Source organism: Mycobacterium sp. M26 (genome assembly GCF_001494595.1).
In the GTDB taxonomy this organism is placed as follows: Bacteria; Actinomycetota; Actinomycetes; order Mycobacteriales; family Mycobacteriaceae; genus Mycobacterium.
In genome coordinates this window covers 777857-833972 of the sequence record NZ_LN929907.1, presented here as the reverse complement: position 1 = coordinate 833972, position 56116 = coordinate 777857, and the positions used below count along the sequence as shown (strand labels likewise).

Here is a 56116-nt window from a genome sequence, read left to right as displayed (position 1 = left end):
CTGACCTCGGACGCCCAGCAGGCCAACCTGCCGGTGCCGTTGGTCACCGTCACCGACACCCCCGTCGACCGGGAGACCGATTACGGGCGGGTCGACGACCACTCCTCGGCAATCCGGGCCGACGGCGACCGCCGCAATACCTTCAACCGGGTCCCCGACTACCCGGTGCCGGGCGCCAAACTCGTCCACGGCGCCTGGTCCGGCGGACGGCTGAGTGTGTCGAGTTCGTCGTCGGATGCCACCGCACTGCCCAACGTCGCGCCCTCCAGCGGACCGGCCGCCGCCGTCGACGGGGACTCGGCGACGGCGTGGGTGTCGAACTCGCTGCAGCCGGCGGTCGGCCAGTGGCTGCAGGTCGACTTCGACCGGCCGGTCACCAACGCCACCCTGACCCTCACGCCGAGTGCGACCGCGGTGGGTGCACAGGTCCGCCGGATTCAGGTCTCGACCGTAAACGGCACCACGACAGTACGTTTCGACGAGCCGGGTAAGCCGCTGACGATCGCGCTGCCGGTCGGGGAGACGCCGTGGGTGCGGATCACCGCGATCGGGACCGACGACGGCTCCTCGGGCGTGCAGTTCGGTATCACCGATCTGTCGGTCACCCAGTACGACGCGTCGGGCTATGCCCACCCGGTCGACATCCGGCACACCGTTGTGGTGCCGGCCCCACCGACCGGGTCGGTGGTCGCGGCCTGGGACCTGGGCTCCGAACTGCTGGGCCGGCCGGGCTGTGCCGACTCCCCCGACGGCGTGCACTGCGCGGCATCCATGTCGCAGGCGCCGGAGGAACCGGTGACCCTGAGCCGCACGCTGACGGTTCCCGCTCCGATCCAGGTGAGCCCGATCGTCTGGGTGCGGGCCCGCCAGGGGCCCAATCTGGCCGACCTGATCGCCCAGCCGGGCACCACCCGGTCGCGCGCCGACTCCGATCTGATCGACGTCGACGGGTCGGCGTATGCCGCCACCGACGGTGACCCCCGCACCGCGTGGACCGCGTCGCAAGGTGTCGTGCAGTACCGGACCGCACCGACCCTGACGGTGACGCTGCCCAAGGCCACCGAGGTCACCGGATTGCAGTTGACGCCGAGTTCCTCACCGCTGCCGACACATCCGACGATGGTGGCCATCGATCTCGGTGACGGACCGCAGGTCCGCAGGCTCAGCGATGACGCCGGTCCGCAGACCGTGACACTGCGTCCGCGCACCACCGACACCGTGCGGATCAGCTTGCTCAACTGGGACGACATCATCGATCGCACCGCGCTGGGTTTCGATCAGCTCAAGCCGCCCGGTCTGGCCGAGGTCTCCGTGCTGGGCCCCGATGGTGCTCCGGTGGCCGCCGCCGATGCAGCCCGCAACCGCACCCGCACCATCGACATCCCGTGCGGGCAGGGCCCGATCGTCGCCGTCTCCGGCCGGTTCGTGCAGACCTCGGTGCACACCACGGTGGCCGCGCTGCTCGACGGCGAGCCGTTGGCGGCCAAGGCCTGCGACCCGGCGCCCATCGCCCTGCCCGCGGGCAAGCAGGAACTTCTGGTCAGCCCCGGCTCGGGCTTCATCGTCGACGGGATCGCCCTGACCGGGCCGCAGGCAGCCGAGATCCCCACGGCGACAACAACTCCAGCCAAGGCGGCCAGCTGGGGCCCGGATCGTCGGGTCATCGACGTGGCGCGGGCACCGATCGCCCGGGTGCTGGTGGTCCCCGAGAGTGTCAACCCGGGCTGGGTGGCGCACGCCCCCGACGGGGTGACGCTGACCCCGGTGATCGTCAACGGCTGGCAGCAGGGCTGGGTGGTACCCGCCGGTGAGCAGGGCCCGATCACGCTGAGCTTCCCGTCGAACGCCACCTACCGGACCGGGCTGGCCGCCGGGCTGGGCCTGCTGCCCCTGCTGCTGGTGCTCGCACTGGTGCCCGCACGCCGACCGCCGCAGGCGTCCGTCGCCGCCCGGCCCTGGGCCGCTGCAGTGCTGGCCGGTGCGGGCGTGCTCGCCGTGGGTGGGCTGATCGCCGGTATCGGCGGGCTGGTGGTCTTCGGCGCCGCCCTGGGTATCGGCTACGCGCTGCGCGGCCGCGGACTGCTACGTGACCGGCTGACTCTCGGCGCGGCCTCCTGCGGGCTGATCCTGGCGGGGGCGCTGCTGTCGAGATACCCATGGCGATCCGTCGACGGCTATATCGGCCATTCACCGTGGGTGCAGTTGCCCGCGCTGATCGCCCTGGGCGCACTGGCGGCCTCGGTACTGCCCGAACGGTCCGGTTCTGACGAAAACGACCAGGGCGCAACACCTTCCCGTTAGGGTCGTGACATGACAGAGCCGTCCCTGGTCGAGACCGTTCGAGGCCCGATCGCGACCTCCGACCTCGGCGTGGTGCTGATGCACGAGCACGTGTTCGTGCTGTCCCCGGAGATTCTGGTCAACTACCCGGAAGGCTGGGGTGACGAAGCGTCCCGGGAGGCCGACGCCGTCGACAAGCTCAACGCACTGAAGGCCATCGGGGTGGACACCATCGTCGACCCGACGGTCATCGGGCTGGGCCGCTACCTTCCGCGCATTCAACGGGTGGCCGCCAAGACCGACCTGCAGATCGTGGTGGCGACCGGCGTCTACACCTACAACGACGTCCCGATGTACTTCCACTTCGCCGGCCCGGGCACCGCGCTGGGCGGCCCGGAGACCATGACCGACCTGTTCGTCCGCGATATCACCGAGGGCATCGCCGACACCGGGGTCAAGGCCGCGATTCTCAAGTGCGCCACCGACGAGCCCGGCGTGACCCCCGGTGTCGAGCGGGTGTTGCGCGCCGTGGCCCAGGCCCACCGGCAGACCGGGGTGCCGATCACCACCCACACCCACGCCCACACCCGTCGCGGTCTGGATCAGCAGCGCATCTTCGCCGAGGAGGGGGTGGACTTGAGCCGGGTGATCATCGGGCACAGCGGCGACACCACCGACCTGGGCTACCTTGAGGAGCTCATCGCCGCCGGCTCCTATCTGGGCATGGACCGGTTCGGCCTGGACAACATCCTGAGCTTCGAGGATCGGGTGGACACCGTGGTACGGCTGTGCGAACGCGGCCATGCCGACCGGATGGTGCTGGCCCACGACGCGTCCTGCCACATCGACTGGCTCCCGGAAGCGGCGCTGCCGGTGGTGCTGCCCAATTGGCATTACCTGCACATCCACAACGACGTCCTGCCGGCACTGCGGCAACGCGGTGTCACCGAGGACCAGATCACCACCATGCTCGTGGACAACCCGCGGGCCATCTTCAGCAGGCAAGGTACGTATGAGTGACGCGATCCCCCCGATCGGAACCCGCCTGAGCCAGCTGGCCGCCGAGGACCCCGACCGGCCTGCCGTCAGCTGCGACGGCCGAACCCTGACCCGCGGTGAACTCGAGTCGCGCACCAACCGGCTGGCGCGGGCCTACGCCGAACTCGGTGTCGGCCACGGCGACTACGTGACGATCGCGCTACCCAACTCCATCGAGTGGGTGCTGGCGACGATCGCGGTATGGAAGCTCGGCGCTATTCCCCAGCCGCTGTCGCCGCGGTTGCCCGACGCCGAGTTCGTCGGCCTGCTCGACCTCAAGCCGCGCGCATTACTGGTCGGCCGGGCCGATCCCCGCGGTGTGGTCCGGTCGGTCGACGGCGACTTCACCGGCGCTCCCGAGTTATCCGATGCCCCACTGCCCGAAGCGGTTTCACCGTCATGGAAGTCGATGCCCTCGGGCGGCAGCACCGGACGTCCCAAACTCATCGAGGCGGGCGGCGAGGGCCGGATCCCGGCCGAGATCATCGCGATGGGGATGGGCAACCTGCCCACCGACACCCACCTGCTCCCGGTGCCGCTGAGCCACAACACCGGCTTCACCTCGGCCACCCTGGCGCTGCTGACCGGCCAGCACCTGGTGCTGATGCGCCGCTTCGAACCTACGGAGTTCCTCCGGCTCATCACCGACTACAAGGTCAACTACCTGGCCACCGTGCCGACCATCATGCAACGCCTGCTGCCGGTCTACCAGGCCGATCCGGACGCCTACGACCTGTCCTCACTACGACGGTTCTGGCACCTGGCCGCACCGTGCCCGCCGAACATCAAGGAAGCCTGGATCGAACTGCTCGGCCCCGACACCGTGTGGGAACTCTACGGCGGCACCGAACTTCAAGCCCTGACCTTCATCAGCGGGACGGAGTGGCTGGCCCACCGGGGTTCGGTGGGCCGCGTGGTGGCCGGTGAGATGAAGGTGCTCGACGACGACGGCAACGAATGCCCGCCCGGAGTGGTCGGCGAGATCTACATGCGCCCGGCGCCGGGCAGCGCACCGACCTACCGCTACATCGGCAGCACGGCAAAAACCCGGGACGGCTGGGATTCCCTCGGCGATCTGGGGTGGTTCGACGAGGACGGTTACCTGTATCTGGCCGACCGGCGGGTGGACATGTTCACCGTGGGTGGGCGCAATGTGTACCCGGCCGAGATCGAGAACGCACTCGCCGAACACCCGTCGGTGCTGTCGTGTCTGGTGGTCGGCGTGCCGCATGAGGATCTCGGCCAGGTGCCGCACGCCCTGGTGCACACCGAGGGCGGCGATCTCGACGCCGACGCGGTGAAGACGTTCGTCGCCGAGCGGCTGGCCGACTACAAGGTCCCGCGCACCGTGGAGTTCGTCGACACCCCATTGCGCGACGACGCGGGCAAGGCACGGCGGTCGGCCGTTCGCGACGAGGTCATTGCGCGGCTGTCCGGTTAGGGCGACGCCAGCGGAGCGGACCGCAGGGCGAGTGTCCGGACGAAGTCGATCTGTTTGAGGTCGGTGAGCACCTGGCGGGCCATCAGTCCGTGATTCAGGGTGATCGCCAACCAGAGGTGCGTCGGCTCGGTCGCCACAGCTCCGGCGGAGCGCGCATAGTCGGCCGCCGTGACCAGCAGCTCACGGGCCTGCGGGCTGAAGGGCAGGTGCACGATCCGCGGCGACGGCCGTTTGCGCGTGCCGCTGATCTGCTCGATGTATCCCCGGATCACCGCGGGGCTGACCCCTCGCTCTTCCAGCCCTGCGGTGATCCGATGGGAGACATCGGCGACCAGGCCGAGAAGCACGTGCGCGGAGCCGACGAAGTTGCTGGCGTAGGAGTAGGCCTCGTCGTGTGCTTCCCGTATTACAGCCCGTGCCGACTCCCCGAGGGTCGCGAGAGCGCCGGCGAATTGCTCGGCGCCGACGAGACCGTCGGAGGGAGGAACACTGGCCATAATTGACCGAGCTTACAATATGAACATATTGTAAGCTCAGCTAAGAAAAAGTCCGGCGTTACTCGACCGGCCGGCGGATCTGGCCACGCTCCAGCAGCCTGTTGATGGCATCCCGCCATCGCTGCAGCTGAGCAGGGGTGACGAAGGGTTCGGGGAGGTGCCGGTCGATGTGCCGGCGCATGATCACCGCACCCATGACCAGCACGAGCGGATTGAGCGCGGCCCACACCAGATCGAGATTCTCGACGGTGCCGCCCTCGTCCGCCAGTCGCCGCCAGCGCGCGAGTCCGATCTCGGCCGTCGAGTCGAAGAACGCGGCCCCCGCGGGTGCGCCTTCGACGAGCAACCGGGCAAGGTAGTCCACCGCCGTTAGCTGTTGTGACAGCAGGAAACTCACCCGGCGTCCCATTTCCAGCACCGACTCGCCCGAGGACGCCGTGAGCGGTCTGGCCATCTCAGCTCTGATGACACCGAGCGCATGGGCATTGACGGCATCGACCAGGCGGTCTTTGGACCCGAAATGGTGCTGCACCAGACCGACTGATACACCGGCAGCTTCGGCGACCATCTGCAGGGTCGACTTGGCGGCACCGTGCTGACCGAACACGTCGAGGGCTGCCACGACGATCCGTTCCTGCTTCGACGGACCCAGGCCGTCTTCGGGGACCACTACCTCGCCTACCTTGCCCATCCTCCCCCGCGCTACCGACTGTTCACCCATGACGGTAAGTGGCGCGGGGCCGCACCGGCCATAGGTGGGACGAAATCCCATTGTCGACACGGACACCGGGGGTGTTTCGTTCACCCGATCGCGCACCGCGCACTTAGTCCCGGCCCTGCCAGGCCCGGGCCGCGACGAGTTCGGGCACCAGCACCTCGGTGAGCAGGCGGACATCGTCATCGTGGTCACCGGGGTAGCGAACCGCGAACTGTGCACCGGCAACGGTGTCCCCGACACCGACGACGGTGCTCTGCCGCAACGTCGTCCACTCCGCCATCTGCTCTTCCCACGGCGATCCGGCGAAAACGAGCAGCCGGTAGTCGGTGGTCTTGGTGAGGTAGACGTCGACGTGGCTCCAGTCACCGGTCTCACAGCCGACCGCGGGGCGACGCGGTCCCTCGCGCAGCATTAGCGCCCCCTGCTGGGCGGAGCAGAATCGGTGCGCCGGAGCCGCCAGGTGCGTGCCGTCAGGTCCCAGGAGAAGTTCGGATACCGCTGGACGCCAATCTGATTCGGTGTCGAGGAGATGCGCGCTGGCCTCAGCCGCCCGGCTGAGGCGGGCTGCCAGCGCGCCGGTATCCGCCCCGGTCAGGTGTGCTTCGAGTGCCATCAACAGGGCCAGCGTGTGTTGGTACGTGCGGCAGGCCACGCCGCCGGTTTCCGGCTCGGCACCCAGGCCGACGACGGCCTGACAACGCTGCGTGATCGCCGATCCCGCGGTGTTGGTCAGCGCGACGGTGCTGACACCGGCGGGCAGACGGTCCAGGGCGTCAAGCGTTTCCACTGATCCACCGGTTGCCGACGTCGCGACGACCAGGGTTCGGGCACCCCAGTCCGGGATCAGGGCGGAGGCGGCGAGCTCGGAGACCGCGACCAGGCCACGCGCCCGCATCCGGGCAGCCGCGACACCACCGGCGTAAGCCGACGAACCCATTCCGATCAGGACCACCCGCTCGATGCCCGCCGGCACCACCGAAGCCCACGGGTTGCCCTCGGCCAGCGCATCGGCCAGTCCGCCCAGTGTCTCGGGCTTGCGGTGCAGGTCCGCGACGAAGCCGTCAGCGTCCACCGGGAGTCCTTTCGTCGAGCAGCGCCGGCAGCGCAGCGTCAGGGACGTACATCCAGCGCGGCAGATGCCGGGCCGCGTAGACGATCTCACGCAGCACCTGCTGCAGGCGGAAGGCGGGTACCTGCGCGGCGTCGTAGATGTCGGCGTAACCCAGTTCGGTGATCGTGCGGGCATAGGTGTCCAGGAACGAGCTGCGTGCGGCGTGATCAACCACCGCCAGTGCCTGTTCGTCGAGGGCGTTGTGCCGTCGGGCGACGATCGCGACGTGGGCCAGCGACTGGGCCATCCCGGCGACGTCGAGGGCAGCCGGGATGGGCAACACCCGCTGCTGCGGGGGCAGGACAGGATTGCCGTCGAAATCAGTGACCACGTATCCCGCCCCGCGTCCGGAGTCGTAGTGCAGGATCTGGCCGACGTGAAGGTCACCATGGCCGTCGATCACCACAGTGCCGGCCAGATCGGCCAGGCCGGCCAGCGTCTGCTCGATCTGCCGGTCGTGCAGCACCGCCGATGACGGCGAATCACACAGCGTCCGGGCCTCCTCGAGGGTCGCCAGCGCCGCGTCACGCCATCGCCGGGCGTCGGCAACCGTGGCCGTGCTCGCGGTGGCGGCCAGCGCGGCGTGCAGTTCGGCGATCACGGTCGCGACCTCGGCTGCCGCAGCCACCACCGGTGCGGGGCGCGCGGCGCCGTCGCGGGCCGCCTCGGCCATCAACTCCACCGCCCAGGTCCAGCCGTCGACGGCAGCCGGGAGGTACTCGTCGACGTTCACCACCAACGTGTCGGCGCCACCGGGCGGTCGCCAGGTGACCAGCCCCCAGGGTTGGGGCATATGGCGGAAGCCTTTGCTGCGCAACAGCTGTAGTCGCGATGGTGCCGGGTGCGGACCTTCCTGCAAATGTGTCGCCCACTTGACTACGGCGGCATCGCCGACGATCACCGACTCGTTGGTCTGATCCACCGTGACCGCCCGCTCGCCGGCCGCCGGCCGCGCCGACCACGCATGCACACCGAAGTTGCCCCGCTCCCGGGTACCGGATGCCGAAAGCAGGGCGATCAGCGCTTCAGCCACACCGTCACCCGGCCGGGCCCGGCGCCATCGATCGCCCTCTCGCACTTGAGGTACGGCGGCCAGACCCTCGTCGTCGGCGACTACCGCCAGGCGTTTGCCGTCGGCGAGTTCCAGAACGTCGAGTTCGCGGACCACCGGATCAGGCCGTCGCCGCCCGGCCCACCTGCTCGATGACGTCGGCACCGACGCGCAGGCCGTCGCGGGTCCGGATCTTCTCGCCGATCTCGGCGAGGCGGTCCCGCAAGGCGGTGTCGGCCAGGATCCGATCGACGGCGCTGGTGAGTTCGGTGTCGGCGAATGCGTAGGTGTTCAGCCGCACGCCGAACCCGAGTTCGTCGATGCGCTGGGCATTTTCGTACTGGTCCCAGAACAGCGGCAACACGATCAGCGGCTTGCCGAAGTGCAGTGTCTCGGTCACCGTGTTGTTGCCGCCATGCGAGATCACCAGGTCCACCTGCGGGATGACCTTGGTCTGCGGCACCATCTGCGCACCGACCATGTTGTCGGCCAACGTGATTCGATCCGCCTGCGGGCCTTTGCTGACGATGTAGCGGTGCGGGGTGGTGCTCAGGACATCGACGAGCCGCTGCATGAGCTCCACGTCAGCGCCGCCCAGCGAGCCCAGCGAGAGATAGATCAGCGCGCTGCCCTCGGGACGGTCGGCGACCTGGGCGGGAACCGTGTACTCGGCGTCGGTTTCCCGGACGCTGGAATCCATCCGGGTCCAGCTGCCGTCGAGCGGACGGGCTTCGACGTAATCGGCTTCGGCCGGATACACGTAGAGGTTGGCCGCGTTCTCGCGCGGCATGAACTCCAGGTCGGGCAGCGGCTCGGCGCCCTGCTGCTGCACCCAGGAGTTGAAGTCGTCCCACAGTGCCCGGTGGGTGCGGTCGAACTCCGCGCGGTAGTCGTCCCACGCCGAGCGGTCGTCGCTGGGCAGACCCGAGAACGGCGGCGGGATGTTGGGCCCGGGAATCTCCAGCGGGCTACACGAGACGATCCGGACGAACGGCACAGCCGCGGTGACCAGAGCCGGGAACAACACGACGTTGTCTTCGACGATCACGTCGGGTCGATGCTCGGCGATGATCGCCCGCAGACGCGGTTCGCAATACTTCGCACCGTCGATCAGCGCCTGAAAGGTCGGCTGGATGAACGTCTCGAGCTGATCGACGGTCGGCTTGCGGAACTCCGGCGCGGTCTCAGCGATGAAATCCGTCCAGAACTTGCCCGGGTCCTCGTCGGCAGCTCCCTCGGCAGGCTCAGCGAGGTCGACGAGTTCCTCGACGAATCCGAGCGGGGCCAGCTTGCCCGCCCATGAACTCTCGGCGGCGAACACGATGCGGTGGCCGCGGTCACGCAGGATGGCGGCCAACCCGATGCACTGGTTCGTCGGCCCGTACGCCGACTCCGGCCAGAACATGACGGTGAGTGGCCCTGTGGCTCCCATGGCGGTCCCTTCGATGCGATCAGGTCTGACAGATCATTGCGCAACGCCCACCCCGGGCGCATCAGCACGGGGGTGGGGAGACGTACGCAACACCCTTCCGCGACGGCCGGTGTCGCCGCGTGTTTGCCAGTAGCCGGTCTCCCGGCACCTCGCGCAATGGCACGCAGCGGTCGCTGGAACCCCGGATTCCGAACCCGCAGGCTCTCACCACACACTCCCGCGACGGGCCCACGGCCTGCGCTCACCACCGGCGCTTCGCTATCTGGCGCACCAGAATTCGCGGGCCAGAGATCCGCGAAAATTCAAATATTACGTTTGCTATCCCTACTAACTTCCGGGCCTGGCGGACAGCTACCGTCGGAGGGATCAAACTACTTCCGCTCTGTCGCGCCCGCGCGAGCCGACCGGTTGTCCATGTCTTCCGGAGGCAGCGATGAGGAACGAAACGCCCCCTGGGGTCGGTACGTCCGTCGCACGCGACTGGGGCTCTGTCCCCCACCCCGTGGTCGTTCTCGACGACGACGGGGTGGTCGTCGCGATCAGCGCGGCGGCCCACGCAGTGTTGCCCGAGATCACCGTCGGTGATCGGCTCGACGGCACCGCCCCGGCGTGGGTGGTCGAGGCCTGCCGGACGCGAACCGAGGTGGTGGCCGGCCAACTCGACGGGCGGGACTTCCACGTGCAGCCCACGACGCTGCCGGATGGGCAGATTGCCTGCTGGTTGATCGCCGACACCGACCGGTCGCTGCAACTCGTCCAGGACGCGCTCCAGCGGGAGCGCAAGCACGCCGCGTTCCTCGACGAGGCGTCCGCGGTGCTGACGGTGTCACTCAATGTCGACCGGTGCATGGAGGCCACCGCCCGGATGGCGGCCCGCCATCTGGCCGACGCCGCCGTGGTGGTGGGACCTCGCTCCGGCGGTGTGCTGCCCGTCTTCGACAGCGGTGCCGACGGGACCGTCACCCAGCGGCATATCGCCGAGGACCCGGCCCAGATCGCCGGTCTCAGTGAGGCATTGCGCGGCTTCCCGCCGGTGCCGTCGCGCTGGATCGATCCGTCAACCCTGCCGGGGTGGCTGCTTCCGGAGGGGTTCCAGGGATCGGTGGGCTCGGTGGTGATCACGCCGCTGCCCGGCCACGGCATTCCGGCCGGCGCCCTGGTCCTGCTGCGGCGCACCACCCATATGGCGTTCAGCGAGGGCGAGGAGATTCTGGCCCGGCTGTTCGCCGCCCGCGCCGGCGCCGCACTGGCCGCTGCACGCCTATACGCCGAGCAGTCGGCCATCACCAGCACCCTGCTGCGCGAGCTGCTGCCCCCGCAGCTGCACCGGATGCACGGTTTCGAGCTGGCCGGCCGGTACCGCGCCTCCGACGACCATCAGCTGATCGGCGGCGACTTCTACGACGTGCATCCCGCACCGACCCCGGACGAGGAGACCCTCGTCGTCCTGGGTGACGTGTGTGGGAAGGGTCTGGAAGCGGCCGTCCTGACCGGCAAGATCCGCAACACGCTGCAGGCCCTGGCGCCACTGGCCGAGCACCACGAAGAGGTGCTCAAACTGCTCAACAACGCTCTGCTGTCCCCGGACAACAGCCGTTTCGCCACCCTGGTGCTGGCCTCCGTCTCCGACCGCGAGGGCCAGCTGCGGCTGCGGCTGACGTGTGCGGGCCACCCGGCCCCGCTGATCGCCCGCGCCGACGGGACGGTCGAGACCGCAGACACCCGCGGCATGCTGATCGGTGCGCTGCCCATGTTCCGGGCCCGCTCGTTCGACACCTGGCTGGCGCCGGGCGAGACCTGCCTGCTCTATACCGACGGGGTGACCGAGGCACGGGGTGGACCGCTGGGCACCGAGCAGTTCGGCGAAGAGCGGCTGGCCGCGGCCTTCGCGCGGTGCGCGGGGATGCCCGCCGAAGCGGTCGTGGAGCGCATCATGATGCTCACCGCCGAGTGGGTGGACCGCAAACCGCACGACGACATCGCCGCCGTGGCGATCACCGCGCCGCGGCGCAACCATCTGTCCGCCGTCAACGGCCACACCGCCGGGAGATACACCGCATGACGGTGGCCTCGGCGCGGGCCCGACTCTGGGATGCCGTCCTCGTGGGTGACGAATATGCCGCCATCGCAACGGTATTCGATGCCGTCGATGGCGGTATGGGCCTGGAGGGCGTGCTGCTGGATGTCATCGCCCCGGTGCAGTACCGGATCGGCACCGAGTGGGCCGCCAACCGGATCTCGGTGACCGAGGAGCACTGCGCGACGGCCATCAACGACCGGGCGATCGCGGCGCTGTCCCGGCATCCGTCGTTCCGCGGCGGCGGTCAGGCCGGCCGGGTGACGGTGGCATGCGTCGACGGCGAATGGCATGCGCTGCCCGCCCGGTTGCTGACCGAGGTGCTCAGATTGCGGGGCTGGCAGGTCGACTTCCTGGGCGCGCATGTCCCTACCCAAAGCCTGATCGCCCATGTGCACCGGCATGGCCCGGACGCGATCGCGCTGTCGTGCATGATCCCGAGCCGGTTGCCCGTGGCGCACGCCGCGATCACCGCGTGCCAGGCCGCGGGCGTCTCGGTGCTGGCCGGTGGTGCGGCATTCGGCCCCGACGGCCGATACGCCTACCAGTTGGGTGCCAACGCCTGGGCTCCCGACGCCCGCTCGGCCGCCGAGACGCTGGCCCGCGGGTTACCGCCCGCCAAGGGTTTCACCGACCCGCAGACCGGGCATGACCTCGCTCATCTGGCCGACCAGGAGTTCACCATGGTCTCCGAGATGGCCAGCCAGCTGGTCGCCCACACGATCGAGGAACTGGAACACCGCCTGCCCGAGATGCGGGACTACTCCGCTGAACAGCGGGAGGGCACCCTTGAGGACATCGCGCACATCGTCGGCTTCCTGACCGCCGCGCTCTATGTCGACGACGATGAGTTGTTCACCAGCTTCATCACCTGGAGCGCCGACATCCTGTCCGCCCGCGGGGCCGGAGAAACAACGATCCCGCCGAGCCTGGATATCTTGACCGTTCGCCTGCAGGATTTCCCGCGGGCCCGGCGAATCCTGCATAGTGCCCTTGCCGCCCTGACCGATCTGGCCCGACCGGCCCCCGACCCCGCACCGATGCCATGAACCTGACTGTCACACTCGACACCCCCCACTCGGCACGCCTGATCCTGGCCGGCGAGCTGGATTTCGTTGCCGCGCCTCAACTTCTGGGTGCGGTGTCGGAGGTGATGCGCGAGCATGACAACCTGCGCCACCTCCACCTCGACTTCGAGGGCATGACCCTGTGCGACTCCGCCGGCCTGGCTGCTCTGGTTGTCATCGAGCGGCGCTGTACCGCGGCGCGGGTGCGCCTGCACCTGGATCGCAAGACCCGGCAACTCGACCGCATCCTGGACGTCACCGGCCTCAGTGAGCACTTCGCCACCTCGGCCGCGAACACCAAACCGGTCGAGCAGGACACCCAGGACGAGACGGTGGGCTGAACGCGCTAGTGCGCGATCACCGGTTCGGGCGTATCGCTGACCGAACTGTCCAACGGCGGAATCGGCGATTTGCGTCGATATTCCCACCGGCGCAACGCATTACGGCACGGTGACTCGATGAGCGCATAGCTCACCGCGGCCATCGCGAACCCGAAGACCAACGTGAGCACCAGCACGACGATCAGGTTGCCGTTGAACATGAACTTGCCGACCATCGGAAACACCATGACCAGTGCGGCCAGGTGCCAGACGAACAGTCCATAGGACCACCGTCCGAGGGTCACCATGACCCGGTTGCCCAGTATCGGGTGCGGGGTGTCGGGGCGATCCAGCACCAGCGGCGCCAGCAGTGCCCAGGCCACGATCGCTCCGAGTGACGTGCGAATCACGAACTGGCCCAAGGTCGCAGGCACCAGATCCTCGGGGCCCGCCAGCGGTGAGGCGGACAGCAGGTAGGCCGTCACCGCGATCGCCGTGATCGCCCACCGGTTGCGGGCCAATTTGTGCACCAAGCCCAGCGGGCTGACCGTCCACTCGGCCAGCAGCATGCCGGCGGCGAACCAGGAGGCGTACGCCGGTGGCCAGTTGAGGAAGTTCACCCCCTGGGGCGTGTGGATCGGCAGCAGTCCCCAGCCGAGGCTGGCCACCGCGACGGCCGCGATCACCGGCACCCGGGCCCGCACGGGCAGCCGGCGGGCCAGGAACGCCAGGATCGGCAGCGCGAGGTAGAAGCTCACCTCGACCGACAGACTCCACATCTGGGTGAGCCCGGCGGTCAGCGTCAGCGGTACGTACACCTGGGTCAGGGTCAGGTTGGCCAGCCAGACCGTCGGGCTGGCGTGATTGGCCTCCGGAAGCAACGTCAGGATGACGATGACGGCGACAAGGTAGCCGGGCATGATGCGCACCAGCCGCGAGCGCAGATAGTGGCCGGTGGGCGGGCGCTGCCGCAGTCCCCGCGCCGCGGCCGCATGACCGCGCCACAGCAGGAAGCCGGAGAGCGCGAAGAACACGGCGACGGCGAGGTCGAATCGGTGCAGCAGGCGGCCCAGCACCCCGCTGGAGGTTCCGGTCTGGAACGCCACGTGGGTGAGCACCACGCCCATGGCCGCACAGGCCCGCATCCCCTCGACGGCGGGCAGGAAGCCCCGGGTGCCCCCGACCTGCTCCGCCACCGGTTTCATGTCCGCCAGTCTGCCGGTGCCGGGTAACCCGGCGAAAGTGGGTACACCCTGGCTGCGGCGTGACCTCCTAATTGGCCGGTGCCTTGGCATCTGCTGTTAGGGTCAGACCGGTTTGCTTCGCCGTCTCGGCGGTGCAGAACCCGACGGGAGAAGGAGGCCACGGCAGCGTGAATCGCGCAGGCATGTTGCGTATCGCGGCGTACGGCATCATCGGGCTCGGAGCCGCCCTTCTGATCGCCGCCCTGCTGCTGTCGACCTACACCTCGGGCAAGATCCAGAAGATTCCGTTGAACATCGACGAGTCCCTGGTCAGCAACGGCACCGGAACCGCACTGGACCCGGCCTCACTGTCCGGCGAGCGGTTCATCATCGACAAGAACGTTCCGCTGGTGTCCCAGCAGCAGATCACCGTCGAATCGCCGGCCAACGCCGACGTGGTGACCTTCCAGGTCGGCACCAGCGTGCGGCGCAGCGACAAGCAGCAGGACAACGGCCTGCTGCTGGCCATGGTCGACACCGTGACGCTCAACCGCAGCACCGCGATGGCGGTGTCCGATGACACCCATCCGGGCGGTTCGGTGCAGAAGCCGCGGACCATCGAGGACGACAAGCCGCCGACGAATATCGCGCTGCCGCACGACGGCCTGTCCTACCGCTTCCCGTTCAACACGGAGAAGAAGACCTACCCGTACTTCGATCCGATCGCGCAGAAGGCGTTCGACGCCAACTATGACGGCGAAGACGATGTGAACGGGCTGACGACCTACCGGTTCACCCAGAACGTCGGCTACGACGCCGACGGCAAGCTGGTCGAGCCGATCAAGTACGCCTCGCTGTACGACAACGACGAGGAGGGCCAGGTGACCGCCCGGGCGTCGCTGTGGGGCCTGCCCGGCCCGCCGGACGATCCGGTCACCATGACCCGCTACTACGCCGCCCAGCGCACGTTCTGGGTGGATCCGGTGACCGGCACCATCGTCAAGGCCGAAGAGCACGCCAACCACTACTACGCGCGGGATCCGCTGAAGCCCGAGATGGCGCTGGCCGACTACAAGGTGACCTCGACCGAGCAGACCATCGAAGATCAGGTGGCCGCCGCCCGCGACGAGCGTGACCGGGTGGGTCTGTGGTCGCGGGTGCTGCCCATCAGCTTTACGGCAGCCGGTCTGGTGGCCCTCATCGGCGGTGCCCTGCTCGGCATGTTCAGCGTGCGGGCCGAGGCCGCTCTGATCGATCCGGGCCTGGATACCGCCGATCACGGGTTCTTCGGCAAGGACGAGACCGGACCGATGCCGGCCGCTGAGGCCGCCACCGAGAAGCTGCCCGCGGCGCGACCCGATCTGGAGCCTCCGCCGGACCGGTGAGCACCGCATGACCCGGGCACACCGCCGGGCAGTCCGGTGGGTGGTGCCGGGATATGCCCTGATCTTGGCCGTCGCCGTGACGGCTCCCCTGCTGGCGCCCGGGTATCTGCTGTTGCGCGACGCCGTGTCCACCCCGCGGTCCTACCTGTCCGACGCGGCGCTGGGCCTGTCCGAAGCCGCTCCGCGGGCTCTGCCGCAGGACTTTCTGGTGGCCGTGCTGTCGGCCGTGATCGACGGCGGGGTGGTGGTCAAGGCGCTGCTGGTGGCCGGGTTGTTCCTGGCCGGCTGGGGCGCCGCACGACTGGCCGGTCAGGTGGTGCCCGAGGCGGGGGTGCCCGGTCAGTTGGTGGCCACCACGCTCGCAGTGTGGAACCCCTACGTCGCTGAGCGGCTACTGCAGGGGCACTGGAGCCTGCTGGTCGGCTACGGATGTTTGCCGTGGGTCGCCGCGGCGGTGATCGGGTTACGCACCGGCCGGGCGCCACACTGGCCGAGGTGGGCTGCCGCGGTGTTCTGGATCGCGGTGGCCGGCCTTACCCCGACCGGATTGATCCTGGCGGCGGTGGTGGCCGGAGTCTGCGTCGCGGTGCCCGGCGGCGGGGTGTCACGACTGCGCTGTGCCGCGGGGATCCTGGCAGCATCGATCGGCGCAGCCCTGCCATGGCTGACCGCGTCGGCTCTCGGGAGTGCCCTGGGCTCGTCGCCGCCGTCGGGGCTGTCGGCGTTCGCCGCGCGGGCCGAACCCGGGCTGGGAACACTCGGCAGTCTCGCCGGTCTCGGCGGAATCTGGAATGCCGAGGCCGTACCTGCCTCGCGCACAACACTATTGGCACTGGCAGCGACCGCAGTGTTGTTGACGGTGGTGGCAGTTGGGTTGCCGACGGCGATTCGGCGGCCTGCCGCGGTGCCACTGCTGGTACTGGGCGCGGTCAGCATCGTGGCGCCCGCGCTGGCCGCAACCGGTCCCGGGTTGGCGCTGCTGCGGGCCGTCGTCGACGCCGCGCCGGGACTCGGGGTGCTGCGCGACGGGCAGAAGTGGGTGGCGCTGGCGATGCCGGGTTACGCGATCGCCGGCGCGGGAGCGGTGCTCACCGCGCGGAGGTGGTCACGCCCGGGTGTGAGTGCGCTGATCGCTATCTCGGCGTTGATCGCGGTGCTGCCCGATCTGGCGTGGGGCGTGGGCGGCAGGGTGGCGCCGGTGCACTACCCGCCGGGGTGGGCGGCGGTGGCCGAGGCCGTGAACGCCGATCCGGGAGCCGTGGTGGTGCTGCCCGCCGACACGATGCGCCGGTTCGCGTGGGCCGGCCCGGCACCGGTGCTCGACCCGATGCCGCGCTGGTTGCGACCCGAGGTGCTGACCACCGGTGACCTGACCATCTCCGGGCAGACCGTGCTCGGGGAGGGCGGACGCGCCCGCGAGATCCAGCGCATGCTGCTGGCCGGTGAACGACCGCAGGACTTGGCCGCCGCAGGCGTGCGCTGGGTGGTGATCGAGGGCGGAACCGCCGGCGAGACGGGTAACGCCGAGCAGACCCTGCGCGAACTGCCGGTGATCTACCACGACGGCGACCTCACGCTCTATCGCGTTGGGGGAACGAGTCCCGTTGCACCACAAGGGAAACGACAGCTGCTGATCGCAATGCACCTAGTGTGGATCGCACTGCTGGGAGTGAGCGGTGTGGCGCTGGCGGCTTCCCTGCGCCGCCGCATAAATGTACCATCTGGTACATGATCACCTCGAGCACTGTCACCATCGACGCTCCGGCCGCTCTGGTGTGGCAGGTGTTCACCGACGTCCAACGGTGGCCGGAATGGACGGCATCGGTGAACCGCCTGGTCGGCCTGGACGGACCCGATCTGGCCGTCGGCCGCCGATTCCAGATCGACCAGCCGCGCATGCCCCGGCTGCGGTGGACGGTCACCGAACTCGTCGCGGACACCTCATGGACGTGGGTACAGACCTCGCCGGGTGGCCGCACCACCGCACGCCACGACGTCGTCGCCAATCCGGACGGGACGACGGAGGTGCGCCAGGTTCTGGACCAGGGCGGCGTCATCGGCGGCCTCGTCGGGCGCATGATGCGGTCGATGACGCAGCGCTACCTGGAGATGGAGGGCCAGGGACTGAAGCGCCGGAGCGAAGAACTGGCGAAGTACCGTGGGCCGGCCACCTGACACCGCCCGCCGGGCCGAGTTGCTCGACGCGCTGGTGACCGAGTGCGCCACGCACGGAGTGGGTGGTCGGTCCTTGCGGGAGCTGGCCGAGGCCGTCGGCACCAGCCACCGAATGCTGCTGCACCACTTCGGTTCCCGTGACGAATTGCTGCTGGCGGTTGTCAACGAGGTCGAACGCCGCCAGAAGGAACTCCTCCACGAACTGGACTCCGACGGGGCAGCCGGTTTCGCCGCGATGTGGCGGCACCTGCGCCAGCCTGGCCTGCGCGATCTGGAACGGTTGTTCTTCGAGTGTTACGCCCGTGGCACCCAGGGCGAGAGTCCCTTCGCCACCATGCTTCCCGCTGCCGTCGAGGGCTGGCTCGCCGAGGTGCCCGGCGATCGCAGCCAGGCCAGGCTGGGGCTGGCCGTCATGCGCGGACTGCTGCTCGATCTGGCCGGAACCGATGACGAGGCAGGAGTCGACGCCGCCGCGGCCCGGTTCGTGGAGCTGCTGAAGCGCGACGAAACGCGTTCAGATTAAGCCTGTTTGGCGATGAGCGGTTTGAGCTGGTCGAGGATGTGCGTGATCAGTTCATCCTGTTTGGTCAGGTGATCCTGGATCATCGAGGCCTCCTTGAGGACGGCCTCGGCGTCCTTATAGGTCTCGTCTGCGCGGGTGTCGGCCGCTTTGGCCTGGATGTTCTGCCCCACGATGATGATCGGCAGGAGCACCAGTTGCAGGAAGCTGCTGGACAGCCACACCACGATGAAGTAGGTCCCCTGCTTGATCGCATCGGGCAGGGCGAACAGCGCCAGCACGGTGAACAGGTAGGCGGTCCACATTGTTCCAACCACCACGGTGATCTTGAGACCGAACCGGGCGTTGAACCGCACCAGCCAGTTCTCGTGCGCGACGCCGCGAATCTGCTCTGAGGTCAACGGCTTTCTGGCGTGTAGCTCGGCCGCACGCGGGTGGCGGACGTAGTCATAGATCTTCGGCATTCGCGGATCATCACACGACGATCCCGTGAATGGGCTGTCAATCTTCGGCGCGTGGCCCGTAACGCTCGCGGTAGGACTCGTGGATGTGGGCGTCGCGCTTGCGGGCCAGTTGGTCGATCAGCGCCGGATCGAGATTGTGCTGGCGCAGCCGGTAGGTGCGCCAAATCTTGTCCAGGGCATGGGCGAAGTAGAGGAACGGCAGGAACAGCAGCGCCGACATGGCCAGGTGCATCGGCGTGGTGGCCGGGATGAGCCACAGCGGCGAGACGAGCAGCAGGCCCGGAATCGCCACGCGCAGCAGCGTTCGCAGCCGGGCGCCCTTGCCGGTGAGGTCGTTGCGCACCCAGTCGTTCATCGACGCGGGCAGCTGCTTGCCGTAGCAATAGGCGATGTACTGCAGGGGGTTGGGACGAGCGTTCTCAGTCATGGGTTCCTAGATCACGCCGCTGACGCGGGTTCCGGAGTGCACGGACTCCAACACATGTCGCATGGCAGCCGCACTCTGCTGCCACGAGAACTCTCGGCTGCGCACGTGGGCTTTGGCGCCGAGTTCGGCGCGCAGAACCCGGTCGGTCAGCAACCGCTCCAGCTCGTTCACGAGTTCCTCGGGATCATCGACCAGCACACCGGTCACCCCGTCGATCACCGAATCGGTGAGTCCGCCGGACGATCGGTAGCCGACGGTCGGCACGGCGTGCCGGGCGGCCTCGATGACGGCCAGACCCCAGCCTTCCTTGCGCGACGGCAGAACGTGCACCCAAGACTGTTGCACCACCGCATGTTTGACCGCATCGTCCACATGGCCGTGGAACGTGACGGCATCGGCGATGCCCAACACGGCAGCGCGCTCGACGAGCCGGTCATGCCACCATCCGCCGCCGACGACGTCCAGATGAAGGTCGGCGAACGTCGACCGCAACCGGGCCACCGCGTCGAGGGCGTCCTCGATCTGCTTGTGCGGCACCAGCCGTGACAGCACCACCACCCGCGGAGTGGCCGACCGATCTGCGGTCAGAGTGTGCGCGGGCGCCTCGTCCAGTCCATTGCGCACCACGGCGATCTGGCGGGCGTTGACCCCGAGGTCGGCCAGATCCCGCGCCGACGGCAGCGACACCGTGACGTACTGGTTGCGCCGGTGCATCCGCGGCGAGAGCCGCGATTCGACCCACCAGCCCAGCCGGCCCAGCACCGGGCCGGCGACCGGCCACTGCTCGCGGTGGCAGTGATGGACCAGGAGAGCCACCCGCCGGCCGAACGCCAGCCGGGCCAGGAAAGGGATGCCGTTCTGGGTGTCCAGCACGACATCGGGGCGCACCCGGCGCAGCGGGCCGAGCCCCACGCGCGCCAGCACCATGGCCAGGCCTGCCCAGATGTAGACGGAGTAGGGGCCCCCGCCGCGGCTGATGCGGACGCCGTCGACGACCTCTTTGCGCGGCGCCCCCGGATAGCGCGCCGTGCGCAAGGTCACTTCAACACCGGACTGGGCGAGAAGGGTGCCGATGCGCTGCACATAGGTCTCACTGCCGCCGCCCTGCGGGTGGCCGGTGTCGCGCCAGCACAACAGCAGCACTGAGCGGACCGGACGGACGGAGGTGGACATCGAGTTCAGCCTAGTCCGCCCGTCGAGTTTCACCTTTTGCAGCTCTCCACTCGAACTTTTCCTGCGAAACGTGAATTTCGCGCTGGATAGGGTGAACCGATGGCCGTCACCGACCTGTTCGCCGCGCGGGCGACGCTGGGCCGGTCGGTGCGTCTGCTCTCGGAGTTCCGCTACGAACAACGTGACCCGGACCGTTTCTACGGGGCGCTGGCCGCCGACACCGCGGCCATGGTTACCGACCTGTGGCGGGTCGAGCACTCCGACCCCACCGGGTGCACGGTCGTCGACGTCGGCGGCGGGCCCGGGTACTTCGCGTCCGCGTTCAGCGCGGCGGGCTGGAACTATGTCGGCGTCGAGCCGGACCCCTCCGAGATGCATGCCGCCGATCACGTGCGTCGCAGCAGCCCGGGCTCCTTCGTCCGGGCCTCCGGGATGGCACTCCCCTTCGCCGACGCCAGCGTGGAGGTATGCCTGTCGTCGAATGTGGCTGAGCATGTGGCCCGGCCATGGCAGCTCGGTGACGAGATGTTGCGCATCACCCGTCCGGGCGGGCTGGCGATCCTGTCCTACACGGTGTGGCTGGGCCCGTTCGGCGGCCACGAGATGGGCCTGACCCACTATCTCGGCGGTCACCGTGCCGCGGCCCGCTACACCCGCAAGCACGGTCACCCGCCGAAGAACAACTACGGATCGTCGCTGTTCGCGGTCTCGGCGGCCGACGGGCTGCGCTGGGCACGCAGCACCGGGGCTCTGGTAGCGGCATTCCCCCGCTACCACCCACGATGGGCGTGGAACCTGACCTCGGTGCCTGGTGTGCGCGAGTTCCTGGTGAGCAATCTGGTGCTGGTGCTACGCCCGCCGAATCCGCCGAAGTGAACAGGTTCTAGTTTTTGTCTTCAGTCGGTAGTGTGACGGGTATGACACAGAGCACCGCGTTCAGAACCGAATGGGACCAGCTGTTTATCGGCGGCAAGTGGGCCGCACCGTCCAGCGCCGAAGTCATCGAAGTGCGTTCTCCGGCGACCGGGGAAATCGTCGGCAAGGTGCCGCTGGCGGTGGCAGCTGATGTCGACGCCGCGTGCGCCGCGGCCCGCAAGGCCTTCGACGAGGGTCCGTGGCCGAAGATGTCGCCCACCGAGCGGGCCGAGATCCTGGGCCGCGCGGTCAAGATCCTTGAAGAGCGCGCCGAGGAGTTCAAGTACCTGCTGGCCGCCGAGACCGGCCAGCCGCCGACGATCGTCGACATGATGCAGTACGGCGCGGCGATGTCGTCGTTCCAGTACTTCGCCGGCGCAGCTGACAAGTTCACCTGGCGCGACTTCCGCGACGGTGTGTACGGCACCACGATGGTGGTGCGTGAGCCGATCGGCGTCGTGGCCGCGGTGACCGCGTGGAACGTGCCGTTCTTCCTGGCCGCCAACAAGCTCGGCCCCGCCCTGCTGGCCGGTTGTACGGTCGTGGTGAAGCCCGCCGCGGAGACCCCGCTGTCGCTGTTCGCGATGGCCGACGTCTTCGCCGAGGCCGGTCTGCCCGAGGGTGTGCTGTCGGTGGTCCCCGGTGGACCCGAGACCGGCCGGGCGCTGACCGCCAACCCCGAGATCGACAAGTACACGTTCACCGGCTCCAGCGCGGTCGGCAAGGAGATCGCGAAGATCGCCGCCGAGAAGCTCAAGCCGTGCACGCTGGAACTGGGCGGCAAGTCCGCAGCCATCATCCTCGAGGACGCCGACCTGGATTCGACGCTGCCGATGCTGGTGTTCTCCGGGCTGATGAACTGCGGCCAGGCCTGTGTGGGCCAGACCCGCATCCTGGCGCCGCGGTCCCGCTACAACGAGGTCGTCGAGAAGCTGTCCGGCGCGGTGGCCGCCATGCCGATCGGCCTGCCCGACGATCCCGCCGCCATGATCGGCCCGCTGATCAGCGAGAAGCAGCGTGAGCGGGTCGAGGGCTACATCAAGAAGGGTGTCGAGGAGGGCGCGCGGCTGGTCACCGGCGGCGGACGTCCGGACGGCCTGGACAACGGCTGGTTCGTGCAGCCCACCGTCTTCGCCGACGTGGACAACTCGATGACCATCGCCCAGGAGGAGATCTTCGGACCGGTGCTGGCGGTGATTCCGTACGACACCGAAGAAGACGCGGTGCGCATCGCCAACGACTCGGTCTACGGGCTGGCCGGCTCGGTGTACACCACCGACAACGACAAGGCGATGAAGATCGCCGCCCAGATCCGCACCGGCACCTACGCGGTCAACATGTACGCGTTCGATCCGGGTGCACCGTTCGGCGGGTACAAGAACTCCGGTATCGGCCGGGAGAACGGCCCCGAGGGTATCGAGCAGTACACGCAGGCCAAGAGCGTGCTGCTGCCGTTCGGCTACACCCCCGAATAACCCGGCGACACAACGACTATGGCCCCCGCTGCGCGGGGGCCATAGTCGTATCTGAGCTGGCGTGTAACGGTTCGGCGGGACGCCGACACTGCCCGAACATGAGCATCACAGATCACCTCAGGAGCATCGCCAGAACCGCCACCCAACCCGAGTTGGCGATGGCACTGTCCACCGCGCTCATCGTCGCGGGCCATCACCTCGCCCGCGGTGGGGCGCCGGCACCCGTCGACGCGTACGCCCCGAAATCGGCTGCCTGACAGGAGGACTGATCTGATGGCACGTCTATCGACCGCCGATTCCGGCACCGAGGATCCCGCACAGCAGCAGGCGCGCGAGGCGATCAAGAAGGCATGGGGGCAGGTGCCCAACCTCGGCGCCGTACTCGCGCTGTCACTGCCGATGACCCGCGCGGTCCTCGGTTTCGACGACGCGCTCGGCAAGGGAGCGTTGCGCGGTGGCATCGCCGAGCAACTGGCCATCGCCGTCTCCCAGGAGAACCGCTGCTCCTACTGTCTGGCGGCGCACACCGCGGCGGCGGGCGCCTACCGGGTGCCGGCCGATGACATCGCCGACGCCCGATCGGCCCACGCCTCGGACCCGAAGACCGCGGCCGCCCTGCGGTTCGCCCAACTCGTGGTGCGGACCCGTGGGCACGTCGAGACCACCGATCTGGCCGCCGTCCGCGCCGCCGGATGGACCGACGCCGAGATCGTGGAGATTCTCGGGCACGCCATCGCCACCACGCTGTCGAACTACCTACACCACATCAGCGAGGTCGAGGTCGATTACCCCGCAGTGGACTTCGCCGACTGACGCGCTCAGAACAGGGCGCGCACGATCATCTCGGCGACGGCGGCCGGCTTGTCCACACCGTCGATATCGATGGTGTGCTTCACAGTGAGGTTGACGGTGGAGTCGTCCACCTTGTCGGCACCGACCAACTCGGAGCGCACCCGCACCCGGCTGTCGACGGGAACGGCGGCCACGAAGCGCACCTTGTTGAGCCCGTAGTTGATCGCCATCTTGGCGTTCTCGAGCCGGAAGTTGTCCTTGCTCAGCGCCGGGATCAGCGACAGGGTGAGGAATCCATGGGCAATCGGTGCGCCGTAAGGACTTTCGGCCTTGGCCCGCTCGACGTCGACGTGGATCCACTGGTGGTCACCGGTGGCGTCGGCGAAGTCGTTGATGCGCTTCTGGTCGATCTGAAGCCACTCGCTGACGCCGAGTTCCTGACCGACCAGCGCCTGGGCGGCGTCGATGGACGTGATCACCTGCATGGGGTCAACCCTTTCTCACCGGTTACCCCGTCATCTTGACCGACGGCTAGAACGCCGCTTCGTCCAGGTCCATGATCGTCAGGTCGGCACCCTCGACGATGCGGCGTTCGGCAGCCAGCCGGGGCAGCACGTTACGGGCGAAGAAGGTGGCGACGGCGACCTTGCCGCTGTAGAAGGACTTCTCGCGCGGATCCGGATCGCCGTCGAGGGCGCCGAGTGCGATCTCGGCCTGCCGCAGCAGCAGCCAACCGATCATCACATCGCCGACGGCCAGCAGGAACGGCACCGATTCCAGGCCCACCCGGTACAGCTCGCGGGCGTCCTGCTGGGCTCCGAACAGATACCCGGTCAGCGCGGCGACCATGGCGCGCAGGTTGTCCAGCGCCTCGCCCAGCAGCGTGCGCGCTCCGGCCAGCTCGGGCCGCGCGTCTGGGCTGTCGATGAACTTCTCGATCTGGGTGACGACATGCGTGAGCGCCACCCCCTGATCGCGGGCGATCTTGCGGAAGAAGAAGTCCTGGGCCTGGATCGCGGTGGTGCCCTCGTAGAGCGAGTCGATCTTGGCGTCGCGGATGTACTGCTCGATCGGGTAGTCCTGCAGGAAGCCCGACCCGCCGAAGGTCTGCAGCGACTCGGTCAGCGTCTGGTAGGCCCGCTCCGATCCCACCCCTTTGACGATCGGCAGGAACAGGTCGTTGATCCGCTCGGCCAGCTCGGGGTCGGCACCGGAGACCACCGCCGCGGCGGCCGGATCCTGATGGGCCGCGGTGTAGAGATACAACGCCCGCAAGCCTTCGGCGTAGGCCTTCTGCATCATCAGCGCGCGCCGCACATCGGGGTGGTGCACGATCGTCACCCGCGGTGCGGTCTTGTCCGTCATCTGTGTCATATCCGCGCCCTGCACCCGGAACTTGGCGTACTCCAAGGCATTCAGGTAGCCGGTGGACAGGGTGGCGATGGCTTTGGTGCCCACGAACATGCGCGCGTACTCGATGACCTTGAACATCTGCGCGATGCCGTTGTGCACGTCACCGACGAGCCATCCGACCGCCGGCGTGCCGTGCAGGCCGAAGCTGATCTCGGTGGTGGCCGACGCCTTGAGGCCCATCTTGTGCTCGAGGTTGGTGACGAACGCGCCGTTGAGCTCGCCCGGCTCACCGGTCTCGGGATCGAAGAGGAACTTGGGGACGAAGAACAGGCTGAGCCCCTTGGTGCCCGGGCCTGCCCCCTCAGGCCGGGCCAGCACCAGATGCATGATGTTCTCGAACAGGTCGTCGGTGTCGCCGCTGGTGATGAATCGCTTGACGCCCTCGATATGCCAGGTGCCGTCGCCGGCGTCCACCGCTTTGGTCCGGCCCGCGCCGACATCGGATCCGGCATCGGGTTCGGTAAGCACCATGGTGGCCGCCCAGCCGCGGTCGACTGCGAGCTGCGCCCAGTGCTTCTGCTCGTCGTTGCCGATGTGGAACAGGATGTCGGCCATGATCGGGCCGGCCAGGTACATGAACACCGCCGGGTTGGCGCCCAGCACGAGCTCGTTGATGGCCCAGCTCACCATCGCCGGGGCGGGCACCCCACCAACCTCCTCGTCGAGGCCGACGCGGAACCACTCGCCGTCCTGCCACGCCTTGAGCGACTTCTTGAACGGCTCGGGGATGGACACCGTGTGCGCGTCCGGGTCGAAGGTGGGCGGGTGGCGGTCGGTTTCGGCGAACGACTCGGCCACCGGACCTTCGGCCAGCCGGGCGGCCTCGGCCAGCATCTGCCGGACGGAGTCGCCGTCGAGATCTCCGTAGGTAGCGCCGTCGAGCACCTTCTCCAGCTCAAGCAGCTCGAAGAGGTTGAACTCCAGGTCGCGGACGTTGCTCTTGTAATGGCCCATTCGCTTGCGCCTCCCGTTGCGGCTGAGCTGAGCCTAGCCCGTTTAGGTGGCCTGATCAGGGCGTTCAGGTAACGGCCAGAAATATGATCTACACCATAGACATAGCTCACACCCGGATTGTCGCCGCAGGTCAGAGCTGCACGGATACCCCGATTTTTCGCGCACGCAGATTTTTAGTTGCGCTTATGAAACTCTCATCTTATGGTCGTAACCATAGTTATGGCCCAGGCCTCCGGCCTGCCCCGCGAGGAGAGAAACATGTGGCTGATCGAGCTCAACATCGCCGGTCACCGCTTCACGCGTCACGTCCCGGATAAGCGCCGCCAGCTGTTCGGCCGCGGGGCGCGGGCACTGACGTGGCGGGGTTCTTCGATCCGTCCGTCCTCCGCCGCCTGAATGGTCCAGAAGACTCCGAACGACACCACCCGCCGAACCCGGGGTTCGACGCGGGCCAAGATGCTGCTCAGCGCCGCCGAGGTGCTCCGTGAACGGGGCGCCGCCGGAGTGACCGTCGACGAGGTCCTGGCGCGCAGCGGTGCGCCGCGCGGCTCGGTGTATCACCACTTTCCCGACGGCCGCAGCCAGATCCTGCGCGAGGCCCTGCATTACGCCGGTGACGAGATCACGGCCAGCATCGACGAGGCCGCCGGCGAGAACTCGACGGCACTCCTGGGCCGTTTCGTCCAGCTCTGGGAGGACGCGCTGACCGCCAGCGACTACTCCGCCGGATGCCCGGTGCTGGCGGCCGCGGTCGGCTCCGGTGAGGACGAGCAGCAGCTGATGTCGGTGGCCGGCGACATCTTCAGCCGCTGGCGCGAAGCCTCCAAGCAGGCCTTCATCCGGGAAGGCTTCGAGGAGGCCGAAGCCGCGTCCCTGGCCGACACCACCATCTCGGCGATGGAGGGTGCGGTGGTGCTGTGTCGCTCGGTGCGCAGCCTACAACCACTGCACGAGGTCGCCGCTCAGCTCGAATTCCTCATCAAGGCAAAGGAATTCGTGACGAAGTTCGGAGTGCCCAGCCTCAACGCCTGACGCTCAGGGGTTGTTGGTCCCCGGCGTGCCGGGCGTACCCGGTGTGCCGGTGGCTCCGCCGTCGCCGCCGTTACCGCCGTCGGTGCCCTGGCCTACGACGCCGCCGGTCGTACCTCCGATACCGCCGGCACCACCCTGGCCGCCGTCGCCCGTGCCGTCCACCCCCGAAGCACCGCCGTTGCCGCCGTTTCCACCGTTGCCGCCGGAATTGACCTGGTTGGCGGAGGTTTGGCCGCCCGACTTCCAGAACGTGCTGTTGCCGCCGGCACCGCCGATGCCACCGCTCGCGCCGCCGGTGCCGTTGAGCCCGCCGTCACCGCCGTCACCACCGGTCGAGGTGCCGCCCGTGATCGTGGTGCCGGCCGGCGAGGACGGGTCGGCGGCCTGGATCCATCCCATACCACCGGCACCGCCGTCACCGCCCTTGCCGGCGCCACCGTTACCGGAGGTGGCGGTGCTGCCGGTGATGCTGCCGTTGAGTGCGGCGATGTTGGTGAAGCCGCCGGCGCCGCCGTTCGCACCATTGGCACTCGCCGCACCGCCGTTGCCGCCGGTGGCCGTCACGCCCGTTGCGACGCCGGTGGGCCCGGCGGCCAGCACCAGCGCGCCGCCGCCGCCACCGCCGATGCCGCCGTTGCTGGCATTACCCGCCTGCTCCACCGGCACCGCCGGCGCCGTTCACGCCGTCGCCGACGGCGAGGCCACCGTTCCCGCCGACGCCACCGGTGCCACCCGAATGCGCCGCGCCATCGATGGTCAGGCCCGTTGCGGCGCCACCCTGGCCGCCCTGGCCACCGGTACCACCGTTGCCGGCGGCTCCGGCGGCCCCGTTCTGGGTCACCAGGAACGCAATGGCCCCCTTGCCGGCCGTACCACCGACGCCGGCGGTACCACCGCTGCCGCCCGCACCGCCGTCACCGGCGCCGACCCCGCCGTCCGCACTGCTGGCACCGGCACCGCCGACACCTCCGGTGCCGCCCTGACCACCGGCACCTCCGCTGCCACCCCGGCCGAAGACCAGGCTGCCCTGGCCGCCGCTACCACCGGTGCCGCCGGCCCCGCCGGTATCGCCGGTGGTGCCGTCGAGGCCCGCGATGATGCTGGTGATGCCCGCGTCGCCCGTCGTGCCACTGCCGCCGTCACCACCGTCACCACCGTCGCCGAAAATGGACAGGGCACCGACGCTGCCCCCGTCGCCGCCGCTGCCCCCGGTTGCGCTGCCGCCGTCACCGCCCTTACCGCCGCTGCCGGAGAACAGACCCCCGTCGCCGCCGTTGCCGCCGGCCCCGTTGTTGATGGTGGCCACACCCGTGCCGCCGTCACCGCCCGTGCCGAACCAGCCGGCCGATCCGCCGTTGCCGCCGTTGAAGCCGTTGCCGCCGTTGCCGAAGAGGCCCGAGTTTCCGCCGTTGCAGGCCGCAGCACTCGTGCACGTGCCCTCAAAACTGGTGTAGCTGTAGCCGTTACCGAGCAGCAGGCCCGCGTTCGGGTTGTCGGCGGTGCCGTTGCCGACGAAGATCCGGATGAAGTCGGTGATGGGATTCGCGGTGAGCGCGGCCGTTGCCGAGGCCTGACGTGCCCCGGACGGCGACGACGTGATGTCGGCGGCGGCAGCCGGATCGGCCTGAACCCGAGTGCGCGCGCTCGATCCCGAAGCGGTGGGCAGGCCCACACGCAGCGATGCCCGGGGTGAGGATGTGGCAGCGCTGCCTGCGGAGTCCGAAGCACCCGCCGGCGACGGCGATCCCGCGCGCGCCGCACGTGGGGTGGCGGACGCCTTCGGCGCGGTGGGCGTTGCCTTGCGGGCCGTGCGCGCCGACGATCCCGTGCCCGTCGAACTCTTCGACGCCGAATCGGCCGAGCCGCCCGTGTCTGCGGAAGCCACCGGAACGGACGCGATCGCCACACCGACACCCAGTGCCACCGCCAGCCCGCCGACGCGGCCGATCCAGCGGGCATAGCCGGAATGCGAAGATGTTGTTCGCATCTGGATATCAAAGTCCTGCAACGAATCTCGCACCGTCATGTCATGGTCCCCTTTGACGCATGGCCCGGGACCCAGTGCCCCGTCACTGCGAGCTGACGCTACGTGGCAGTCAGGTCAGCACGGTGTCGTTCTGACGATTTGCTTGCGTTTTGCAGATTCCGCGCCGAACCGGCTGAAACTACCGTAGGCTTCCGAAGCTCCAACGCGCACAAACGAAGTCACCGTTCACACCGGTTTCGGTCAGCGTCCACTCCGATCGCACCGGGAGTACCGGGGCTCCTGATCCCAGGCTGCACGGCGCGTACGAGATGATCATCTCGTCTACCAGTCCGGCCGAGATGAATTGTGCTGCAACGTCACCGCCACCCATCACCCAGACATCCTTCTCACCCGCGGCCGCAACCAGCTGAGGGTGTAGATCGGCTGGCGCACCGCTGAAGACCTGAACAGGATGCCCGTCGGCGATGATGTGCGGCCGGTGGGTGACCACCCAGGTCGGCTGGCTGTACATCCACGGGCCCGGCTGGTTGGCCAGCAGCCACTCGTAGGTGGCCGAACCCATCACCAAAGCCCCGATCCCGGCCTCGAACGCGCGGTAGCCGAACGGCCCGTCGACGTCGATGTCGCGGGAGGTCAGCCAGTCCAGGCTGCCGTGATCGTCGACGATGAAGCCGTCCAGACTAGAGGCGGTGAAGTACACGGTGGCCATGTCCCGAGCCTATGGCCGACGTGCTGGAATACAAGGGTGATGACGTCGCCACCGAATATCGACGGGCAGGATCCCGAGACCCCGGAAAGCGTCCTGACCAGGTTCGCCATCACCACCCTCGAGCAGGACGAGACCGCTGCCACGGTGGTGGCCTCGATGCCGCTGGGTGGCATGCTCAACCCCTTGACCGGTGAGCCGACGATCGCCGCGCTGGCGATCCTGGTCGACGACGTCGCGGGCCGGGCCAACTTCTTCCGACGGGGCACCGGTCAGTGGACGGTGTCCAGTGAACTCGCCCTCGAGCTGAGCCCCGACGGTATCGACAGCATCCTGGCCGACCCCGATACACCAGTACTGGCCAGCAGCCGCCCGTTGGGCCCGCCCGGCGCCACCCTGCTGTCGATCTGCACGCTGACCCATGGCGACACCACCATCGGTGGTGGCACAGTCCGCACCATGGCCATCAACGGTGGCCCGGACGGCCCGGTGCCGCGCGGCGCCGACCCACTGCCGCGCGACACCGCCATTCCGCTGGCCGATCTCATGTCGGTACGTCCGCTGTCCACCGATGCCGAGCCGTACATCCTGGCGCAGCGCGTCGACCCGATCATCAACAATCTGATCGGCATCATCCACGGCGGTGTCAGCAGTGCGGGGCTCGAGCTGGTCGCCTCGGCGGCCATCAACGCCGGCCAGGACGAGCCGCTGCGCACCGCGTCGTTGCGGGTGAACTTCCTCCGGCCGTTCTTCGCCGGCGAGCACTCGCGCTACGAGGGCAGAGCGGTTCGGGTCGGTCGCAATTCGGCGATCGGTGATGCGGTGGCGATCGGCGACGACGGCAAGACGGCCATCATGGCGCGTGTGACGGGATACCGGTGAGGACGATGACCGACGATTTCGCGGCGCTGTGCGCCAACGAGCCCGAACTGGCTGAGCTCCGAGCCTCGGTGCGCTCCTTCCTGGCCGCCGACCGGGCCGAGTTCGGTTGGCAGCCGGCCGTCGACACCTGGCTGTCCAGCTGGGACGAGCCGTTCAGCGCGCGGCTGGGAGCAGCCGGATTCCTCGGGCTGACCATTCCCCGCGAGTACGGCGGCCGGGGCCTGAGCCATCTGCATCGCTACGTCGTGACCGAGGAGCTCCTGGCTGCCGGCGCTCCGGTGGCCGCCCACTGGATCGCTGACCGGCAGGTAGCACCCGGGCTGCTGGCCTACGGCTCCGAGGAGCAGCGCACGCGACTGCTGCCGAAAATCGCTGCGGGAAAGCTGTTCTCGGCCATCGGGATGAGCGAACCGCAGGCCGGCTCGGACCTCGCCGCCGCAGCGGCCAAGGCCACCCGCACCGACGGCGGCTGGGTGTTGTCGGGCACCAAAGTGTGGACCAGCGGAGCGCACCTGGCGCACCAGATCGTGGTGCTGGCCCGTACCAGCCCGGTGGATCCCGGACGCAGGCATGCCGGTTTCAGCCAGTTCATCGTGCCGACCGATCTGCCGGGCATCACGATCAGCCCGATCGTGCTGATGTCGGGCGAACACCATTTCAACGAGGTGACGTTCGACGAGGTGTTCATCGACGACGAGAACGTGCTCGGCGAGATCGGTAACGGCTGGCATCAGGTGACCGCCGAGTTGTCGTTCGAGCGCAGCGGTCCCGAACGGATCTTGAGCACCGCTCCCCTGCTGACCGCGTTGATCCGGGTCCTCGGCGCCCAGGACAAGGTTGACGACCACACCGCAGCGGCCGTGGGAGATCTTGTGGCGCGGCTGATTTCGCTGCGGCAGCTGTCGGTGTCGGTGGCCCGCGAACTAGCTGACGGCAAGTCCCCGGTCAACGAGGCGGCCCTGGTCAAGGACCTGGGCACCCGCTTCGAGCAGGAGTCGGCGGATCTGGCAGCCGACCTGTTCTCTTACGTCGCCGCCGACGCCCCGGGGCGCGAACAGGTCGCGGCACTGCTCGACGTCGCGCGGCTACACACGCCACTGTTCACCCTGCGCGGCGGCACCAATGAGGTGCTACGCGGTGTGGTGGCCCGAGGGATGGGGTTGCGGTGATGCGGGCTCTGACCGGCGGAGTATTCGGAACGGCCTCCAGCACAGATGATTTCGCTGAGCTGCGCCAGCTCGCCGAGGATATCGGCGCGCGCAGTTTCGACGAACGCATCGGCCACCGATCGCTGCCCGATGCGTTCGACTTCACCGCGTGGCGGCACCTGGAGGAGGCCGGACTGACCCGGCTGTCCAGCGATCCCGAATCCGGCGGCGGACCACGAGAACTCGCCCTGGTGCTGCGCGCCCTCGCCCGACATGCGGTGACGGTGCCACTGGCCGAGACCGACGTGCTGGCCGGCTGGCTGGCAGCCAAGGCCGGGATCGAGGTACCGGACAGCGGCCCGCTGACCCTGGCGCTCGGCGATGCCGCCACACCCACGGTGACCGGTGTGCCCTATGCACGCGATGCCGCCGCGGTGGTGTTCGCCCTGCGCGACGGCGCAGCGCTACGGGTGGCCGCCGTGCCGCCCGCTGAGCTGACCATCGAACCCGGACACAATGTCGGCGGCGAGCCCCGCGACACCGTCACGGTGCCGGCGGCCACGTTCGGTGACGTCGAGGCGGTGGCGGAGCTGGAGCGCCGCGGCGCCTGGGCCCGGTGCGCGCAGTCACTGGGGGCACTCGATGCGGCCGTGGAGTATTCGGTGGCCCACACCCGCGATCGCGAGCAGTTCGGCCGTCCGCTCAGCGCCTTCCAGTCGGTGCAACACACGCTCGCCTCGATGGCCGGTGAGGTCGAACGCGCCCGCGCCGCAGCCGAACTCGCCGTCGCGGCCGCCGCCGAACATGGCTTCGACAGCCCGCAGGCCGACTACGCGGTGACCGTCGCCAAGGTGGTCCTCGGCCGCGTGGTGCCCACCGTCGTCACCGCAGCCCACCAATTACACGGCGCGATCGGCGTGACCATCGAGCACCGGCTGTGGCTGGCGACCATGCGGGCCCGCAGCTGGATCGACGAGTTCGGCGACACCGCAACCTACGCCCGGCGGTTGGGCCGGATGGCGCTGGCCGCCAACGACCCCTGGGATCTGGTGGTCAGCGGCTGACTCTCAGAGGCTGGCGATGAGGTAGGACGTCACCGAGTCGCCCGTGATGCTGGCGACATAGAGCCGTGTCGAGCTGACCGCAATGCCGGCACGGAGGTCGGCGGTGGTCACTGTCTTGATCACCGTGTTCGTCGCGGTGCTGATCGCCGAGATGGTCCCGCCCAGCGCGTTGACGACGTAGACAACGCTGCCATCGGGGCTGATCGCGAGGAAGCCCGGCGCTGCGCCGACAGTGATGGACTGCGGATTGACGGTATTGGTGGCGGTGTTGATGACCCAGACGGCGGAGTCCTGGGCGCCCACCACGTAGACGGACTGGCCATCGGGGGTGACGGCGACGTTGAGCACGCTGCCGGTGTTGGGATCGGCTACCGGGATTGTGATGGTGGCGGTGACTGCGTTGGTGACGGTGCTGATCACCGAGACCGTATTCGCGTCCGTGTTGGCCACGTAGACGCGTTGGCCGTCCGGGCTGACCGCCAACCCCTCGGGGAACTGGCCGACTGAGATCGTTCCACCGACGACCGAGTTGGTGGTGGTGTCCACCACCGTCACCCCGTTCGTGACGCCGTTGGTCAGGTACAGCCGGTTCGCCGCCGGTGTTCCGGCCGGGCCCATCGCAGAGAAGCCGAAACTGTCGTCAGGGAGCGCAATCGTTTGAACGGCGTTGGTCACCAACGAGACCCGCGACACCGTGTGGCTTTGGTTGTTGACCACGTAAGCAGCCGAACTGTCGGGCGCGAACGTCACGCTGTACGGCCCGTCACCCACGGCGATATCGAGGCCAACCTTGCTGTTGGTCGCCGTATCGATCACTGAGATCGTGTCGGCTTGACTGTTGGCCACGACAAGTCGCTGCCCGTTGGGGCTGAGACCGATTCCGATCGGCCAGTCACCGACACCGATCGTGAAGTTGAAGAGCGGTCCCGGTTTCGGCAGCGTGATCTTGAAGATCTGACTGGATTTCTGAACGCCGTGGTAAGCGTTCATCACCATCGTGACGGTCGCGCCATCCTCGGGCGCCCCGAGCAGGGTGGACTGAAGCGGGGTGTAGGTGAACGACCCGTCCGGGTTCACCGTCGCGGATCCTTCGGTGGGGTCGGTGCTGACCCGGTAGGTCACCGCGTCACCCGCGGCGGTGGTGAACAGCGCCCGGCCCGACGCCGTGGCGGTGGCGGGGTCGAGGCCGCCGACCGAGCTCGTCACCAAGGTCGGAATGCCACCGGGATTGGCCGTATCCGCCAGCCATCGGGCCACTGAGTAGAGGCCCTGTTGCCACAGGTTGCCCTTGCCCGGTTCCGGGGCCACCGGATCCATGCCGCCCAGTGCCACAAGCACATTGACCACCGCACCGACCAACTGCTGGACGGGTGACTGGCGTACAGCGGCCGCCGTGGCTGACGAGGTCGCCGCGATCGTGTCGGGTGCCGGAGGCCGCCCGGTGCCTGCGGTCGGCACCCGGACGGTCACCGTCGATGAACTCGCCGTCACCCCGAACGGGTCGACGGCGCGTTTCGCTCCACCGGCGACTCGGGCGGCAGCAGGGGCTCTCGTGCCGGAAAGCTCTCCAGCGTGGGGCTTCACGTGGCCGGCCGCATGGGCTGCACTGGTGCGGGCACTCGACGCGCGGGCCCGGGGCCCGGCACCGTCACCGTCGTCGGCCGACGAACTCGGCCCTGCGGAATCGTTGGCCTCGTCGGCGTAGGCGACGCCCGAGCCGCCGGCGAGCACGGCGGCACCCATTCCGAGGGTGAGCACACCCACCCCCAGCCAGCCGACGGCATCGGCGCCGGGGCTCGAAGGGGCGGTGCGCCTACTGACGGTGTGACGGTTCATGGTGAACCTCCGGAAGCGATTCGTTCCAGTTCGGCGTGCGTGCAACGGAGCCGCGCCGGTCGTCAGACTCCGCTCAGTGTGACCAGATAACGGCACGCTACGCCCCAGGCCAGGGCCGTGTTCCCCGAACAGCAGAAAATTAACGGCCCAGTAAAACTGGGCTCCTGCCTCAGACCGGGATCACCGACACGGTGCCGTCGCCGCTGTTGGTGACGTAGAGATGGGTCCCGTCCGGGCTGACCGCCAGTCCGGCCGGGTCGGTACCGACAGGGATGGTGGTGATCACGGTGTTGGTCGCCGCGTTGACCACGTCGACCTTCTTGTCGTACTTGCTGGCCACGTAGATGACGGTGCCGTCCGGGCTCACGGCGACGGCCAGCGGCAGGTTCCCGGCGAACAGCGGGGCGCTCACCGCATTGGTTGTGGTGTTGACGTTCAGCAGCTGGCTGGCGCCGTAGTTGGCGACGTAGAGCGTCTTGCCGTCCGGGCTCAGCGCCAGGCCCTGCGGAGAACCGAAGGCCAGCGGAATGTTCGTGACCGTCTTGGTCGTGGGATTGATCAGCGACACCGACTGGCCGTTGACGTTGGCCACATAGAGCCGACCGTCCTTGGTCAGGGCCATGCCGTCGCGACCGCTGCCGGCCACGGTGATGGTGCCGGTCACCCCGAAGGTGGTGGTGCTGACGACCGACAACCCGTAAACCGTTGCAACATAAAGGCTCTTGCCATCACCGCTGACCACCACACCGTACGGGTTGGTGAGGTTGCCGATCGCGATCGTCTTGACGACGGTGTTGGTCAGGAACGACACGGCCGACACCGAGTTGCTGCCGGCGTTGGCGACGTACACGCCTGTTCCGGCCGGGTCGAAGGCCAGCGCCGAGCGACCCGATCCGCCGTCCTGGCCGTTGAGCGTGCCGACGGCGATCGTCGCATCGACATGGTTGTTGGCGGGGTTGATCACCGAGACGGTGTTACTTCCGTTATTGGCGACAACAAGTTTGGTGCCCAACCCGTTGATCGCCACCGCGTTGGGATTGCTGCCGACCGAGATGGTTTGGTAGGCCAGCGTGAGCGGGTTGGTGATCGGTATGTCGATGGTCTGGCTGCTGCTCTGCACCCCGTTGTAGGCGGTGACGACGACGCGAGCCGTCCCACCACCGTTGGTCGGGGCGCCCAATCTCGTTGCCGTACTGGCGGTAAAGGTGTAGCTGCCGTCGGGGTTGACGGTGGCCGAGCCGCCGTCGGTACTGACGCGGTAGGTCAGCGGCGCCCCCGCCGAATTCGTGAAGGCGACCTTGCCGGTGCCGACACCGGTCAGCGGATCCGCGGTGCCGATCGTGACGGTCCCGACATGCGGGATGCCACCGGGATTGGCGGTATCGGCCAGCCAGCGGGCCACCGAGTAGAACCCCAACTGCCAGAGGTTTCCGGGAGCCGGCGTGGGCGCCGCCTGGTCCATTCCGCCGATCGCGACGAGTGCCTGGACGACAGCACCGACGAGTGCCTGCAACGGCTGGACCGGTGTCACCGCACTGGCGCGGGGTGCCGAATCCGGTGCAGCGACGGCGGCCACCGCCGGATGGGGCCGCACAACCGCCGCGGGCCGCGGATCGGCCACCGACACCACGACGGTGCGCGGGGCGGCATGCGTGACGACCGCGTGGGTCGCGGCCGCCGGCACCGCGGCGGACTTGGCGTGGTCAGCAGCGGCGTGATGCCCGGCCGAATGTCGCGCCGATGTTCCGGTGGCCGATTTGGCCGACGCACCGGAATCGTCGGCGTGGGCGATCCCGCACCCGCACGACAGCACGGCTCCACCGACCCCCAGGGTCAGTGCGCCGGCACCCAGCCAGGCGGCCAGCTCAACGACTGATCGGCCCTGAGGTTGGGGACTAGCGGAAACTCGACGACGGCTCATGGCACACCTGCTTCACAACGCCCGACACAACGATCTGCGACGGACGGTACGCGGCGGCCATCCCGGCGTGAGCAAAACCGAACAAATATTTTTGCCTGCGTCAGTTATTGCCGTGTGCAAGCATATCGGCGCAGCTAGGAGGCTAGGTTAGCCTTACCGGATCAGCTACCCGTCCAGTTCGGTGCGCGCTTCTCGGCGAACGCGATCGCACCTTTCTTGGCGTCGTTGGAACCGAACACCGGCATCAGGATCTTGGACTGGTTCTTCCACTGAAGCACGGGATGCCGCCGCAGTGGTGTTCGAGAGGATTGCTAGACGGGGATGACCGTCACGGTGTGACCCGGAAAGTTGGCGACGTAGAGGCGCTTGCCGTCCGGGCTGACCAGTAAGCCGGCAGGGGTGGCGCTGAGCGAAACCGTCTTGATGACCTTCTTCGTCGCGGCATTGATCACCGAAATCGTGTTGTCCCCCTGATTGGCCACGTACACCACGCTGCCGTCGGGGCTTACTGCTACGAAGGCGGGGCTCGTACCGACCGAGACGGTGGCCAGCGGCAGCAGAGACGCGGTGCTGTACACCTTGAAGGTGTTATCACCGTGGTTCGCCACGTATACGGTCTTGCCGTCCGGGCTGAGTGCCAGTATCTCCGGCTCCTGTCCGACCGGAATGGTGGCGAGAAGGGCGTTAGTCGCGGTGTTGATCACCACGATCGAGTCTCCCGTGCTGTTGGCCACCCACAGCCGGGTGCCATCAGGGCTGATCGCGATTCCTTGCGGTCCTGAATTCACCGGACCGACCGTGATGGTGTTGATGACCTGCTTCGTCGCAGTATCGACGACCGACACCGTGTTACCTGCTCCGTCACCGAGGTTCGTGACGTAAAGCCGGCCGGCCACCGGGGTGTTGGCCGGCGCCAGGACCACCAGCGAGGGCTGGCTGCCGACCGTCGTCGTGGCGATCACGGAGTTGGTCAGCAACGACACTGTCGACACCGTTCCGGTGTTGTTCACGACGTAGAAGCCGAAGCCAGACGGATCGAATACGACTCCGAGGGGCTTACTGCCGACGGCAATGGTGTTGATGACGTGGTTGTCGGTGGTATCGATCACCGAGGCAGTTCCGTCGTTGTAGTTGGTGACCACCAGGCGGTTGCCATTGATCGCCAGCGTTGCCGGTCCGTCGCCGACGGTGATGTTGACCTTCGTCAACCCCCACGGATTGGCGATCGGGAGGTCGCTGGCCTGGCGCGTGCTCTGCACACCGTTGTATCCCGTTACGAGCATCTTGACGGTCATGCCGCCATCGGGGGCACCCAGCACCGTCGACTGCAGGGGCGTGAACGTGAACGCACCGTCCGAGTCGATGGTCGCCGACCCCAGCGCCGGGTCCACGGTGACGCGGTAGGCCAACTGGACCCCGGCCGGACCGCTGAACACGGCCCGCCCGGTGATCACTCCGGTGAGCGGATCCGGAGTACCGAGCGAAATCGTCTGCGCCACAGGTATTCCCGCCGGATTGACGGTATCGGCCAGCCAGCGCGCCACCGAATAGAGACCCTGTTGCCACAGGTTGGTCGGCTCCGGCGTCTCCTGGGACATGCCACCGAGTGCCACCAGCGCCTTGACCACGCCCCCGACCAAGGATTGCAGCGGGGACGCGGAGATGGCGCGGGCCTGTGGGGCGGTCACCGAATCCGGGGGCGTGACGGCAACCGCTGCAGCGGTGACGCCATGTGCCCGCGGATGCGCCACGGAAGCGAGCGAAAGGGCGACATGGCGATCGGCGGCCGCGTGAGTGGACGGGATGACCGGCTGTGCCGCGCCGGCCACTGCCTGCGTTCCGGCGTTGTGGGTCGCCCCGGCCGAGTGCCCGGAACCCGACTTCGGTCCCGGCGAGTGCCGCGCTGAGTTCCCGGTCGCCGATTTCGCACCGCCGGAGTCGTCAGCGTGGGCGACCGCGCAGCCACCGGACAGCACGGCTCCACCGACTCCCAGGGTCAAAGCGCCGGCGCCGAGCCACACCGCGATGTCAACGGCGCGGGGATCGCGGGATTCCGGATGACGAGTGACTCGACGACGACCCATGACGCACCTCGTTGACTGGCGCAGGGAACGTCCGATGCGACCCGGTGGCAGCGGCGCAAACAATCGCTCCCCCCGGGACCGGTTGGCCCGGGGGAGACGCTACGCCGCAGCACGCCTCGTTACATGTGAACCCGCAAACAATTATCGGGCCCGTCAACGCGCACGCCGCGGGCGGCGGCTAGCTACCCGTCCAGTTCGGTGCGCGCTTCTCGGCGAACGCGATCGCACCTTCCTTGGCATCGTTGGACGCGAACACCGGCATCAGGATCTTGGCCTGGTTCTTCCACTGCTCCTCCGGCGACCAGCCGCGCGACTCGGTGATGATCCGCTTGGTGGCGGCCACCGCCAGCGGGCCGTTGACCGTGATCCGCTCGGCCAGCCCGATCGCCGCCTCCAGCGCGTGGCCGGGCTCGGCCAGCACGTTGACCAGACCAAGCTCGTGGGCCCGCTCGGCCGGCAGGTTCTCGCCGGTCAGCGCCAGCTCCATGGCGATCTGGTACGGGATGCGCTGCGGCAGGCGCAGCAGGCCGCCACCACCGGCGACCAGGCCGCGCTTGACCTCGGGAATGCCGAAAGCCGAGTTGTTGGCCGCGACGATGAGGTCGGTGGCCAGCGCCAACTCGGTGCCGCCGGCCAGGGCGTAGCCCTCCACCGCGGCGATCAGCGGCTTGACCGGAGGCCGTTCGGTGAAGCCCAGGCCGCGGCCTTCGGCCACGACGTTCTCGCCGCGCGCGAAGGCCTTGAGGTCCATGCCCGCACAGAACGAGCCGCCGGCGCCGGTGATGATGCCCACCGACAGGCCGGGATCGTCGTCGAGCTGGTCCATGGCAGCCGCCAGGCCGTTGCTGACCGCGGCGTTCACGGCGTTCTTGGCCTTGGGCCGGTTGATGGTGATGATCAGAATGCGGCCGCGCTGCTCGGTGAGGACGGCGGGCTCTTCGGTAATGGCGTTATCGCTCACGTCGCTGATCGTAACGAGCGTGGTGTACGGGCCGCACCGAGGGCGGTACGATCGAAAACTAGAACACGTTCCAATTTGTCGAGGAGGCCGGCATGGGTGCAGCACAGGCGACCCGCGGCGACACCGCGAAGTGGGATCCTCAGCTCGTCGAGCGCACCATGTCGGTGCTGCGGCCGTTCCTCAAGCTCTATCACCGCAGCGAGGTCCGCGGCCTGCAGTCGTTCCCGCCCGGCGGCGCCCTGGTGGTCAGCAACCACTCCGGCGGCCTGTTCGCGATGGACGTGCCGGTGTTCGCGCTCGGCTTCTACGACACCTTCGGCTACGACCGCCCGGTGTACACCCTGAGCCACGACATGCTGATGACCGGCCCCACCGCCGACTTCTTCGTGCGCAACGGGTTCATCCGCGCCAACCATCAGAACGCGGACGCGGCGTTGCGGTCAGGTGGCGTCGTGGTGGTGTTCCCCGGCGGCGACTACGACGTGTACCGGCCGACCTTCCAGGAGAACAAGATCGACTTCGACGGCCGCACCGGCTACGTGAAGGCCGCCCTGAACGCCGGCGTCCCGATCGTCCCGACGGTGTCCATCGGCGGCCAGGAGAGCCAGCTGTATCTGTCCCGCGGCACCGGACTGGCCAAGCTGCTTCGGCTCGACAAACTCCTGCGCGCCAAGATCCTGCCCATCTCGTTCGGCTTCCCGTTCGGGTTGAGCGCCGTCCTGCCGGTCAACGTGCCACTCCCCACCAAGATCGTCACCCAGGTGCTCGAACCCATCGACATCACCGCACAGTTCGGCGAGGACCCCGATATCGACGCCGTCGATGCCTACGTCCGCCGCGTCATGCAGAAGGCGCTCGACGCCCTTGCCGCAGAGCGCCGGCTGCCGGTGATCGGCTGATGAATCCGCTGGCGCGGCTGACCGCCGTCGGCGATGCCGTGGCAACACTGGCCAAAGCCGGGTTCCTGACGCCGATGCGCCCGGACCGGACGGTCCGGATGATTGCAGCCGCCCGCGACGAAGGCCTGTCCATCACAACGGGTTTCGCCACCGCCGCCCAGCGCTTCCCCGACCGGCCCGGCCTGATCGACGAACTCGGCACGCTGACCTGGCGGGAACTCGACGAGAACTCCCATGCACTGGCCGCCGCACTGCAAGGCCTCCCGGGCGGCACCCCGCAGGTGGTGGGGGTGATGTGCCGCAACCACCGGGGCTTCGTCGAAGCATTGATCGCGGCCACCCGCATCGGCGCCGACGTGCTGCTGCTCAACACCGCGTTCGCCGGGCCGGCACTCGCCGAGGTGGTCAATCGCGAAGGCGTCGACACCGTCATCTACGACGAGGAGTTCACCGCCTCGGTGGACCAGGCCCTGGCCGATCAGCCCACCGCCCGGCGCATCCTGGCCTGGACTGACACTCCCACCGACAATCTCACCGTCGAGGCGCTGGTCACCGCCCACCGCGGGCAGCGCCCGGCGAAGGGCACCCGCAAGAGCAAGCTCATCCTGCTCACCTCGGGAACCACCGGAACTCCCAAGGGCGCCAAGCATTCCGGCGGCGGGGCCGGCAACCTGGTCGCCATCCTGCGCCGCACCCCGTGGCGGCTCGGTGAGACGACCGTCGTGGTGGCGCCGATGTTCCACGCGTGGGGGTTCTCGCAACTGGTGTTCGCCTCCGCGATGGCCTGCACCGTGGTCACCCGGCGCAAGTTCGACCCCGAGGCCACCATGGCGCTCGTCGACCGCCACCGCGCCACCGGGTTGTGTGTGGTGCCGGTGATGTTCGACAGAATCATGGACCTGACCGACGAGGTGCTCGACCGCTACAGCGGCCGTACCCTGCGGTTCGCCGCCTGCTCGGGGTCCCGGATGCGGCCCGACGTAGTCATCGCGTTCATGGACCGCTTCGGCGACGTCATCTACAACAACTACAACGCCACCGAAGCGGGCATGATCGCCACTGCCACGCCCGAGGACCTGCGGGCCGCCCCCGACACCGCGGGTAAACCGGCTGTCGGTACCGAGATCCGGATCTACGACGCGGACTTCAACGAGGTACCCGACGGCACGGTGGGACGCATCTTCGTCAAGAACGACACCCAGTTCGACGGCTATACCTCCGGCAATACCAAGGACTTCCACGACGGCTACATGTCGTCGGGCGATCTGGGCCGGGTGGACGACGCAGGCCGGTTGTTCGTGGTCGGGCGCGACGACGAGATGATCGTCTCCGGCGGCGAGAACGTCTACCCCATCGAGGTCGAGAAGACCCTGACCACCCATCCCGAGGTGGCCGAGGCCACTGTCCTCGGCGTGGACGATCAGCAATACGGTCAGCGACTGGTCGCATTCGTGGTGCTCACCGAGGGCGCCGCGGCCACCCCCGATGACCTGAAGGCGCACGTCCGCGAGAACCTGGCCAACTACAAGGTCCCGCGCGAGATCACCATCCTGACCGAACTCCCCCGCGGCAGCACTGGCAAGATTCTGCGTAATGAACTCCTCGCCCGTATCACGCCTGATAGCTGAGCTGCGCCGGCCCCGCCCGCTGCTGCGTTCGCTGGTCGAACTGGCCAATGCCGCCAACGGGTTTCGCCCGCTGGCCCGCCGGGGTTACCCGACTCTGGCGGTGTTCTGGGTGGGCTGGCCCACCTCGGAGCTGCCCGCCTTCTACGCCGCCGGGTCGATGCTCGACGCCGCCCGGCGCGGCCTGCGGGGTGACTTCCGCGGCCGCCGCGGCCTGGTGGCACTCGGACTGACCGCGCTGTCCTGGGTGTTCCTGGCCGCGATCCAACGCCGCAACCTCACCACCCCGCGACCGGTGCTGCGCAAGGCTTTGGTCGACGGCCTCGGCGAGGATTTCGCCGAGGTCCTCGACACCCTGCCCACCACCCCGTCACCGTCGGGCCGGCCGACGGCGTGGCGCACCACCTGGTCACGGCGAAAGTTCGTGGAGAAGACCAATATCGTCACCTACGGTCCGCACGGGCGGGCCAATCTGGCCGACGTCTGGCGCCGCCGTGACCTGCCGCGCGACGGCAAGGCCCCGGTGCTGCTGGAGGTGCCGGGCGGGGCCTGGGCACTGGGCTGGCGCCGCCCGCAGGCCTATCCCCTGATGAGCCATCTGGCCGACCGCGGCTGGATCTGTGTGGCGATGAACTACCGGGTCAGCCCCGTACACACCTGGCCGGACCACATCGTCGACGTCAAGCGGGCGTTGGCGTGGATCAAGGAGCACATCGCCGAGTACGGCGGCGACCCGAATTTCGTTGCCATCACCGGTGGTTCGGCGGGCGGACACCTGACCGCGCTGGCCGCCCTGACCCAGAACGATCCGGAGTACCAGCCCGGTTTCGAGAACGCCGACACCTCGGTGGTGGCCGCGGTGCCGGTGTACGGGCGCTACGACTGGTTCACGGCGCACGGGAGTGGGCGCCGCGAGTTCATCGGCTACCTGGAACGCCTGGTGGTCAAGCGCCAGTTCAGCCGGTTCCGCGACATCTATGTCGACGCCTCACCGATCCGCCGGTTGCGTCCTGATGCACCACCGTTTTTCATCCTGCACGGCGAGCACGACTCGCTGATCCCCGTGGTCGAAGCCCGTGATTTCGTCGAGGAACTGCGCAAGGTATCCGAATCCGAGGTGCTCTACGCCGAACTCCCCGGCGCCCAGCACGCCTTCGACATCTTCTCCACACCGCGGGCGCACCACTCCGCCGAGGCGGTCGGCCAGTTCCTGTCGTGGGTGTACGCCAGCCGGATGTCCACCGAGGACCCCGCGGATGCGTGAGCGCCTTCGGCGCGTGCGACACATCGGACTGCGGCGGATCGTCCTGGCCGTCGTCGTCCTCGTCCTCGGTATCGCCGCCAGCGTGGGCGGTTATCTGGCCAGCACCGAAACTGTCGACCAGATGCAGGATTTCGGCGACTTCGACAACCCGAACCGGATCGAAGTCACCGCGTGGATCACCAAGATCGACACCGCCGGCCAGTCCTTCTCGATGACCATCACCGATGTGCGGCCATTCGGTACGCAGGCCGACGAGGCCGGAAACTTCGCCCGGGAAGCCACGCTGTTCACCAACGGAATCGGCAACTGGCAGGCCCATATCAAGGCCGGTGACTCCGCACCGGACGTCGAGCAGCGGATGTTCCTGACCGGCCCCGTCACCGACTACCCATTCGATGACTACCGGGGCGCGATGGAACTGCACATGGTCGACGCCGACGGTAACGAACTGCCCACCGCCATCACGGTGATGAACACCGACTCCTTCTTCGAGGTCGATACCACCAAGGCGCACGCACCATCCGGTGGAACGCTGATCCGGCTCGACGTCCACCGCAGTGCACCGACACTCGTCTTCGCGGTGTTCATCATGGTGCTGATGCTGGGCCTGTCGGCCGCGGCCGCCGTAGCCGCCTACTACGTCCTGCACTGGAAGCGTGGGCTGATCTTCCCGGCGTGCTCGATGATGGCGGCCATCCTCTTCGCACTGATCCCGTTGCGCAACGCGGTGCCCGGCGGCCCACCGATCGGCTCCATCATCGACTTCGGGTCGTTCTTCCTCGCCGAGGCCATCATCTCGATCTCACTGATCACCAGTGTGCTGCTCGGCTTCCGCTATCAGCTGGCCATCGAGCGCGCCGAGAATGCGGAGCCCACCGAGAACAAGGCCTGACGTCAGGCCTGGGCCATCGCCGTCTCGACAACGGTGAGATCGCCGGAAAGTCCTGCTGCCGTGCGGATCTCAGTAAAGGCCGTGAGCATGGCATCGGTGACCTCGTGGGGATCGCCCACCGTGGCCCCGTCGGTGAGCACCGAGATGTTGAGCTGGTCGACGTAGCTCCACACCGTGATGTTCACGCCGCTGCCCGCGGTCAGCGGGCCCACCGAGTAGATCTCGGTCACCTGCGCCCCGCCGACGCGCCCGCGCTGGCGCGGACCGGGCACATTCGAGATCGGCAGATTCATCACCTTGTTCTGGCCGTCCTTGGCCGACAGCTTCCGGAACAACGCCTCGGCAGGTGCGGGCGGAAGATAGGCCGCCCAGCGGCTGATGAGTTCCGGGCCCACCAGCTGGTGGGCTTCCTTCGCCGTGACGGCGGCGTCGTGAGTCTGGCGCACCCGCTCCAGCGGGTCGGCGATCTCGACGGGCAGCGCCACCATCATCCCGGTGAAGTAGTTGCCCGACACCCGATCCGGGTCGAAATTGAAGCTCACCGGCACCGAGGCCAGCAGCGGATGGTCGGCGACACCGTCGTAGCGCAGCAGCAGACTGCGCAGTGCACCCGCCGCGGTGGCCAGCACGATGTCGTTGATCGTCACACCGAGATGCTTGCTGGTTTCCTTCACATCGGCAAGTGCCAAAGTTGCTGTGGCGAAACGCCTTTCGGGGGTGAGCACGTGGTTGAGGAAAGACGGCGGCGGGGTGAACGGCATGGTCAGCTCGGGCGAGAGTTTGCGTGAACTGCGCCGAACCCGGGCCAGGCCGTCGGCGGTGTACTTGATGGTGGCCGGCACCCGGGCGATCTGGCGCATGTGGTCGGCGAACGCCGACTTGATGAGCTCACCGCGCTCCGGATTGGGATCGGTGCGGTAGGCCTGACCGGGATCGGGACCCTCCTGCAGATCCATCCCGCGGGCCATCAGATTGCCCGACGCGACACCGTCGGCCAGCGCGTGGTGGATCTTGCCGACGACCGCGATGCGGCCATTGGCCAACCCCTCGACGAAGTACATCTCCCACAGCGGCCGGCTGCGGTCCAGCGGTGTGCTGGCGATCTGACCGATGGCCTCGTCGAGCTCACGACGCCCGCCCGGCTCGGCTACCCGCCAGGGCCGGATGTGGTAGTCGAGGTCGACGTCGCAGTGCTCCCGCCACATCGGGTGATGGAACTTGAACGGGATATCCACCAACTGGTAGCGGAACGGGTCGAGCTTGTAGAGCCGCCCCCGCAGCACCTGCCGGAACTCCTCGACGCCGAAGGTTCGGCCGCCGAGGTCCTGTAGCTCGATCACCGCCACCTTGAGGGTGTGCATGTGCACGTTGGGCGCTTCGCTGTACAACAGCACCGCGTCCCAGCCGCTCAGTCTCTTCACCGCTGCACCTCCCAGCCGACGATCGGCGACCGCTCAGATGACCTCTTTGGCCGACACCAGGGCGCGGTCGCGGTGAATCTGGTTGAGGAACAAGCCGATCGCGGTGGCCGCCGAACCGGTGCGGGCTCCGTCGATCATGTCGAAACCGTGGCCGGCCCCGGGCAATTCGACGTAACTCACCGGGGAACGCGACACCGAACGCAACCGGTCGACGAACCCACGGGCCTGCTCGACCGGAATGACGGTATCGGCTGAGCCGTGCAGGACCAGGAACGGCGGCGCCTCGGAGTGCACCCGGGCCATCGGGGAGGCGTTGCGGAACACCTCGCCGTGCTGTTCCAGGCGCTTGTTGACCACCACCCGTTCCAGGAACTCCACGAACCGGACCCGTTCGTCGGTCGACCGGTCTTCCCAGTCGTAGCGGCCGTAGATGCCGATGACGGCGTCGACGGAGGTGTCCGAGCCCTCCGGCAGGTGCGCCTGGTATTCGGGGTCGTCGATGGTGAGACCGGCCAGGGCGGCCAGGTGTCCGCCTGCCGACGCACCGGCGACGGCGAGGAAATCCCGGTCGCCGCCGAAGCGGTCGACGTTGGCGCGGGCCCAGGCGATCGCCGTCTTCACGTCGTGGATGTGGTTGGGCCACGGGTGGTGCGGCGCTACCCGGTAGTCCATCGACAGGCACACCCAGCCCTTGGCGGCCAGGTGCGCCATCAGGGCGTAGCCCTGCAACATGCGGGTACCCAGCACCCAGGCCCCGCCCGGGATGAACAGCAGCACCGGGGCCGGCTGGGCAGGCAGGTGCCGACGGCGCCAGACGTCGAGTCGCTGCGTCGGGTGATTGCCGTACCGCACTCCCGACCGGTACAGCAGCTTGCGGTGCTCGAAGGCCTTCCACAGCGGCGGCACCCGGTCCGGAGCCGGCCAGTCGATCTGAAGATCCTCGGGAGACACCACGCCGCGCAGTCCGGCGTCGGAGACCTGGTGGGTGCTCTCCCGATCCGACTTGCGTGTCTCACCGGCGCCCGGGCTCAGCCACGACCGGGCGGCTGAGTTCATGAAGTCCGGCAGGTGGCGGTAGCCCCAGACGCTCATGGCAGTCGCAGCGCCCAGTGGTTCGAGGTGCTTGCCGATAAGGGGCAGTTGAGCGGTGGCCACACTCATCGCCAATGCGTAGTCGGCGGGGCCGGCGTCGAGCATCCAACGCAGTCGGTCCCACGGTCGTCCCGTCATTGCGCGAGCGTACCCCGCCGGAGGCCGGCGGAAACGGCAATCCCATCGGATCGGCTGCGCTTTGCTGTGACGGGCCTCCCGGCGGCCGGGCCCGCGCCATTCCCGGGCTTCCCACCACACTGACAGTTTGCCGTGAGCGTTCATCCAGGCCGTTGGACGGTGCTGCTGACTTAGACTTCTGCTGACCCCGGGAGGTCTCTATGGCTGCTGCTGCCGACACCATCTACGTCGGTGGTGACATCGTCACCGTCGACGACACCAACCCCTCGGCGCAGGCGCTGGCCGTCCAGGCCGGGCGCATCACCGCCGTCGGCGACCGCGAGGCGGTGCTGGCCGGTCATCAGGGGCCGGGCACCCGGGTGGTGGATCTGGATGGTGCGACATTGCTGCCGGGCTTCCTCGACCCGCACAGCCACTACATCAACTCGCTGACGGTGGCCAACCAGGTCAATGTGTTCGCACCACCGGCCGGTCCTGGCGCCGACGTGGGTGCGATCGTTCAGGCGCTCAAGCAGTTTCGCGATGCGCAGCGGGTTCCAGCTGGTGAGATGATCGTCGCCTACGGCTATGACGACACCCTGATGCCGGGCGGCCACACCCTGCACAAGGAGGATCTGGACGCCGATTTCCCGGACAATCCGGTTCTGGTGGGCCATGTCTCGATGCACGGGGCAGTGCTCAACTCGGCGGCGATGCGGATGTTCGACATCACCGCCGATACCCCGACGCCGCCCGGCGGGGTGATCGTGCGCAAGGAGGGCACCACCGAGCCGGACGGCCTGGTGATGGAAACCGCATTCCTGCCCATCTTCGCCGCCATGCCCAAACCCACACCGGCCCAGGAGATTGCGTGGAGCCGGGCCGGTCAGCTGCTCTACGCCGCCGCGGGTATCACCACCGCGCACGAGGGTGCCACCCATGCCGCTGATGTGGAGCTGATCTACCGGGCGGCCGAGGGCGGGGCAAGTCTCATCGACGTCGTCGCCTATCCCTTCATCCTGGAACTCGACGAGGTGCTGCGCCACCATCCGCCGCAGGAGTTCGGCAGCTACCGCAACCGGGTCAAGCTGGGCGGGGTGAAGGTGACGCTGGACGGCTCACCCCAGGGCCGCACCGCCTACTTCAGCACCCCGTACCTGGTCGACGGTCCGGACGGCCAGCACAACTGGTGCGGTGAGCTCGGTTTCTCCCAGGACACCGTGAACGGCTGGTTCAAGCAGGTCTACGACCTGGGGCTGCCGTTGGACATTCACGCCAACGGGGATGCCGCGATCGACGTCGCGCTGGCCGCCCACGAGTTCGCCGCCGCCGAGGATCTCAGCCGTGACCGGCTGACCGTCATGGTGCACTCCCAGTTCGTGCGCCGCGATCAGCTGCAGCGCTATGTCGACTACCGGATCATCCCGTCGTTCTTCACCGCGCACGCGTTCTACTTCGGCGATGCGCACGTGCAGTTGCGCGGCCCCGAGCAGGCCCATTTCCTGTCCCCGATGCGCGCGGCGATCGATCTCGGACTGCAGCCCACCAACCACACCGACTTCGTGGTGACACCGCTGGATCAGCTGTTCGTGATGTGGACGGCGGTCAACCGGGTGTCACGCAGCGGGGAGCTCATCGGTGGTGATCAGCGGGTCACCCCGCTGGAGGCCCTCAAGGCGATCACGATCAACGCCGCCCGCCAGTATCGCGAGGCCGACCAGAAGGGCTCGCTGGAAGTCGGCAAGCTTGCCGATCTCGTTGTGCTGGATGGTAATCCGCTGACCGTGGAGCCGATGGCCATCAAGGACATCAGCGTGGTGGAGACCATCAAAGAGGGCCAGACCGTCTACCACGCCTAAGGGGTCAGCAGCACCTTGACATGCTCGCCCGAACGGGACGCGACGGCGGCATATCCCTCGGCGGCCTGATCCAGCGACAGCCGGGTGGTGAAGATCCCGTCGACATCCAGACGACCGTTCTGCAGCAGCGGGATCAGTTCTGGCCAGGTCTGCTGCACCGGCGCTGTGGTCCAGCGCACCGTCAGTCCGCGCACCAGTGATGCCAGCGCCGGGAACGGATACGGGTTGAGGTTGTGCACCCCGATCACCGAGACCGTGCCGCCGGCACGCACCGTGGCGATGGAATCGTCCAACGAGGTGTCACTGGCGACGGCGTCGATCACCGAGTCCGCACCCAGACCGCCGGTGGCCTCCATGACGGCGGATAGTGCGGGCGGCGGCAGCGGGATCGCACCCAGCGCCGCGGCCCGATCCCGGCGCTCTTGGACCGGATCCACCGCGAAAACCCTTGCTGCACCTCCGAACAGCGCACTGCGCACCGCGCACAGGCCCACCGCGCCCAGGCCGACGACCACGGCGGTGCCGCCGAGCGGGATATCGGCCCGCTTGGCGCCCGCCCACCCGGTCGACAGGTTGTCGGTGAGCAGCAGCGCCTGTTCGGTGGTGATCCCCTCCGGGATCTTCAGCAGCTGGAAATCGGCGGCCGGGACGGCCAGCAGCTCGGCCTGGGCTCCGCCCAGACCACCGGAGCCGAAGATCTGCGGGCCCGAGACGCAGCGGGTCGGATCCTTGGTGGCGCAGCCGATACAGCCGCCGCAGCCCGCGACCGAGGACACCAGCACCTCGTCGCCGACCTTGACGGTGCGCACATCAGGGCCGACCTCGACCACGGTGCCGACCGCCTCATGGCCGAGCGATACCGGTGCGAACAGCGGGTAGTCACCCTCGTAGAAGTGCAGATCCGAACCGCAGATCGCGGTGGCGCTGACCTGCACCACTGCGCCATCGGTACCCGGCAGCACCGGGTCGGGCCAGGTGTCGACCCGTACCGACCCCGGGGTCTCGATCAGCACCGCACGCATCACAGGCTCCTGACGACGAAGTTCGACCACTCGGGTTCGCGGACGGCATTCCAGAACACCGGCAACTTCCACGGGCTGACGGTGTGGATCTCGCCCTCGGCATTCTTGAAGTACGAATGTTTGATCGACGGGTGCGCCCACACCATGGTGTTGATCTCGGCCTGGTGCCGGCGGTGCCAGTCGTCGGTGGCGTCGGTGGTCGGCTCGATGGAATGCAGGTGCTTGTCGATCATCTCGGCCAGCAGCAGGTTGACGTAGCGCATCTGCAGCTCGGAGTTGAAGATCAGGCTTCCGCCGTGCGCCAGGTGATTCCCGGGACCGTAGAGCATGAAGAAGTTCGGGAAGCCCGGAACGGTGACACCGAGGTAGCCGACCGGACGTGACCCCCACGCGGTGCGCAGGTCGATACCGTCGCGCCCGGTGATCGTCAGCGGGTACAGCACCTCGGTGGCCCGAAAACCGGTGGCGTACACGATGATGTCGACCTCGTGGGTGACGCCGTCGGCGGTCACCACCGCGTTCGGGGTGATCCGTTCGATCGGGGTGCGCACCAGCTCGACGTTGTCGCGGCGCAGGGTCTTCAGCCAGGTGCCGTTGTCCTGCAGGGTGCGCTTGCCGGTGGCCGGGTAGTCCGGCATGACCTTGGCCAGCAGCTCGTCGTCCCCGTCGATCTGGGTGGTGATCCAGTCGCTGAACATCAGCCGGGCCATCGCGTTCATCTCGCTGACCGCGTAGTTGGGGTCGTCGGGATGGGTGTAGTCAGGATCGGAACGCGCTGCGTCCAAACCCTTGTCGGCGCCGGGCCACATCAGGATGAACCGGTACCAGCGTCCGTAGAACGGCAGGTGGTCCATCGCCCAGCGAACACCGTCGGGCACGCTGTCGTGGTACATCGGGTTGGGGAACATCCACTGCGCGGTGCGCTGGAACACTGTCAGGTGCGCCACGGAGTCGGCGATCGCCGGGGCGATCTGGAATCCGCTGGCGCCGGCGCCGATCAGCGCGACCCGCTTGCCGCTGACGTCGACGGAGTGATCCCAGGCCGCCGAGTGGAACGCCGGGCCCGCGAAGGTGTCGGCACCTTCGATGTCGGGAATCTGCGGCCGGTTGAGCTGGCCGACGGCGGTGATCACCGCCCGGGCCCGGATCTGCGACTCGGCGCCGTCGGAGTCCCGGACCGTCACCAGCCAGCTGCCGTCGTCGTCGTTCCAGACCGCCGAGACCACCTCGGTCTCCCAGCGGACGTTGTCGTTCAGACTGTGCCGGTCGAGCACCGACTCGAAGTAGGCCCGCAACTCGGGCTGCTCGGCGAAGTAGTGCGACCAGTTGTTGGACGGCTCGAAGCTGTAGCAGTAGAAGTGGTTGGCCACGTCCACGCGGGCACCGGGATAGCTGTTCTCCCACCAGGTTCCGCCCGGACCGGCGTTCTTCTCGATCACCGTGAACGGGATATTGGCCTGCTTGAGCCGGATCGCGGCCAGCAGGCCGGACTCGCCGCAGCCGATGACGACCACCGGGAAGTCGGCGGTATCGGCGGGATCGAGGGCGGCGGGGCGCCGCGGATCGGTTCCCTCGAGGTCCATCTCTTCGAGCACCATCGGCTGGTATTCGGCGTCGACGTGTTCACAGGCCGCCCAGTCGAGCATCTCCTGGATCACCTCGGGGCTCAGCGGCACCGGGCCGGGACAACCGCGGTCGCGGTAGTCGGCGATGATCGGCAAGGCCAGCGCACGAGCCTTGGCCTTGTCCTCCTCGGACATGAAGCCCTGGACCTCGTTGAGGAACAGCCCGGCCTGATGGAACTCGCGGATGTAGCGCGGGTCGCCGGTGATGTGCACCAGCGACAGCAACAGGGTGGGGATACTGACCTGCTCCAGCGCAGCGGCGATCTCGTCGTCGGACGACGTGAACGGTTGGCCGGCATAGGGATTGTGCGTCACACCGGGTCCTCTCACCGATATCGCAATTACGCTACGCGGAGTTCCGTAATAGCGGACCTCACGATACGTCTCGGCCCATGTGCGGATCAAGGGCCGTCCCACCCGGGGCCGCCACGGCGCCGACGCACCGCCGCGCGATACTGGCCTCGTGGCCAACACTGATATCCACCCCGAACTGCGCAGTGTCGCGCGGTACGTCCCCCGCAAGCTGATCTCCGGCCTGACGACGCCGGTCCTGCGCAGACTGACCGGTCTGCAGCGGGTCAACAACGATGGTGTCGAGGTGCTCACACTGCCCTCGGGTGTCGGGGTCCGGCTGTACCGGCCGGCCGGGACGACGGCGACCACGACCGGCGCGCTGCTGTGGATTCACGGCGGCGGCTACGTCATCGGGACCGCCGCGCAGGACGACGCGCTGTGCCGCCGGTTCGTCGCCGCGCTGGGGATCACGGTGGCCTCGGTCGACTACCGGCTGGCGCCCGAGCACCCCTACCCGGCCCCGCTGGAGGACTGCTACACGGCGCTGACCTGGCTGGCCGGGCTGCCCGGGATCGATCGCGACCGCATCGCCATCGGCGGCGCGAGCGCCGGCGGCGGCCTCACGGCCGCACTGGCCCTGCTGGCCCGCGACCGCGGCGAGATCACCCCGGTGTTCCAGGTGCTGGTCTACCCCATGCTCGACGACCGGACCGTAGGCGACCACCTGCACGACTCCGGTCACCGGTTGTGGAATGCCACCAGCAACCGCTACGGCTGGCAGTCCTACCTCGGCGGCGCCGACCCGCAGGTCGCCGTGCCCGCCCGCCGGGCCGACCTGGCCGGGCTGCCGCCGGCCTGGATGGGGGTCGGGACGCTGGATCTGTTCCACGACGAGGACCTCGCCTATGCGGAGCGACTGCAGGCCGCGGGCGTGCCGTGCGAGGTGCATATCGTGCCGGGAGCGTTCCACGGCTTCGACGGGATCGCCCCCAAGGCGCCGATCTCGCAGGCGTTCTTCGACAGCCAGTGCGCCAGCCTGCGCCCCTTCTTCTCATGAGCACCGCGACCGCTGCGCTGAGCACCGAGCAGCGCGACCTCGCCGAGGCGGTGGCCGACCTGCTGGCCAAACGCTCGCCGGAGGCCGAGGTGCGCCGGCTCATGGCCGACGACCTGGGTTATGACCCGGCAGTGTGGGCCGAGCTGGCCGCGATGGGTCTGCTCGGGCTGACGATTCCGGACGAATTCGGTGGCGCCGGTGCGGGTGCGGCCGAACTCGGGGTGGTGTCGGAGCAGATCGGTGCCGCCCTGCTGTGCGCCCCGTTCCTGTCCACCGTCCTGACGACCAATCTGCTTCTTGCCCTCAGTGATTCAGCCGAGAGCGCCGACGTGCTGCCCCGGATCGCCGCCGGCGAGTTGATCGCCACCGTGGCGTTGGCGGAGCCGGGTTCAGCGCGCCCGCCTGCCGAGTCGGGCACTACGGCGATTGCGGACGGTCAGTTCTGGCGGCTGACCGGCACCAAGACGTTCGTGCTCGACGCCACGGCGGCCAAGCGGTTCTACGTTCTGGCCGGAACCGGCGTGTTCGCCGTCGACCGGGACGCGCCGGGCCTGGTGGTCAGTCCGCTGACCACCGTCGACCAGACCCGCAAACAGGGCAGGCTCAGCCTGGACCAGACCCCGGCCCGCCTGGTCGGCTCGATCGAGAACGGTTGCGCCGCAGTGCAGGACGCACTGGACCACACCTCGATTGCCCTGATTGGTGAGCAGGCCGGTGGCGCGATGAGGGTGATGCAGATGTCGGCCGACTACGCCAAGACGCGCTTCCAGTTCGGCCGGGCCATCGGCAGCTTCCAGGCCATCAAGCACATGTGTGCCGACATGCTTCTGGAGGCGCAGTCCGCGCTGTCGGCAGCCCGCCACGTCGCGGCGGCCTTCGACGCCGGCGAGCCGGACCGACTGGCGGATCTGGCTCTGGCACAGGCCTATTGCTCGGAGGCGTTCGTGTCCACCGCCGCCACCAACATTCAGGTGCACGGGGGCATCGGCTTCACCTGGGAGCATCCGGCGCACCTGTACCTGCGGCGGGCCCGCACAGACGCCCAGATCTTCGGCGACCCGGCCTGGCACCGGGAACGCTACATCCAGTTGCGAGAGGCGCAGTCATGACCGACGACGAAGTTCGCGACGACGTCCGCGCCTGGCTGGCCGCGAACTGGGATCCCGAGATGGACCGCAGCCGGTGGGCGCAGCTGGTCTTCGACGCCGGGCTGGCCGTGCCCAGCTGGGAGCCGCAGTGGTGGGGACGTGGTCTCAGCGACCGCCAATCCCGCATCGTGGCAGCCGAATTCGCCGCAGCCGGGGCGCCGGGAACCGGTCATGACCGGGCCAACCTGTTCGCCACGACGCTGCACGATCTGGGCACCGACGAGCAGAAGCACCGGCTGATCCCGCCGTCGATCCGCGGCGAGACCAAGTGGTGCCTGCTGTACTCCGAACCGGGTGCGGGCTCGGATCTGGCCGGATTGCGGACCAGGGCCGACCGTGACGGTGACGAGTGGGTGGTCAACGGCCAGAAGGTGTGGACGTCGTTCGCGAAGTCCGCCGACTACGGCCTGCTGGTGGCGCGCACCGACTGGGATGTGCCCAAGCACAACGGAATCAGCTTCTTCATGTTCCCGATGCGTCAGCCCGGCGTGGAGATCCGGCCGATCCACCAGATCACCGGCGAATCGGAGTTCAACGAGGTCTTCATCACCGGTGCCCGGGTGCCCGACGCGAACCTGGTCGGTGAGCCGGGCGGCGGGTGGTCGGTGCTGCAGGTGGCGCTGGCCTACGAGCGCCGGTTGATGGGCGATCTAGCCAGGACCTCCCGGTCGGCCAAGAAGCCGCAGGCCGATAACGACAGCCTGATCGGGATGGCACGTCAGTCCGGGACTCTCGGCGACGCCCACATCCGCCAGGAGATCGCCCGAGTGGAAGCGTATGCGGCGGTCAACCGGTGGAACACCCAGCGCGCCAAGGCGACCACCGACCGCGTCGAGGCCGCGACCCTGCTGGCCCTGGGCAAGATCGCCATGTCGCGCATCCTGCACGAAACCGCACGGGTCCAGACCGAGATCGTGGGTCCGGAGTCGATGCTGACCGGGCCGGACAACCCGGTGGGTGATGCGGTGACATTCCGGGCGCTCAACGCCTACTTCACCTCGATCGGTGGCGGCACCGACCAGATTCAGCGCAATATCGTCGGTGAGCGCGTCTTGGGCCTGCCCAAAGAACCGGAGCCCTACCGCAATACGGCGTTCCGGGATTTGCCGACTAGTTCCTGACCTCGTACAGCCGGCCGCCGACGACGGTGGCGGCGACCAGGTCCGCGTCAAGGGCATCGAGGACCTCGGCGGGTGGTGCGGCCAGCACGCACAGGTCACCGGGCTGCCCCGGCTCGACCGTGCGGGGGCGCCCCGGCTGCTCGGCATGCCCGAAGAACATCGCCAAAGCTGTTGACGGCGACACACATTCGTCCGGGTTCAAGACAGCGCCGCGGCCGGTGGTGCGGTGTACCGCCGCCCGCATCGCCGCCCACGGGTCGGCCCCGCCGAACGGCAGGTCGGTCGAGAGCGCGACCCGCACCCCGGCGCGCCGCAAGGAAGCCAGCCGCCACAGCCCCCGCTGGTCGTCGGCGGCGACGTCCAGCAGGTACTGATCACCGCGCTCGGCCACGAAGTTGGGCTGAGTGACGATGACCGGATCCAGGCGCGCCAGGTCGGCGAGGCTGTCGGCGGGCACCACCGCGGCATGCTCGATGCGATCACCCGGATGGCCTCCCGCCGCCTCCAGCGCGGCCAGTGTCACCACGAGTTGGCTTGCCGTCACACAGTGCAGCGCAACGGGTCCCTCCCGGTGTCGGGTGACGATCCAGTCGGTCAGCTCGTCGAGATCGAGCCCGTCATCGTGCAGGATGCGCTTGCCGGGGGCCAGCCAGTGCACGTGCTGGTGCAGTTCGCCGTGCCGGTGCGCCTGGGTCAGGGTGACGATGGCGTCGGCGTCGAGGTCGGGCGTCGCTTCGGTGACGCCGGTGACGCCGTAGGAGGTGAGCCGCTCACTCAACCCCGTGAGCGGTGTGTCGCGGCGGGCGACGGCATCCGACCAGTCGTCGTAGCTGCGCAGCCTGCCGTCGGGGTGGTCGGGCAGTCCGACGGCGGCCAGGCCGGCGGAGTTCAGCATCCACAGCACGCCGCTGCGGTGCTGAATGCGCACCGGCACCGCGGGGGACAGTTCGTCCAGGACGGTGCGGTCGAGCGGCCCGGCCACCGATTCGTGGTAGCCGACGGCCCGGATCCAGCCGTCGCTGCCGACGGGGGCGGCGGCGAGCGCTGCGGCCAGCCCGGCTCTGTCGGGCACGTGGGCGTGGTCGACGGGCACGGAGTCCAGTGCGGCCGCGGCGGCGCGCAGGTGAACGTGGTGGTCGTGCAGGCCGGG

General features: G+C 68.3%; 51 protein-coding genes and 1 pseudogene (2 of these 52 cut by a window edge). 28 read left to right on the top strand and 24 right to left on the bottom strand.

Features of this window, described 5'->3' with window-relative positions:
• The 3 genes in view from BN3385_RS04050 to BN3385_RS04040 are tightly spaced (at most 9 nt apart) and all read left to right on the top strand, a layout consistent with a single transcriptional unit that may run on beyond the window.
• On the top strand, positions 1 to 2301 hold the 3' portion of the coding sequence (locus BN3385_RS04050; RefSeq protein ID WP_156432543.1) for an alpha-(1->3)-arabinofuranosyltransferase. Its footprint begins 1914 nt before the window's first position; only the last 2301 of its 4215 coding nucleotides appear in the window; the start codon falls outside the window, past its left edge; its stop codon occupies positions 2299 to 2301.
• Positions 2302 to 2310: 9 nt separating this feature from the next.
• Complete coding sequence (locus BN3385_RS04045) at positions 2311 to 3300, top strand: phosphotriesterase family protein (protein WP_059015262.1); 990 nt, start codon at positions 2311 to 2313, stop codon at positions 3298 to 3300.
• Entirely contained in the window at positions 3293 to 4759 is a 1467-nt protein-coding gene (locus tag BN3385_RS04040) for an AMP-binding protein (protein WP_059015260.1), read from the top strand. Before BN3385_RS04045 ends, BN3385_RS04040 begins: the two co-directional genes overlap by 8 nt.
• Here the strand turns inward: BN3385_RS04040 and BN3385_RS04035 are convergent.
• The 5 genes from BN3385_RS04035 to BN3385_RS04015 all read right to left on the bottom strand — a co-directional run bounded on the left by BN3385_RS04035 (position 4756) and on the right by BN3385_RS04015 (position 9568).
• Positions 4756 to 5256, bottom strand: coding sequence for a Clp protease N-terminal domain-containing protein (locus BN3385_RS04035; protein WP_059015258.1), 501 nt, complete (start codon positions 5254 to 5256; stop codon positions 4756 to 4758). The genes BN3385_RS04040 and BN3385_RS04035 overlap by 4 nt on opposite strands.
• 58 nt (positions 5257 to 5314) lie before the next feature.
• Positions 5315 to 5947, bottom strand: coding sequence for a TetR/AcrR family transcriptional regulator (locus BN3385_RS04030; protein ID WP_059015256.1), 633 nt, complete (start codon positions 5945 to 5947; stop codon positions 5315 to 5317).
• A 133-nt stretch (positions 5948 to 6080) separates the two neighbouring features.
• Entirely contained in the window at positions 6081 to 7046 is a 966-nt protein-coding gene (locus BN3385_RS04025; RefSeq protein WP_059015254.1) for an SIS domain-containing protein, read from the bottom strand.
• Complete coding sequence (locus BN3385_RS04020) at positions 7036 to 8253, bottom strand: glucosamine kinase (RefSeq protein ID WP_059015252.1); 1218 nt, start codon at positions 8251 to 8253, stop codon at positions 7036 to 7038. Before BN3385_RS04020 ends, BN3385_RS04025 begins: the two co-directional genes overlap by 11 nt.
• A gap of 4 nt (positions 8254 to 8257) precedes the next feature.
• Positions 8258 to 9568, bottom strand: a complete 1311-nt coding sequence (locus tag BN3385_RS04015; protein ID WP_059015249.1) for a glycosyltransferase — start codon at positions 9566 to 9568, stop codon at positions 8258 to 8260.
• Positions 9569 to 10001: 433 nt separating this feature from the next.
• Here BN3385_RS04015 and BN3385_RS04010 point away from each other — a divergent pair, with 433 nt between their 5' ends.
• The 3 genes from BN3385_RS04010 to BN3385_RS04000 are packed head-to-tail and all read left to right on the top strand — an operon-like array spanning position 10002 to position 13053.
• Entirely contained in the window at positions 10002 to 11630 is a 1629-nt protein-coding gene (locus BN3385_RS04010; RefSeq protein WP_059015247.1) for a PP2C family protein-serine/threonine phosphatase, read from the top strand.
• A complete protein-coding gene (locus tag BN3385_RS04005; RefSeq protein ID WP_059015245.1) occupies positions 11627 to 12694 on the top strand; it encodes a cobalamin B12-binding domain-containing protein in 1068 nt (355 codons plus the stop codon). Before BN3385_RS04010 ends, BN3385_RS04005 begins: the two co-directional genes overlap by 4 nt.
• Entirely contained in the window at positions 12691 to 13053 is a 363-nt protein-coding gene (locus BN3385_RS04000) for an STAS domain-containing protein (protein WP_059015243.1), read from the top strand. The genes BN3385_RS04005 and BN3385_RS04000 overlap by 4 nt, the downstream gene beginning before the upstream one ends.
• Positions 13054 to 13058: 5 nt before the next feature.
• Here the strand turns inward: BN3385_RS04000 and BN3385_RS03995 are convergent, their stop codons facing one another.
• Positions 13059 to 14237, bottom strand: coding sequence for an acyltransferase family protein (locus tag BN3385_RS03995; RefSeq protein WP_059015241.1), 1179 nt, complete (start codon positions 14235 to 14237; stop codon positions 13059 to 13061).
• A 167-nt stretch (positions 14238 to 14404) separates the two neighbouring features.
• On the opposite strand from BN3385_RS03995, the gene pgfA reads away from it, so the two are divergent.
• From pgfA to BN3385_RS03975, 4 genes are read left to right on the top strand one after another with little or no spacing between them, the layout of a single operon-like run.
• The gene (gene pgfA / locus BN3385_RS03990; protein WP_059015239.1) at positions 14405 to 15601 is read left to right on the top strand and encodes a cell envelope lipid trafficking protein PgfA; all 1197 of its coding nucleotides are present in this window, start codon (positions 14405 to 14407) and stop codon (positions 15599 to 15601) included.
• A gap of 7 nt (positions 15602 to 15608) precedes the next feature.
• Positions 15609 to 17333: an MmpA family trehalose lipid delivery protein gene (locus BN3385_RS03985; RefSeq protein ID WP_059015237.1), complete on the top strand. Its 1725-nt coding sequence runs from the start codon at positions 15609 to 15611 to the stop codon at positions 17331 to 17333.
• A complete protein-coding gene (locus BN3385_RS03980) occupies positions 17330 to 17776 on the top strand; it encodes an SRPBCC family protein (RefSeq protein ID WP_059015235.1) in 447 nt (148 codons plus the stop codon). Before BN3385_RS03985 ends, BN3385_RS03980 begins: the two co-directional genes overlap by 4 nt.
• Entirely contained in the window at positions 17760 to 18299 is a 540-nt protein-coding gene (locus BN3385_RS03975; RefSeq protein WP_059015233.1) for a TetR/AcrR family transcriptional regulator, read from the top strand. The genes BN3385_RS03980 and BN3385_RS03975 overlap by 17 nt, the downstream gene beginning before the upstream one ends.
• On the opposite strand, the gene BN3385_RS03970 is transcribed toward BN3385_RS03975, so the two are convergent.
• The 3 genes from BN3385_RS03970 to BN3385_RS03960 are packed head-to-tail and all read right to left on the bottom strand — an operon-like array spanning position 18296 to position 20360.
• Complete coding sequence (locus tag BN3385_RS03970; RefSeq protein WP_059015231.1) at positions 18296 to 18760, bottom strand: DUF1003 domain-containing protein; 465 nt, start codon at positions 18758 to 18760, stop codon at positions 18296 to 18298. The two genes, BN3385_RS03975 and BN3385_RS03970, sit on opposite strands and share 4 nt — an antisense overlap.
• 37 nt (positions 18761 to 18797) lie before the next feature.
• A complete protein-coding gene (locus BN3385_RS03965; RefSeq protein WP_059015229.1) occupies positions 18798 to 19187 on the bottom strand; it encodes a DUF5313 domain-containing protein in 390 nt (129 codons plus the stop codon).
• A 6-nt stretch (positions 19188 to 19193) separates the two neighbouring features.
• Positions 19194 to 20360, bottom strand: a complete 1167-nt coding sequence (locus tag BN3385_RS03960) for a glycosyltransferase family 4 protein (protein WP_059015227.1) — start codon at positions 20358 to 20360, stop codon at positions 19194 to 19196.
• Positions 20361 to 20459: 99 nt separating this feature from the next.
• Between BN3385_RS03960 and BN3385_RS03955 the strand changes: the two genes are divergently transcribed.
• From BN3385_RS03955 to BN3385_RS03945, 4 genes are all read left to right on the top strand, one after another.
• Entirely contained in the window at positions 20460 to 21236 is a 777-nt protein-coding gene (locus BN3385_RS03955; protein WP_059015225.1) for a class I SAM-dependent methyltransferase, read from the top strand.
• Positions 21237 to 21277: 41 nt separating this feature from the next.
• Entirely contained in the window at positions 21278 to 22750 is a 1473-nt protein-coding gene (locus tag BN3385_RS03950; protein ID WP_059015223.1) for an aldehyde dehydrogenase, read from the top strand.
• 98 nt (positions 22751 to 22848) lie between these two features.
• Positions 22849 to 23007 carry a hypothetical protein gene (locus BN3385_RS27985; RefSeq protein ID WP_156432541.1) on the top strand — a complete coding sequence of 53 codons (159 nt, stop codon included), beginning with the start codon at positions 22849 to 22851 and terminating at the stop codon, positions 23005 to 23007.
• A 16-nt stretch (positions 23008 to 23023) separates the two neighbouring features.
• The gene (locus tag BN3385_RS03945; RefSeq protein ID WP_059015221.1) at positions 23024 to 23563 is read left to right on the top strand and encodes a carboxymuconolactone decarboxylase family protein; all 540 of its coding nucleotides are present in this window, start codon (positions 23024 to 23026) and stop codon (positions 23561 to 23563) included.
• Between the two features lie 5 nt (positions 23564 to 23568).
• On the opposite strand, the gene BN3385_RS03940 is transcribed toward BN3385_RS03945, so the two are convergent.
• Both BN3385_RS03940 and BN3385_RS03935 read right to left on the bottom strand, forming a co-directional pair.
• On the bottom strand, positions 23569 to 24027 hold the full coding sequence (locus BN3385_RS03940) for a MaoC family dehydratase (protein WP_059015219.1): 459 nt from the start codon (positions 24025 to 24027) through the stop codon (positions 23569 to 23571).
• Between the two features lie 46 nt (positions 24028 to 24073).
• Positions 24074 to 25909: an acyl-CoA dehydrogenase gene (locus BN3385_RS03935; RefSeq protein WP_059015217.1), complete on the bottom strand. Its 1836-nt coding sequence runs from the start codon at positions 25907 to 25909 to the stop codon at positions 24074 to 24076.
• 258 nt (positions 25910 to 26167) lie between these two features.
• On the opposite strand from BN3385_RS03935, the gene BN3385_RS28510 reads away from it, so the two are divergent.
• Positions 26168 to 26305 carry a hypothetical protein gene (locus BN3385_RS28510; RefSeq protein ID WP_197415117.1) on the top strand — a complete coding sequence of 46 codons (138 nt, stop codon included), beginning with the start codon at positions 26168 to 26170 and terminating at the stop codon, positions 26303 to 26305.
• Positions 26306 to 26941 (top strand): TetR/AcrR family transcriptional regulator, encoded by a 636-nt coding sequence (locus BN3385_RS03930; protein WP_059015215.1) that lies wholly within the window; start codon positions 26306 to 26308, stop codon positions 26939 to 26941.
• A gap of 3 nt (positions 26942 to 26944) precedes the next feature.
• Here BN3385_RS03930 and BN3385_RS29165 read toward each other — a convergent pair whose 3' ends face one another.
• Both BN3385_RS29165 and BN3385_RS27975 read right to left on the bottom strand, forming a co-directional pair.
• A complete protein-coding gene (locus BN3385_RS29165) occupies positions 26945 to 27607 on the bottom strand; it encodes a hypothetical protein (protein WP_059015212.1) in 663 nt (220 codons plus the stop codon).
• Positions 27585 to 28613, bottom strand: coding sequence for a hypothetical protein (locus BN3385_RS27975; RefSeq protein ID WP_059015211.1), 1029 nt, complete (start codon positions 28611 to 28613; stop codon positions 27585 to 27587). Before BN3385_RS27975 ends, BN3385_RS29165 begins: the two co-directional genes overlap by 23 nt.
• Between BN3385_RS27975 and BN3385_RS03915 the strand changes: the two genes are divergently transcribed.
• Positions 28600 to 28902, top strand: a complete 303-nt coding sequence (locus BN3385_RS03915; protein WP_059015209.1) for a hypothetical protein — start codon at positions 28600 to 28602, stop codon at positions 28900 to 28902. The genes BN3385_RS27975 and BN3385_RS03915 overlap by 14 nt on opposite strands.
• A 204-nt stretch (positions 28903 to 29106) precedes the next feature.
• On the opposite strand, the gene BN3385_RS03910 is transcribed toward BN3385_RS03915, so the two are convergent.
• Positions 29107 to 29637: a dihydrofolate reductase family protein gene (locus BN3385_RS03910; RefSeq protein ID WP_059015207.1), complete on the bottom strand. Its 531-nt coding sequence runs from the start codon at positions 29635 to 29637 to the stop codon at positions 29107 to 29109.
• A 39-nt stretch (positions 29638 to 29676) separates the two neighbouring features.
• Here BN3385_RS03910 and BN3385_RS03905 point away from each other — a divergent pair, with 39 nt between their 5' ends.
• Genes BN3385_RS03905 through BN3385_RS03895 form a run of 3 tightly spaced genes read left to right on the top strand, consistent with a single transcriptional unit; the run spans position 29677 to position 32728 of the window.
• Positions 29677 to 30516 carry a PaaI family thioesterase gene (locus tag BN3385_RS03905; protein WP_059015205.1) on the top strand — a complete coding sequence of 280 codons (840 nt, stop codon included), beginning with the start codon at positions 29677 to 29679 and terminating at the stop codon, positions 30514 to 30516.
• Between the two features lie 5 nt (positions 30517 to 30521).
• On the top strand, positions 30522 to 31685 hold the full coding sequence (locus BN3385_RS03900) for an acyl-CoA dehydrogenase family protein (protein ID WP_059015203.1): 1164 nt from the start codon (positions 30522 to 30524) through the stop codon (positions 31683 to 31685).
• On the top strand, positions 31685 to 32728 hold the full coding sequence (locus tag BN3385_RS03895; protein WP_059015201.1) for an acyl-CoA dehydrogenase family protein: 1044 nt from the start codon (positions 31685 to 31687) through the stop codon (positions 32726 to 32728). The genes BN3385_RS03900 and BN3385_RS03895 overlap by 1 nt, the downstream gene beginning before the upstream one ends.
• 3 nt (positions 32729 to 32731) lie before the next feature.
• Here the strand turns inward: BN3385_RS03895 and BN3385_RS03890 are convergent, their stop codons facing one another.
• The 5 genes and pseudogenes from BN3385_RS03890 to BN3385_RS03875 all read right to left on the bottom strand — a co-directional run bounded on the left by BN3385_RS03890 (position 32732) and on the right by BN3385_RS03875 (position 39539).
• Positions 32732 to 34564 carry a beta-propeller fold lactonase family protein gene (locus BN3385_RS03890; protein WP_082690269.1) on the bottom strand — a complete coding sequence of 611 codons (1833 nt, stop codon included), beginning with the start codon at positions 34562 to 34564 and terminating at the stop codon, positions 32732 to 32734.
• 169 nt (positions 34565 to 34733) lie between these two features.
• The gene (locus BN3385_RS03885) at positions 34734 to 36485 is read right to left on the bottom strand and encodes a YncE family protein (RefSeq protein ID WP_082690268.1); all 1752 of its coding nucleotides are present in this window, start codon (positions 36483 to 36485) and stop codon (positions 34734 to 34736) included.
• A 161-nt stretch (positions 36486 to 36646) separates the two neighbouring features.
• Positions 36647 to 36745, bottom strand: a pseudogene (locus BN3385_RS27970) (crotonase/enoyl-CoA hydratase family protein); the annotation flags it as partial.
• Between the two features lie 51 nt (positions 36746 to 36796).
• Positions 36797 to 38569, bottom strand: coding sequence for a beta-propeller fold lactonase family protein (locus BN3385_RS03880; RefSeq protein ID WP_082690267.1), 1773 nt, complete (start codon positions 38567 to 38569; stop codon positions 36797 to 36799).
• A 178-nt stretch (positions 38570 to 38747) separates the two neighbouring features.
• A complete protein-coding gene (locus BN3385_RS03875; protein WP_156432667.1) occupies positions 38748 to 39539 on the bottom strand; it encodes a crotonase/enoyl-CoA hydratase family protein in 792 nt (263 codons plus the stop codon).
• An 83-nt stretch (positions 39540 to 39622) separates the two neighbouring features.
• On the opposite strand from BN3385_RS03875, the gene BN3385_RS03870 reads away from it, so the two are divergent.
• From BN3385_RS03870 to BN3385_RS03855, 4 genes are read left to right on the top strand one after another with little or no spacing between them, the layout of a single operon-like run.
• A complete protein-coding gene (locus BN3385_RS03870; RefSeq protein WP_059015191.1) occupies positions 39623 to 40429 on the top strand; it encodes a 1-acyl-sn-glycerol-3-phosphate acyltransferase in 807 nt (268 codons plus the stop codon).
• On the top strand, positions 40429 to 42057 hold the full coding sequence (fadD12, locus tag BN3385_RS03865; RefSeq protein ID WP_059015189.1) for an acyl-CoA ligase FadD12: 1629 nt from the start codon (positions 40429 to 40431) through the stop codon (positions 42055 to 42057). Before BN3385_RS03870 ends, fadD12 begins: the two co-directional genes overlap by 1 nt.
• Entirely contained in the window at positions 42023 to 43318 is a 1296-nt protein-coding gene (locus BN3385_RS03860) for an alpha/beta hydrolase (protein WP_059015187.1), read from the top strand. The genes fadD12 and BN3385_RS03860 overlap by 35 nt, the downstream gene beginning before the upstream one ends.
• Complete coding sequence (locus tag BN3385_RS03855) at positions 43311 to 44210, top strand: DUF8686 domain-containing protein (protein WP_082690266.1); 900 nt, start codon at positions 43311 to 43313, stop codon at positions 44208 to 44210. Before BN3385_RS03860 ends, BN3385_RS03855 begins: the two co-directional genes overlap by 8 nt.
• Positions 44211 to 44212: 2 nt before the next feature.
• Here the strand turns inward: BN3385_RS03855 and BN3385_RS03850 are convergent, their stop codons facing one another.
• Positions 44213 to 45631: a WS/DGAT/MGAT family O-acyltransferase gene (locus tag BN3385_RS03850; protein WP_059015183.1), complete on the bottom strand. Its 1419-nt coding sequence runs from the start codon at positions 45629 to 45631 to the stop codon at positions 44213 to 44215.
• A 33-nt stretch (positions 45632 to 45664) separates the two neighbouring features.
• Entirely contained in the window at positions 45665 to 46861 is a 1197-nt protein-coding gene (locus BN3385_RS03845; RefSeq protein ID WP_059015181.1) for an alpha/beta hydrolase, read from the bottom strand.
• 200 nt (positions 46862 to 47061) lie between these two features.
• On the opposite strand from BN3385_RS03845, the gene BN3385_RS03840 reads away from it, so the two are divergent.
• Complete coding sequence (locus BN3385_RS03840) at positions 47062 to 48699, top strand: amidohydrolase (protein ID WP_059015180.1); 1638 nt, start codon at positions 47062 to 47064, stop codon at positions 48697 to 48699.
• Here the strand turns inward: BN3385_RS03840 and BN3385_RS03835 are convergent.
• Together BN3385_RS03835 and BN3385_RS03830 are read right to left on the bottom strand one after the other, a co-directional pair.
• The gene (locus tag BN3385_RS03835; protein ID WP_059015178.1) at positions 48696 to 49721 is read right to left on the bottom strand and encodes an alcohol dehydrogenase catalytic domain-containing protein; all 1026 of its coding nucleotides are present in this window, start codon (positions 49719 to 49721) and stop codon (positions 48696 to 48698) included. The two genes, BN3385_RS03840 and BN3385_RS03835, sit on opposite strands and share 4 nt — an antisense overlap.
• Positions 49721 to 51661 (bottom strand): flavin-containing monooxygenase, encoded by a 1941-nt coding sequence (locus tag BN3385_RS03830; protein ID WP_059015175.1) that lies wholly within the window; start codon positions 51659 to 51661, stop codon positions 49721 to 49723. Before BN3385_RS03830 ends, BN3385_RS03835 begins: the two co-directional genes overlap by 1 nt.
• A 148-nt stretch (positions 51662 to 51809) precedes the next feature.
• Here BN3385_RS03830 and BN3385_RS03825 point away from each other — a divergent pair, with 148 nt between their 5' ends.
• From BN3385_RS03825 to BN3385_RS03815, 3 genes are read left to right on the top strand one after another with little or no spacing between them, the layout of a single operon-like run.
• On the top strand, positions 51810 to 52697 hold the full coding sequence (locus BN3385_RS03825) for an alpha/beta hydrolase (protein WP_059016367.1): 888 nt from the start codon (positions 51810 to 51812) through the stop codon (positions 52695 to 52697).
• Entirely contained in the window at positions 52694 to 53806 is a 1113-nt protein-coding gene (locus BN3385_RS03820; RefSeq protein ID WP_059015173.1) for an acyl-CoA dehydrogenase family protein, read from the top strand. The genes BN3385_RS03825 and BN3385_RS03820 overlap by 4 nt, the downstream gene beginning before the upstream one ends.
• Positions 53803 to 54966, top strand: a complete 1164-nt coding sequence (locus BN3385_RS03815; RefSeq protein WP_059015171.1) for an acyl-CoA dehydrogenase family protein — start codon at positions 53803 to 53805, stop codon at positions 54964 to 54966. The genes BN3385_RS03820 and BN3385_RS03815 overlap by 4 nt, the downstream gene beginning before the upstream one ends.
• Here BN3385_RS03815 and BN3385_RS03810 read toward each other — a convergent pair.
• Positions 54956 to 56116 carry the 3' portion of an amidohydrolase family protein gene (locus BN3385_RS03810; protein WP_059015170.1) on the bottom strand. 138 nt of this gene lie beyond the right edge of the window, so only the last 1161 of its 1299 coding nucleotides appear in the window; its start codon lies beyond the right edge, outside the window; its stop codon occupies positions 54956 to 54958. The genes BN3385_RS03815 and BN3385_RS03810 overlap by 11 nt on opposite strands.

What these genes read in the sequence shown, in the direction of transcription:
- BN3385_RS04045 (WP_059015262.1), top strand. Translation starts at nt 2,311, where the DNA reads ATGACAGAGCCGTCCCTGGTCGAGACCGTTCGAGGCCCGATCGCGACC.
- BN3385_RS04040 (WP_059015260.1), top strand. Translation starts at nt 3,293, where the DNA reads ATGAGTGACGCGATCCCCCCGATCGGAACCCGCCTGAGCCAGCTGGCC.
- BN3385_RS04035 (WP_059015258.1), bottom strand. Translation starts at nt 5,256, where the DNA reads ATGGCCAGTGTTCCTCCCTCCGACGGTCTCGTCGGCGCCGAGCAATTC.
- BN3385_RS04030 (WP_059015256.1), bottom strand. Translation starts at nt 5,947, where the DNA reads ATGGGCAAGGTAGGCGAGGTAGTGGTCCCCGAAGACGGCCTGGGTCCG.
- BN3385_RS04015 (WP_059015249.1), bottom strand. Translation starts at nt 9,568, where the DNA reads ATGGGAGCCACAGGGCCACTCACCGTCATGTTCTGGCCGGAGTCGGCG.
- BN3385_RS04010 (WP_059015247.1), top strand. Translation starts at nt 10,002, where the DNA reads ATGAGGAACGAAACGCCCCCTGGGGTCGGTACGTCCGTCGCACGCGAC.
- BN3385_RS04005 (WP_059015245.1), top strand. Translation starts at nt 11,627, where the DNA reads ATGACGGTGGCCTCGGCGCGGGCCCGACTCTGGGATGCCGTCCTCGTG.
- BN3385_RS04000 (WP_059015243.1), top strand. Translation starts at nt 12,691, where the DNA reads ATGAACCTGACTGTCACACTCGACACCCCCCACTCGGCACGCCTGATC.
- BN3385_RS03995 (WP_059015241.1), bottom strand. Translation starts at nt 14,237, where the DNA reads ATGAAACCGGTGGCGGAGCAGGTCGGGGGCACCCGGGGCTTCCTGCCC.
- BN3385_RS03985 (WP_059015237.1), top strand. Translation starts at nt 15,609, where the DNA reads ATGACCCGGGCACACCGCCGGGCAGTCCGGTGGGTGGTGCCGGGATAT.
- BN3385_RS03980 (WP_059015235.1), top strand. Translation starts at nt 17,330, where the DNA reads ATGATCACCTCGAGCACTGTCACCATCGACGCTCCGGCCGCTCTGGTG.
- BN3385_RS03970 (WP_059015231.1), bottom strand. Translation starts at nt 18,760, where the DNA reads ATGCCGAAGATCTATGACTACGTCCGCCACCCGCGTGCGGCCGAGCTA.
- BN3385_RS03965 (WP_059015229.1), bottom strand. Translation starts at nt 19,187, where the DNA reads ATGACTGAGAACGCTCGTCCCAACCCCCTGCAGTACATCGCCTATTGC.
- BN3385_RS03960 (WP_059015227.1), bottom strand. Translation starts at nt 20,360, where the DNA reads ATGTCCACCTCCGTCCGTCCGGTCCGCTCAGTGCTGCTGTTGTGCTGG.
- BN3385_RS03955 (WP_059015225.1), top strand. Translation starts at nt 20,460, where the DNA reads ATGGCCGTCACCGACCTGTTCGCCGCGCGGGCGACGCTGGGCCGGTCG.
- BN3385_RS03950 (WP_059015223.1), top strand. Translation starts at nt 21,278, where the DNA reads ATGACACAGAGCACCGCGTTCAGAACCGAATGGGACCAGCTGTTTATC.
- BN3385_RS27985 (WP_156432541.1), top strand. Translation starts at nt 22,849, where the DNA reads ATGAGCATCACAGATCACCTCAGGAGCATCGCCAGAACCGCCACCCAA.
- BN3385_RS03945 (WP_059015221.1), top strand. Translation starts at nt 23,024, where the DNA reads ATGGCACGTCTATCGACCGCCGATTCCGGCACCGAGGATCCCGCACAG.
- BN3385_RS03940 (WP_059015219.1), bottom strand. Translation starts at nt 24,027, where the DNA reads ATGCAGGTGATCACGTCCATCGACGCCGCCCAGGCGCTGGTCGGTCAG.
- BN3385_RS03935 (WP_059015217.1), bottom strand. Translation starts at nt 25,909, where the DNA reads ATGGGCCATTACAAGAGCAACGTCCGCGACCTGGAGTTCAACCTCTTC.
- BN3385_RS28510 (WP_197415117.1), top strand. Translation starts at nt 26,168, where the DNA reads ATGTGGCTGATCGAGCTCAACATCGCCGGTCACCGCTTCACGCGTCAC.
- BN3385_RS03930 (WP_059015215.1), top strand. Translation starts at nt 26,306, where the DNA reads ATGGTCCAGAAGACTCCGAACGACACCACCCGCCGAACCCGGGGTTCG.
- BN3385_RS03910 (WP_059015207.1), bottom strand. Translation starts at nt 29,637, where the DNA reads ATGGCCACCGTGTACTTCACCGCCTCTAGTCTGGACGGCTTCATCGTC.
- BN3385_RS03905 (WP_059015205.1), top strand. Translation starts at nt 29,677, where the DNA reads ATGACGTCGCCACCGAATATCGACGGGCAGGATCCCGAGACCCCGGAA.
- BN3385_RS03900 (WP_059015203.1), top strand. Translation starts at nt 30,522, where the DNA reads ATGACCGACGATTTCGCGGCGCTGTGCGCCAACGAGCCCGAACTGGCT.
- BN3385_RS03895 (WP_059015201.1), top strand. Translation starts at nt 31,685, where the DNA reads ATGCGGGCTCTGACCGGCGGAGTATTCGGAACGGCCTCCAGCACAGAT.
- BN3385_RS03890 (WP_082690269.1), bottom strand. Translation starts at nt 34,564, where the DNA reads ATGAACCGTCACACCGTCAGTAGGCGCACCGCCCCTTCGAGCCCCGGC.
- BN3385_RS03885 (WP_082690268.1), bottom strand. Translation starts at nt 36,485, where the DNA reads ATGAGCCGTCGTCGAGTTTCCGCTAGTCCCCAACCTCAGGGCCGATCA.
- BN3385_RS03880 (WP_082690267.1), bottom strand. Translation starts at nt 38,569, where the DNA reads ATGGGTCGTCGTCGAGTCACTCGTCATCCGGAATCCCGCGATCCCCGC.
- BN3385_RS03870 (WP_059015191.1), top strand. Translation starts at nt 39,623, where the DNA reads ATGGGTGCAGCACAGGCGACCCGCGGCGACACCGCGAAGTGGGATCCT.
- fadD12 (WP_059015189.1), top strand. Translation starts at nt 40,429, where the DNA reads ATGAATCCGCTGGCGCGGCTGACCGCCGTCGGCGATGCCGTGGCAACA.
- BN3385_RS03860 (WP_059015187.1), top strand. Translation starts at nt 42,023, where the DNA reads ATGAACTCCTCGCCCGTATCACGCCTGATAGCTGAGCTGCGCCGGCCC.
- BN3385_RS03855 (WP_082690266.1), top strand. Translation starts at nt 43,311, where the DNA reads ATGCGTGAGCGCCTTCGGCGCGTGCGACACATCGGACTGCGGCGGATC.
- BN3385_RS03845 (WP_059015181.1), bottom strand. Translation starts at nt 46,861, where the DNA reads ATGACGGGACGACCGTGGGACCGACTGCGTTGGATGCTCGACGCCGGC.
- BN3385_RS03840 (WP_059015180.1), top strand. Translation starts at nt 47,062, where the DNA reads ATGGCTGCTGCTGCCGACACCATCTACGTCGGTGGTGACATCGTCACC.
- BN3385_RS03835 (WP_059015178.1), bottom strand. Translation starts at nt 49,721, where the DNA reads ATGCGTGCGGTGCTGATCGAGACCCCGGGGTCGGTACGGGTCGACACC.
- BN3385_RS03820 (WP_059015173.1), top strand. Translation starts at nt 52,694, where the DNA reads ATGAGCACCGCGACCGCTGCGCTGAGCACCGAGCAGCGCGACCTCGCC.
- BN3385_RS03815 (WP_059015171.1), top strand. Translation starts at nt 53,803, where the DNA reads ATGACCGACGACGAAGTTCGCGACGACGTCCGCGCCTGGCTGGCCGCG.